At 45.6% G+C, this 57,671-nt stretch carries 48 protein-coding genes (2 of these 48 cut by a window edge); 33 read left to right on the forward strand and 15 right to left on the reverse strand.

Annotated features, from left to right (window positions below; genetic code table 11):
- The 9 genes in view from apbC to KU855_RS02790 are tightly spaced (at most 47 nt apart) and all read left to right on the forward strand, a layout consistent with a single transcriptional unit that may run on beyond the window.
- A protein-coding gene (gene apbC, locus KU855_RS02750) for an iron-sulfur cluster carrier protein ApbC (protein ID WP_218528818.1) crosses the window boundary here: on the forward strand, positions 1-753 show its 3' portion. It extends 360 nt beyond the left edge of the window; only the last 753 of its 1,113 coding nucleotides appear in the window; its start codon lies off the left edge, out of view; its stop codon occupies positions 751-753.
- A gap of 10 nt (positions 754-763) precedes the next feature.
- Complete coding sequence (gene udk / locus KU855_RS02755; RefSeq protein ID WP_218528819.1) at positions 764-1,402, forward strand: uridine kinase; 639 nt, start codon at positions 764-766, stop codon at positions 1,400-1,402.
- Positions 1,403-1,433: 31 nt separating this feature from the next.
- Positions 1,434-2,015, forward strand: a complete 582-nt coding sequence (gene dcd, locus KU855_RS02760) for a dCTP deaminase (protein ID WP_218528820.1) — start codon at positions 1,434-1,436, stop codon at positions 2,013-2,015.
- 2 nt (positions 2,016-2,017) lie between these two features.
- Complete coding sequence (gene pabC, locus KU855_RS02765) at positions 2,018-2,806, forward strand: aminodeoxychorismate lyase (protein ID WP_218528821.1); 789 nt, start codon at positions 2,018-2,020, stop codon at positions 2,804-2,806.
- Positions 2,800-3,807, forward strand: coding sequence for an endolytic transglycosylase MltG (mltG, locus tag KU855_RS02770; RefSeq protein ID WP_218528822.1), 1,008 nt, complete (start codon positions 2,800-2,802; stop codon positions 3,805-3,807). The genes pabC and mltG overlap by 7 nt, the downstream gene beginning before the upstream one ends.
- Positions 3,804-4,433, forward strand: a complete 630-nt coding sequence (gene tmk / locus KU855_RS02775; RefSeq protein WP_218528823.1) for a dTMP kinase — start codon at positions 3,804-3,806, stop codon at positions 4,431-4,433. The genes mltG and tmk overlap by 4 nt, the downstream gene beginning before the upstream one ends.
- Positions 4,427-5,350 carry a DNA polymerase III subunit delta' gene (gene holB, locus KU855_RS02780; RefSeq protein ID WP_218528824.1) on the forward strand — a complete coding sequence of 308 codons (924 nt, stop codon included), beginning with the start codon at positions 4,427-4,429 and terminating at the stop codon, positions 5,348-5,350. The genes tmk and holB overlap by 7 nt, the downstream gene beginning before the upstream one ends.
- A 9-nt stretch (positions 5,351-5,359) precedes the next feature.
- On the forward strand, positions 5,360-5,686 hold the full coding sequence (locus KU855_RS02785) for a PilZ domain-containing protein (RefSeq protein ID WP_218528825.1): 327 nt from the start codon (positions 5,360-5,362) through the stop codon (positions 5,684-5,686).
- Positions 5,687-5,733: 47 nt separating this feature from the next.
- Positions 5,734-6,525, forward strand: a complete 792-nt coding sequence (locus KU855_RS02790; RefSeq protein ID WP_218528826.1) for a YchF/TatD family DNA exonuclease — start codon at positions 5,734-5,736, stop codon at positions 6,523-6,525.
- A 197-nt stretch (positions 6,526-6,722) separates the two neighbouring features.
- Here KU855_RS02790 and rsmF read toward each other — a convergent pair whose 3' ends face one another.
- Positions 6,723-8,141 (reverse strand): 16S rRNA (cytosine(1407)-C(5))-methyltransferase RsmF, encoded by a 1,419-nt coding sequence (gene rsmF, locus KU855_RS02795; protein WP_218528827.1) that lies wholly within the window; start codon positions 8,139-8,141, stop codon positions 6,723-6,725.
- A 68-nt stretch (positions 8,142-8,209) separates the two neighbouring features.
- On the opposite strand from rsmF, the gene KU855_RS02800 reads away from it, so the two are divergent.
- Positions 8,210-9,436, forward strand: a complete 1,227-nt coding sequence (locus tag KU855_RS02800; protein WP_218528828.1) for a nucleoside recognition domain-containing protein — start codon at positions 8,210-8,212, stop codon at positions 9,434-9,436.
- Here the strand turns inward: KU855_RS02800 and KU855_RS02805 are convergent.
- From KU855_RS02805 to KU855_RS02820, 4 genes are all read right to left on the reverse strand, one after another.
- Complete coding sequence (locus KU855_RS02805; protein ID WP_218528829.1) at positions 9,408-10,256, reverse strand: family 16 glycosylhydrolase; 849 nt, start codon at positions 10,254-10,256, stop codon at positions 9,408-9,410. The two genes, KU855_RS02800 and KU855_RS02805, sit on opposite strands and share 29 nt — an antisense overlap.
- Before the next feature lie 141 nt (positions 10,257-10,397).
- Complete coding sequence (locus KU855_RS02810; protein ID WP_218528830.1) at positions 10,398-13,040, reverse strand: PqiB family protein; 2,643 nt, start codon at positions 13,038-13,040, stop codon at positions 10,398-10,400.
- Positions 13,009-13,650 carry a paraquat-inducible protein A gene (locus tag KU855_RS02815; protein ID WP_218528831.1) on the reverse strand — a complete coding sequence of 214 codons (642 nt, stop codon included), beginning with the start codon at positions 13,648-13,650 and terminating at the stop codon, positions 13,009-13,011. The genes KU855_RS02810 and KU855_RS02815 overlap by 32 nt, the downstream gene beginning before the upstream one ends.
- Positions 13,640-14,308 (reverse strand): paraquat-inducible protein A, encoded by a 669-nt coding sequence (locus KU855_RS02820; protein ID WP_218528832.1) that lies wholly within the window; start codon positions 14,306-14,308, stop codon positions 13,640-13,642. The genes KU855_RS02815 and KU855_RS02820 overlap by 11 nt, the downstream gene beginning before the upstream one ends.
- Before the next feature lie 157 nt (positions 14,309-14,465).
- On the opposite strand from KU855_RS02820, the gene KU855_RS02825 reads away from it, so the two are divergent.
- From KU855_RS02825 to KU855_RS02890, 14 genes are all read left to right on the forward strand, one after another.
- Entirely contained in the window at positions 14,466-14,759 is a 294-nt protein-coding gene (locus KU855_RS02825) for a YebG family protein (RefSeq protein WP_218528833.1), read from the forward strand.
- Between the two features lie 46 nt (positions 14,760-14,805).
- Positions 14,806-15,273 (forward strand): GAF domain-containing protein, encoded by a 468-nt coding sequence (locus KU855_RS02830; protein WP_218528834.1) that lies wholly within the window; start codon positions 14,806-14,808, stop codon positions 15,271-15,273.
- Positions 15,274-15,546: 273 nt separating this feature from the next.
- Complete coding sequence (gene proQ / locus KU855_RS02835) at positions 15,547-16,188, forward strand: RNA chaperone ProQ (RefSeq protein ID WP_218528872.1); 642 nt, start codon at positions 15,547-15,549, stop codon at positions 16,186-16,188.
- A 26-nt stretch (positions 16,189-16,214) separates the two neighbouring features.
- Positions 16,215-18,263 (forward strand): carboxy terminal-processing peptidase, encoded by a 2,049-nt coding sequence (gene prc, locus KU855_RS02840; protein WP_218528835.1) that lies wholly within the window; start codon positions 16,215-16,217, stop codon positions 18,261-18,263.
- Between the two features lie 65 nt (positions 18,264-18,328).
- The gene (gene pepN / locus KU855_RS02845; RefSeq protein ID WP_218528836.1) at positions 18,329-20,881 is read left to right on the forward strand and encodes an aminopeptidase N; all 2,553 of its coding nucleotides are present in this window, start codon (positions 18,329-18,331) and stop codon (positions 20,879-20,881) included.
- A gap of 15 nt (positions 20,882-20,896) precedes the next feature.
- A complete protein-coding gene (locus tag KU855_RS02850) occupies positions 20,897-21,124 on the forward strand; it encodes a DUF2835 domain-containing protein (RefSeq protein WP_218528837.1) in 228 nt (75 codons plus the stop codon).
- A 381-nt stretch (positions 21,125-21,505) separates the two neighbouring features.
- The gene (locus KU855_RS02855; protein WP_218528838.1) at positions 21,506-23,545 is read left to right on the forward strand and encodes a DUF1302 domain-containing protein; all 2,040 of its coding nucleotides are present in this window, start codon (positions 21,506-21,508) and stop codon (positions 23,543-23,545) included.
- 14 nt (positions 23,546-23,559) lie between these two features.
- Positions 23,560-24,924 (forward strand): DUF1329 domain-containing protein, encoded by a 1,365-nt coding sequence (locus tag KU855_RS02860; protein ID WP_218528839.1) that lies wholly within the window; start codon positions 23,560-23,562, stop codon positions 24,922-24,924.
- Positions 24,925-24,972: 48 nt separating this feature from the next.
- A complete protein-coding gene (locus KU855_RS02865; RefSeq protein WP_218528840.1) occupies positions 24,973-26,010 on the forward strand; it encodes a YCF48-related protein in 1,038 nt (345 codons plus the stop codon).
- A gap of 40 nt (positions 26,011-26,050) precedes the next feature.
- A complete protein-coding gene (locus KU855_RS02870; protein WP_218528841.1) occupies positions 26,051-28,372 on the forward strand; it encodes an RND family transporter in 2,322 nt (773 codons plus the stop codon).
- Positions 28,373-28,633: 261 nt separating this feature from the next.
- Positions 28,634-33,475: an NAD-glutamate dehydrogenase gene (locus KU855_RS02875; RefSeq protein ID WP_218528842.1), complete on the forward strand. Its 4,842-nt coding sequence runs from the start codon at positions 28,634-28,636 to the stop codon at positions 33,473-33,475.
- A gap of 64 nt (positions 33,476-33,539) precedes the next feature.
- Positions 33,540-34,562 (forward strand): quinone-dependent dihydroorotate dehydrogenase, encoded by a 1,023-nt coding sequence (pyrD, locus tag KU855_RS02880; protein WP_218528843.1) that lies wholly within the window; start codon positions 33,540-33,542, stop codon positions 34,560-34,562.
- Between the two features lie 180 nt (positions 34,563-34,742).
- Positions 34,743-35,288, forward strand: coding sequence for a cell division protein ZapC (locus KU855_RS02885; RefSeq protein WP_218528844.1), 546 nt, complete (start codon positions 34,743-34,745; stop codon positions 35,286-35,288).
- Positions 35,289-35,376: 88 nt separating this feature from the next.
- The gene (locus tag KU855_RS02890; protein ID WP_371316315.1) at positions 35,377-35,832 is read left to right on the forward strand and encodes a YaiI/YqxD family protein; all 456 of its coding nucleotides are present in this window, start codon (positions 35,377-35,379) and stop codon (positions 35,830-35,832) included.
- An 84-nt stretch (positions 35,833-35,916) separates the two neighbouring features.
- Here the strand turns inward: KU855_RS02890 and KU855_RS02895 are convergent, their stop codons facing one another.
- The gene (locus KU855_RS02895; RefSeq protein ID WP_218528845.1) at positions 35,917-37,281 is read right to left on the reverse strand and encodes a glycosyltransferase family 39 protein; all 1,365 of its coding nucleotides are present in this window, start codon (positions 37,279-37,281) and stop codon (positions 35,917-35,919) included.
- A gap of 244 nt (positions 37,282-37,525) precedes the next feature.
- Here KU855_RS02895 and KU855_RS02900 point away from each other — a divergent pair, with 244 nt between their 5' ends.
- Positions 37,526-38,119, forward strand: coding sequence for a HupE/UreJ family protein (locus KU855_RS02900; RefSeq protein WP_218528846.1), 594 nt, complete (start codon positions 37,526-37,528; stop codon positions 38,117-38,119).
- Between the two features lie 40 nt (positions 38,120-38,159).
- Here KU855_RS02900 and KU855_RS02905 read toward each other — a convergent pair whose 3' ends face one another.
- From KU855_RS02905 to KU855_RS02925, 5 genes are all read right to left on the reverse strand, one after another.
- Positions 38,160-39,128: a sensor histidine kinase gene (locus tag KU855_RS02905; RefSeq protein ID WP_218528847.1), complete on the reverse strand. Its 969-nt coding sequence runs from the start codon at positions 39,126-39,128 to the stop codon at positions 38,160-38,162.
- Positions 39,129-39,319: 191 nt separating this feature from the next.
- Complete coding sequence (locus tag KU855_RS02910; protein ID WP_218528848.1) at positions 39,320-40,213, reverse strand: hypothetical protein; 894 nt, start codon at positions 40,211-40,213, stop codon at positions 39,320-39,322.
- Between the two features lie 9 nt (positions 40,214-40,222).
- Positions 40,223-40,978 (reverse strand): hypothetical protein, encoded by a 756-nt coding sequence (locus tag KU855_RS02915; protein WP_218528849.1) that lies wholly within the window; start codon positions 40,976-40,978, stop codon positions 40,223-40,225.
- Complete coding sequence (locus tag KU855_RS02920) at positions 40,978-41,481, reverse strand: hypothetical protein (RefSeq protein WP_218528850.1); 504 nt, start codon at positions 41,479-41,481, stop codon at positions 40,978-40,980. Before KU855_RS02920 ends, KU855_RS02915 begins: the two co-directional genes overlap by 1 nt.
- Before the next feature lie 81 nt (positions 41,482-41,562).
- Positions 41,563-41,850, reverse strand: coding sequence for a DnaJ family molecular chaperone (locus tag KU855_RS02925; RefSeq protein ID WP_218528851.1), 288 nt, complete (start codon positions 41,848-41,850; stop codon positions 41,563-41,565).
- Positions 41,851-42,279: 429 nt separating this feature from the next.
- Between KU855_RS02925 and KU855_RS02930 the strand changes: the two genes are divergently transcribed.
- The 7 genes from KU855_RS02930 to KU855_RS02960 all read left to right on the forward strand — a co-directional run bounded on the left by KU855_RS02930 (position 42,280) and on the right by KU855_RS02960 (position 51,165).
- Positions 42,280-42,765 (forward strand): virion protein, encoded by a 486-nt coding sequence (locus KU855_RS02930; protein ID WP_218528852.1) that lies wholly within the window; start codon positions 42,280-42,282, stop codon positions 42,763-42,765.
- Positions 42,766-42,964: 199 nt separating this feature from the next.
- Positions 42,965-44,584 carry a bifunctional diguanylate cyclase/phosphodiesterase gene (locus KU855_RS02935; protein WP_218528853.1) on the forward strand — a complete coding sequence of 540 codons (1,620 nt, stop codon included), beginning with the start codon at positions 42,965-42,967 and terminating at the stop codon, positions 44,582-44,584.
- Positions 44,585-44,668: 84 nt separating this feature from the next.
- Positions 44,669-45,061, forward strand: a complete 393-nt coding sequence (locus tag KU855_RS02940; protein WP_218528854.1) for a DUF4156 domain-containing protein — start codon at positions 44,669-44,671, stop codon at positions 45,059-45,061.
- 81 nt (positions 45,062-45,142) lie between these two features.
- The gene (locus KU855_RS02945) at positions 45,143-46,303 is read left to right on the forward strand and encodes an aspartyl/asparaginyl beta-hydroxylase domain-containing protein (RefSeq protein WP_218528855.1); all 1,161 of its coding nucleotides are present in this window, start codon (positions 45,143-45,145) and stop codon (positions 46,301-46,303) included.
- 636 nt (positions 46,304-46,939) lie between these two features.
- Positions 46,940-49,180: an acyl-CoA dehydrogenase gene (locus KU855_RS02950; RefSeq protein WP_218528856.1), complete on the forward strand. Its 2,241-nt coding sequence runs from the start codon at positions 46,940-46,942 to the stop codon at positions 49,178-49,180.
- Positions 49,181-49,256: 76 nt separating this feature from the next.
- Positions 49,257-50,060, forward strand: coding sequence for a CLCA_X family protein (locus KU855_RS02955; RefSeq protein ID WP_218528857.1), 804 nt, complete (start codon positions 49,257-49,259; stop codon positions 50,058-50,060).
- 157 nt (positions 50,061-50,217) lie between these two features.
- The gene (locus KU855_RS02960; RefSeq protein WP_218528858.1) at positions 50,218-51,165 is read left to right on the forward strand and encodes a Tim44 domain-containing protein; all 948 of its coding nucleotides are present in this window, start codon (positions 50,218-50,220) and stop codon (positions 51,163-51,165) included.
- A 100-nt stretch (positions 51,166-51,265) separates the two neighbouring features.
- Here KU855_RS02960 and KU855_RS02965 read toward each other — a convergent pair whose 3' ends face one another.
- The 4 genes from KU855_RS02965 to KU855_RS02980 all read right to left on the reverse strand — a co-directional run bounded on the left by KU855_RS02965 (position 51,266) and on the right by KU855_RS02980 (position 56,313).
- Complete coding sequence (locus KU855_RS02965) at positions 51,266-52,555, reverse strand: sodium:proton antiporter (RefSeq protein ID WP_218528859.1); 1,290 nt, start codon at positions 52,553-52,555, stop codon at positions 51,266-51,268.
- 111 nt (positions 52,556-52,666) lie between these two features.
- Positions 52,667-53,311: a response regulator transcription factor gene (locus KU855_RS02970; RefSeq protein WP_218528860.1), complete on the reverse strand. Its 645-nt coding sequence runs from the start codon at positions 53,309-53,311 to the stop codon at positions 52,667-52,669.
- A gap of 3 nt (positions 53,312-53,314) precedes the next feature.
- Positions 53,315-55,060: a PhnD/SsuA/transferrin family substrate-binding protein gene (locus KU855_RS02975; RefSeq protein WP_371316313.1), complete on the reverse strand. Its 1,746-nt coding sequence runs from the start codon at positions 55,058-55,060 to the stop codon at positions 53,315-53,317.
- 140 nt (positions 55,061-55,200) lie between these two features.
- On the reverse strand, positions 55,201-56,313 hold the full coding sequence (locus KU855_RS02980; protein WP_218528861.1) for an FAD:protein FMN transferase: 1,113 nt from the start codon (positions 56,311-56,313) through the stop codon (positions 55,201-55,203).
- A 189-nt stretch (positions 56,314-56,502) separates the two neighbouring features.
- On the opposite strand from KU855_RS02980, the gene KU855_RS02985 reads away from it, so the two are divergent.
- Positions 56,503-57,671: the 5' portion of an FMN-binding protein gene (locus KU855_RS02985; RefSeq protein ID WP_218528862.1), read on the forward strand. It continues 172 nt past the right edge of the window; only the first 1,169 of its 1,341 coding nucleotides appear in the window; it begins with the start codon at positions 56,503-56,505; its stop codon lies beyond the right edge, outside the window.

Consider the following 57,671-nt stretch of genomic DNA (forward strand, 5'->3'; position numbering starts at 1 on the left):
AAGTCAACCACGGCGGTCAACCTTGCTTTGGCGCTCGCGGCAGAAGGCGCGGTTGTCGGCATTTTAGATGCCGATATTTACGGTCCTTCAATCCCGTTGATGTTGGGTGTGACAGACTTCAGGCCGCAGTCTGCCGATGGCAAAACCATGACTGCCGCAGAGGCTCATGGTATAACGGCGCAATCAATCGGGTTTATGCTGGTGGATGATCAAGCCGCCGTGTGGCGAGGTCCGATGGCTGCTGGCGCCTTGGTTCAGCTGGTGAATGACACCCTCTGGCCAGAACTTGATTATCTAGTGATAGATTTACCACCAGGGACTGGTGATATTCAGCTGACCTTATCGCAAAAAGTGCCTGTCAGTGGTGCTGTGGTGGTGACCACCCCACAAGATGTGGCGTTGATGGATGCCAAGAAAGGCATCACCATGTTCCAAAAAGTTAATATTCCGGTATTAGGTGTCGTGGAAAACATGAGCTTTCACATTTGCTCCGAATGTGGCCATAAAGATCATCCATTTGGCGCTAATGGCGGCAGTGATATCGCCAAGCGCTATCAATTGCCTTTATTAGGCGCGATGCCATTACAAATAGCGTTACGAGAATCCATGGACAATGGCGCACCAATAATGGTGGCCGACCCTGACAGTGAAGTTGCCGGTATTTACCGAGAAATCGCCCGCAAAGTGGGGGCGAGCCTTGCGACGTTGCAACGCCAAGCGCAAGTTTCAATCAGTGTTGAAGATGATGAGTAAAGGGTAAAGTATGAATTCGTCGCAGTGTGTCATTATCGCAATTGCTGGGGCATCAGCCTCTGGTAAGAGTCTTATTGCCAATACGATTTTTAAAGAGTTATGTCGCGATCTGGGGACGGATCAGATTGGGGTGATCAACGAAGATGCCTATTATCGTGATCAAGGCCATCTGTCGATGGAGCAGCGTGTTAAGACGAACTATGACCACCCTAAAGCGTTAGATCATGAGTTGTTGTGTCAGCATTTAACCACATTGAAGGCAGGTCAAGCCGTTGATGTTCCAGTGTATTCTTACACTGAACATACCCGTATGCCTCAAGTGAGCACCATGACCCCTAAGAAAGTCATTATCTTAGAAGGTATTTTATTACTGACCGATCCGTGTTTACGTCAGTTAATGGATGCCAGTGTCTTTATGGATACGCCGTTAGATATTTGTTTCTTACGTCGTCTGACTCGAGATGTTGAAGAGCGTGGTCGCACCATGGAATCTGTGATTGAGCAGTACAAGAAAACGGTACGTCCGATGTTTTTGCAGTTTATTGAACCGTCTAAACAATACGCTGATATCATCGTGCCGCGCGGTGGTAAAAATCGCATTGCGACAGATATATTAAAAGCCAGAATCCAACATTTATTGGCACGTTAACCGCGAATACTGCAGGGAGTAATAAGGAACCATGCGTCTAACGGATACCGAAATTGAACAGTCATTAGCTAATGGCGAAATCCAGATTGATCCTCCACCTGCAGCAGAAGCTATCAGCGGGGTGAGTGTCGATGTGCGTTTAGGCAATTCATTTCGGGTGTTCAAAGACCATACGGCGCCTTATATTGATGTCAGTGGGCCGCGGGCTGAGCTTCAGCAAGCCTTGGATAGAGTCATGAGTGAGAAAATTGACATTGCCAATGGCGATGCTTTTTTCTTGCATCCAGGTGAACTCGCGCTGGCAGTGACCTTGGAAAGTGTGACATTACCTGCCGACATTGTCGGCTGGCTCGATGGGCGTTCATCATTAGCACGGCTAGGCTTAATGGTACATGTGACAGCCCATCGTATCGATCCGGGTTGGTCTGGTAAAATTGTACTTGAGTGTTATAACTCGGGTAAATTGCCATTGGCATTACGGCCAAACATGGTGATTGGCGCCTTAAATTTTGAGCGCCTAAACCAGGCCGTGGCGCGTCCTTATAATCAGCGTAAAAATGCTAAATATAAGGATCAGCAAGAAGCCGTCGCCAGTCGTATTAGTCAGGACTGACCATGGAGGTATCGCCTCTTGATGCACAAATGACTGACAGAGCCATGGCCTATGGTGATGGTTTGTTTGCGACTCTGCGGGTGGAGAACGGTCAAATACTATGGTGTCAACAACACCTCGAGCGTTTATCCCAGGGCGCGCAGCGGTTAGGATTTGAGCTGGTGTTTAGCGCTGAGATACGCACCAAACTCACTCAATTAACGGCGAGCAACAGCGGTTGTCTCAAGTTACACATCAGTCGTGGCGAGGGCGGGCGTGGCTACCAAGCAAGTGCTAGTGCTCAACCGATAGTGCGAATGAGCTTTCACTCCTTACCCGATTGTTATCCGCATTGGCACTCTCATGGCATTCGCTTGCAAACCAGTTCAGTACGCTTAGGTCGTCAGCCCTTATTAGCGGGCATTAAACATCTGAACCGCTTAGAACAAGTCCTGATTAAACAAGAGCGCCTAGCGCCAAGCTATGATGACTATTTGGTGTTTGATGCCGACGGTTTTCTGGTTGAAACCTCGGTTGGAAATATCTTTCTGGTTAACAATGGGCGAGTGCTGACGCCTCACCATGGCTATGCTGGCGTGGCTGGCATGGCTCGTACTCAATCATTACTGGCCTTGGTTGACATGGGCTACTCTATCGAGTGTCGCTCGTTAACCGTGAATGATTTACAGCAGGCAGATCATGTCTTTACCACGAATAGCCTTTATGGGGTAGTGGACGTGACTCAAGTTGACCTTCTTCAATTTCAGCGCTGGCCAAACACAGTGCTGCTTAGACAAAAGATCTTATGCTAAAAAAAATAATTATTCGTATATTTGTGAGCTTAATGACGCTTACCACCATTGCATTATTCGCCGGTGCTTGGGCGTATATGCAAGTTCAAGCCTATTTACAGCAGCCGCTACAGATAAGTAGTCCGCAAGAAATTGTCATTCCTGCAGGCAGTAACCTCTCTAGCCTTGATAGACAGTGGCGCCAATTAGGCTGGATAGAAGGTGATGAGTGGCTGCTCAAAGTGGCGGTGAGACTCGAACCTGCCATCGCCGCGGTTAAATCTGGGGTATATGAAATCTCTGCTGGCATGAGCTTGTCTCAATTGATATCAACGTTAAATCAAGGCGATGAAAAACACTTTAGCTTAAGTTTAATCGATGGCCAAACCATCAATCAATGGCAAGCAAGTTTAGCCAATAGCCGCTTAATCGTGGGACAATCGCCATTTCAAGCAGTGTTAGATAAGGCGGGGGATACGCGCGCGCCAGAAGGGCTGTTTTATCCAGACACTTACCATTACACCGCAGATGAGAATGCGGCGGTTATCTTGGAGCAAAGTTATCAGAAGATGCAAGCGGCGCTGGCCAATGCGTGGCAACATCGCGCAGACGATGTGCCATTATCCTCACCTTACGAGCTATTGATCCTCGCCTCGATTATCGAAAAAGAAACGGCGAAAGCCAGTGAGCGCGAGTGGATTGCAGCCGTCTTTGCTAACCGTTTGAAACGTGGCATGCGTTTGCAAACGGATCCTACAGTGATTTATGGCATGGGTGAGCGTTATAATGGCAATATTACTCGCGCCGATTTACGCGAGAAAACGGTCTATAACACATATAGAATCAATGGGTTACCACCAACTCCAATTGCGGCGCCAAGCGAAGCCTCGCTATTGGCGGCGGCCCATCCTGCCGATGTGGATTATTTATATTTTGTGTCCCGCAATGATGGTAGCCATGTGTTTTCAAAAACCTTGGTGGAACACAATCGCGCGGTTAATGAGTATCAGAGAAAAAAATGAACAATACCAAGGCTAAATTTATTGTCATCGAAGGGCTTGAAGGCGCGGGAAAATCCAGCGCAGTCGCTTTAGTTAACGCCTATATTACTCGCTTGACGGGTGAGTCTCCTGTGTGTACTCGTGAACCCGGCGGGACCCCATTAGCTGAAAAAATGCGCGACTTGGTAAAACAAGCGCATCCTGACGATCCCTTATGTGATACCGCCGAGTGTTTACTCTTATATGCCGCGCGAGCACAACTTATTGCTAATGTTATTCAACCGGCATTATCACAAGGCAAATGGGTGCTTGGCGATCGTCACAATCTGTCGTCACTGGCCTATCAAGGCGGTGGTCGCGGATTAATGCCATTAGTCAACGCCATCAGTGAAGTGACCTTGGGGGATTTTCGCCCGGATCTGACCTTGTATCTGGATATTGACCCAGAACTCGGTTTAGCACGTGCAGCGAAGCGAGGCGAACTTGATAGAATTGAACAACAAGCCTTGGCATTTTTCCAACGTGCCCGCCAAACCTATCTGAGCTTAGCACACGCCGATCCCAGTATTATAGTGATTGATGCCAGCCAAGATTTAGCTGCGGTTCATCGTGATATCACTTCAGCACTTGAGCAACATTTATGCTAACGCCCTTGTTGCCTTGGTGTCTTGATGCGCTGACGCAATTTAGCCGAGCGAAGCAGCAGGGCACCTTAGCGCATGCCATGTTATTAGCGCTTGATGATGGGTTTGGTGCCGACAATTTAGTTCGCCATCTGGCACAAGCGGCTTTATGCACTGACGTGCAAGCGGATGGTGCTTGCGGTCAATGTAAGAGCTGTCAGTTATTCAGCGCTGGTAATCATCCTGATTTTTATGAAGTTCATGTCGATGGCCAGCAGATAAAGGTCGACCAAATTCGCAGTTTGTGCCAGCGATTGACACAAACGGCGCAACAAGGCGGTTACCGGGTTGCGGTTATTTTCGGGGCCGAGCGCATGAATAATGCTGCCGCGAATGCCTTACTCAAAACCTTAGAGGAACCCGGTAATCAAACCTTGTTGTTACTGCAGGCCAACCGTTTAGGTCAGTTATTGCCGACCATTCGTAGCCGTTGTCAACGGGTGATGGTGCAAGAGCCTAGCCGGGTGCAGATCCGAACTTGGCTGGAAGCCCAAGAACAACTCTCGTTTGATCCTTGTTGGTGCTTACCCATCGTTGGCGGCCCCATCGCCCTACAACAAAGTTTGAAAGATGATCGTTATCAGACGCTAATTTCGCTAAGAAACGGTTGGCAGCAAGCGTTGCGTCATGGTCACATCCATGCGCCATTTCAGAGCTTAATCGAGCAACACATGCTGGATGCGCTGGGGGTGTTATACCTGGTGTGTAGACAGTCACTTTTGAAAAATCATCAATTGAGTTTAGGGCAGCGTGTCGCCGTTAGTGAGTTGGCCGCGAGAGTAATGACAATAAAACAACAGCTGATGTCGATGTCAAATGTCAATTCTTTGGCCTTATGTCAAGATTTTGTCCTAGAATACAATAAGGTAATGGAATACTAGGAAACACTCATGGTCGATTTATCTGTGGATTTCGAGTCGCGTGAACAGGCATATAAAGCGTATATGCCATTTATTCGACCTATGGGGTTATTCTTCGAAACCTCGCAAACCCATGCGCTTGGGGATCATGTCGACATCAGCTATCGCTTACCTGGTATGCAACAAGCATTTGAATGCGCAGGCATTGTGGTATGGATAAATCCTGTTGGCGCATCGGGTGCTCGTCCTACGGGCATCGGAGTGAAGTTGCTAACCGATCCGCACGCTCATAAACAACATTTCGACAGTTTACTTTCTGCGGAGCTTGCCAGCAGTCAATTGACCTCGACCATGTAGGTCAGTAGACTTGCGGCCGTCCCTTTTTTGTAATGTTAGGTATTGCTGTGCTTATTGACTCCCACTGCCATCTTGATCGCCTCAAAGCCGCCCCCGATCGTGCCAGTCTTGCGCTATTGCTGGACGCGGCCAAACAACGCGGGGTCGATTACTTCTTATGTGTCAATGTTCGTCAACAAGGGTTTGAGCAAATGTGCCAACAGGTTGAGGGCTTTGATAATGTCTTCTTATCCTGCGGGGTGCATCCGTTGGATGTCAAAGATGGCTTAGATATTCACACCATGCGACCTAATGCGTTATTACCGCGCGTGGTGGCCATTGGTGAAACCGGTTTAGACTATTTTTATGCAGACGAAACCAAACTTCTGCAACAACAATGTTTTGAGCAGCAAGTGGCCCTCGCTGTCGATGTCAATAAGCCTTTGATTGTGCACACGCGTGATGCCAGGCAAGACACCTTAGCGATTTTGCGCCAGGGTCATGCTGATAAAGTCGGTGGGGTATTACATTGTTTTACCGAAGATTGGGAAATGGCGAAAGCGGCGATTGATCTAGGTTTCTATATTTCAGTGTCTGGCATCGTCACATTTAAGAATGGCGGCGACCTGCGCACCGTGATCCGCAAAGTGCCAAAGGATAGATTACTGGTAGAAACGGATTCGCCCTATTTGGCCCCTGTGCCGCACCGTGGTCAAGAGAATCAACCGGCGTTCGTACGTGATGTCGCTGAGTTTGTGGCTGAACTGAGAGGGGAGGCATACGAAGAGTTGGCAGCCAATACCAGCGCTAACTTTTTCAAGCTATTTCCTCAAGCCGCCGAGCTAATCGGCAAAAATTAGCCATAAAAAAAGGCCCAAAACTATTCCGGTTGTTTCGGGCCTAGGGGAACGGCTCTAATGGAGCCTTGCGCTATCGATATCTACATACCGCAGTTGGTAGTAAGAATAAACTGAGTGTAGTCATCAATTGCGATAGTGACAAATATCGCCACTAAAATAAATATCCAATTTTTGTGCTTAAAAATCTACCGAACTCATTAAAGGATGGTCACTTTGTCTTTCACGAGTTCTCTGGGTAATTGATTCTTTAGCTTGTCTTTGATTTTCTTGCCCATGCCTAACGGACGGTGCTGATAACAGACAATCACCTCGCCTTGTAATGGGCCGGCTTGGCTTGGCTCAAAATGAATATCGCGGCCCATCAAATATTGTTGAGCTTGTGTTTCATCAAGAGCCACTATCCGCCTGCCATCATTGCTTAATGCCATAATGGCTTCGTAACGGGGTTTAAACCCCGATTTGATGGCATCGGCGAGTTTGATACCGATACGTTGATAGCGCATCTTGCCAATAAATTGCATCACATCGTGCGGGAATAGCCAATATTCGTCATCGCGAACCCACACACGTCCTGAGGCGGCCAAGTCAATCCCAAGTGAATTGAAGTATTGCTTTACTGCCTGATATTGTTTGCTTTTGACCGGTTCAAATGGGAAGTTCTTCTGCGGCTTAGGCGCGGGTGCTAGCCGGGCTACTGACTGAGTTTTACGGATTTTAGCCACAAAAAAACCTTCACTGTCGTAGATTTGTGGCCAAACATGAAGAAATCCTTCTGGGGTCAGCGCTTGCTTGGCGCCGTCAAATAACTCGCCAAGTGACACGAATTCAACCGCATCCGGATATTTTTGTTGCAGCTGCAAACACACGTCTTGATTTTCGTGACGGTTGAGAGTGCAGGTCGAATACACCAATTCCGCGCCGGGTTTTAAGGCTAAAAAGGCCGACTCAATTAATTCAGCTTGGGTTTTAGCTATCGCCATGACGTCATTGATGTCCCAATGTTTGAGGGCATCAGCATCTTTTCGGACCGTGCCTTCTCCTCCGCAAGGAGCATCAATCAGCACGGCATCAAATTGTTCATATAAATATTCACCAAACACTCTGCCATCAAAGTGAGTTAGCAAGGTATTGGAGATCCCCATTCTTGCGATATTGGCGGCCAGCACTTTGACTCGACTCGATGAATATTCATTGGCAACCAATACCCCTTGATCGGCCATTAATGCGGCTAACTGGGTTGTTTTAGAGCCGGGCGCGGCGGCCATATCTAACACATGGCCTCCTGCGGGTAGTGAAGTCGCTAAAGCTGTCGGTGGCAGCATAGAGCTGGCTTCTTGGATATAAAACCAACCGGCTTGATGTTCAATTGAATTGCCTAAGGCATCATCATCTTGGCCGGTAATCCAAAATCCGCTGTCACACCAAGGAATTGGCTCAAATTGCCAACCTTTAGCTTGCATATGCGTGATAAAATCTTCGCAATCAATCGTTAATTGATTAACGCGAATGGCTCGCCGTAACGGGCGACCACAGTAATCAATAAGATCCTCTACACTGAGGTGACTGGGGATGTCGGCTGAAATGCTGTCGATAAAATTCTGATTTAATTGAACCATAAGTAAATTTTATAAAAAATGCTGGTGTGATTATATCATGCCAAATTGGCTTTGCTGGGGAATTGATAGTGCTGAATCGAATATGGCTGTTTTTCTTTGTGGCATCCGCCATGGCTGTCATTTGGCAGTTATTTCATGGTAAATATGCCGTCTTGTCTGTGATGACCAATGCGCTGTTCGAGAGTGCACAGCTAGCCGCAACCATTTGCTTGGGCTTGGTTGGCGTGTTGTCATTTTGGATGGGGATGATGCGTCTTGGGGAAATGGGGGGGATGACGGCGGCGATTGCCAGAGTAACTGAGCCCATGTTGTCAAAGCTAATGCCTGAAGTTCCTAAGGGGCATCAAGCTTATGGCAGCGTCACCATGAACCTCACCGCTAACTTTTTAGGCTTAGATAATGCGGCAACGCCGTTAGGACTGAAAGCCATGGCCGATTTGCAATTGTTGAATCCTAAGCCGCATATCGCCACCAATGCACAAATCGTATTTTTAGTGCTGAATACGTCGTCGATCACCTTGGTTCCCGTCAGTGTATTTTTATATCGGGCGCAACAAGGGGCGGCGATGCCTGCCGACATATTTTTACCTATCCTATTAGCCACCAGTGCTTCGACCTTGGCGGGCGTGATCAGTGTGGTGATAGCTCAGCGCTTGCCGATTTTTCGAGGGTTAACCTTAGTCTATATTGGGCTCTTGATGGCGTTTATAGGCGCTAGCATTGCGTATCTGGCGACCCGCAGTATTGACACCTTGGGGACGATTTCCAATGTGCTGGGCAATGGGATTTTGCTGACGCTTATTTTTGCGTTTGTGATGGTTGCCGCTTGGCGAAAAGTCGCGATTTATGATGAGTTTGTCGAAGGCGCGAAACAAGGGTTTACTCAAGCGATTGCTCTGATACCGTATCTCATCGCCATGTTGATGGCGATTGCGCTGTTGCGCTCGTCAGGGGTACTTGAGCTGATGCTGAGTGGTTTAGCGAGTATGGTATCCCTGCTCGGCATGGATACCCGGTTTATCGATGCCATGCCCACGGCATTGATGAAGCCCTTAAGCGGTTCAGGCTCGCGGGCGATGATGTTAGAAACGATGCAGCAACACGGCGTTGACTCATTTGCCGGACGTTTGTCAGCCATTTTTCAGGGCAGTACGGAAACCACCTTTTATGTGTTGGCTGTCTATTTTGGCGCGGTGGGGATCCGCAATGGTCGCCATGCATTAACCTGTGGTTTGATTGCTGATGCCGCCGGTATTATGGCAGCCATCATGGTGTGTTATTGGTTTTATGGCTGACAAGTGGCCGGATGTTCACCCAGTCAATGATCACTACTTGCGGTTGCAGTGACAATTCACCGGTCCACGCCATGTGGCGCACGCCTATATTTAATTCACTGATACTGCGGGGAATGTTACCGGTGAGTTGGCCTTGTTTCACTCCGTCTATAAAAAACTCGACTTTGCTTTCATACCAATCGAGTTGGTAGAGATGAAACTCATCATCGTCATGACTCAAAGCTTGCTGTTGGCTACCTTTAATGGCTTGGTTGATACTGCGTTGAGCCACATCTGAGTCAAGGGGCGCCCGGGTCCAAACATTCATTCGCAGTTGTGTCGGTGATGCTTGGCCAGCTTGATCTGATTGTGCGGCCTGGGTGCTTCCATACACGCTATCGATGGCGGTAATTTCTAAATCGATTTCATCGAGGCGTTGTTGGTATTCGGAATAGGTGAAAATAAAGCTGGCCACGCCTTGGGCCGTTATATGTTTAGCGCGAATGGTGATGCTTTGATTGGGGCCTATGCTGTCAATGATTAACATCTGAAATGGCCATTTCACCTCGGGCATCAGGCGACTATGACGGCCATTAATGCGTAAGTAGGCAAAGCCATCGCCAGGAATGATGTCTTGCCATGAGGAAACGGGGGCTAGCTGCGCTCGATAACGCCAGGTTACGCCGGGATGCTCCGGTTGTCCAGCAGTGTCAAAGTCTTCAAATATTGTAATGGGACTAGGTAGGTTCGGTACAGGGCTGGCTTGACTAATGGCCGGTAATCCGAGCCATAGAAAGGTCAAGAGGGTGAGGGGCGATAACGCGGGTGCAATAGATTTCATGAGACTCCTTGACTGGCAAAGTGAAGGCAACTCAACGCCTTCATGGGGTTATCGTAGCAAGGGATGCCTTAACAGTTAACTCTTATGATCTCAGTGTGAAAAAAAGCCCGCGTTATGCAGGCTGATAAAAGTAGGCAGGGATTAGTCTAATATCGGTTGCCAATCTAGCCATTGTGGCTGCGCTTTATCGTATAACAGCAGGCTAGCACCTTGAGATAATTGGTTCGTGGTGTCAGTTTTATTCTCAGTCACTAACGCTATCCCCCCTGCAATCAATGATTCTAGAGATGAGGTTTCAATTTCGGCACCAGAAAATAAACCAAACTCCATATTGAAACCTGAAATATCAAAGAAGCGACTTGATTGATTGACTAATTGTCGATATTCAGGATTGATTTCAATGAAAATATTAACGTTTTGGCCGTTAGCTGCCAGTTCAAAGCCAGCGACTTGGCCGATAGCTAGGCCACGATAAAATATGCCGGAACCTTGATTAATCGAGCCAAGATGTTGGCGAACTAAGGTGAGCTGCAGTGAGCCATCAGGGCTGTTGGCATATACCTTACTTTGCGTTTTGCCAACGAAATGATCCACCGCTTGAGGATCATTACCTGGGGTGACACTGATATAGGGGCCGGTGATCAAGGTCTCAGGGGCTTTAATGCCTCGTAATGAAATTTGCGCATCGACAATCACATATTGACTATTGACGGTAACAAATTGCTCAGCATACTTGCCATCAAGGTACACATTGGCAGTAATTGACGCGAGATCTTGACTCAGTTCCACACTGGCCACGGTACCGACACGGTAGCCTTGATAACGGACATCGGCCCCCGCCTTTAAACTGACACTGGCTGGAAAGCTGACGCGAACGGATTCGACTTGTGCCATAGCTAAGTCACGGTTGGGATAAAGGGTTAATTGCGTATTGAGCCGAGGTTGATTGAGTAAGCCTAAGGACAGGCTGCCCTCCAACAGTCCGCCTAATGGCGCCACGTCTAACGTCACACCTTGAAGGTTGGCGGCGACTTGCACGGCGCTATTTTGCCAAAACACGGTTTGTTCATTAACGAGTTGGGCAAACTTGTGCTGGATCCCCAAACTGATAGTGAATGTGTCATCGGCTTGCCAATCAATGGCCGTGACTTCGCCAATGGCCATTTTCTTATACAAGACTTGACTGCCAATACTTAAGCCGGCGGCGTTGTCAGCCACTAAATTAACCTGTAATTCGCTGGCGCGTTGTTGGGCTTGGTTGGCCAAATCTTCGCTGGGGTAGATCTTGATAGACTGCCCCGCACTGAGGGGCTTACCGCTGCGCTCACCCACTAATTCAAGTGCACCAGTCAATGCGGATTTGATGTCACCGGTTTGAACCTGAATACCGCTTAAAGAGGCTTCAACTGCCACTAAGGGCTGCGGAATAATATAACTGCGTTGGGTGAGTAAAGAGACAAATTCTGGCTTGATACTCAATTGATAGTTCACTTGGCTGAAGTCATCACTGAGTTCAATGGTATCGACTTGACCTATGGTGAAACGCTTGTATTGCAAAGGGGCACCAACACTGATATTGAGGTTCTGTTGGCTACTGGCATTAAAGCTAATATCTGCACTGGACTCGGAGGTCGGGGGTTGCAAGAGTAGAGGGAAGTGCAGTGCGGGTTGACTGGCTCTGGCGATATCCTCAGGCTGATTGGTTGGCACTAAAATGATGTTGTCACCGGTGATCAACCGCGCCGCATGCTTGATCCCCTCAAATGATAATTCGGGCCCCGCCAAATAAAACTGACTATCAGTGCCAAGTAAGTGCTGGTAGTCAGAATAAATACGTGCATGCAGTCGAATGCCGTCATTGACTAATTGCCGACTGACAATATCGCCGACTGCCAGCCCGAGATATTGGATGACAGTGCCGTTATGAACACGGTTGGCATCGGCAATGTCTAAGGTGAAATCTATCCCGCCACGGGCGCTATCTTCCGAGGGATATAAGGTGAAGTTATGTGTATCTGTGACACTGTCTTCATGCCCGCTACTGAAACTGACACCGCCAGCGAGAATGGCGGCAATACTTTCACTTTGAACCTTAATACCCGATAGCGAGGCATCGACACTGATCCCCGATACGTCCCAGAAGCGCGAGTCTGATTTCACTAAATCGGCGTATTTTTCCTTAATGAAAATGGTGAATGACAATTTATCAGATTCGAGCAATCGATAGCTAACAACACTTCCCACAGGAATTTGGCGATAGAACACAAAGGAGCCCACATCCAGTGAACCTAAGTTTTCGGCAATTAAGTTGACCAGCTTTCCTTTTTTGCCGGGTAAGATAGGGGGGGCCTCAGACAGCGCAGTAAAATGGGTTTCGGTATTACCTTTGCCTGGTAAAATGGCAATGTAATTTCCCGAAAATAAGGTGTCTAACCCTTCAATCCCTGTGATTGAGGCTTTAGGTTTTACTAACCAAAAATCGGTGCCCTTGGTGAGAAAAGGTTCAGAGCGGTAATCCATTAACACAGTGACATCGACACCTTGTAGCTCTTTGTCGATGGCTATATCGGTGACTTTACCCACGGTTAAACCTTCATATCTCACTAAGGTTTTACCAATATCGATACCGGTACCACTGGGAAAATGAATTTGAATTTCAACGCCGGATTGGCGAATACTTTGTACGCCTAACCAGGTCGCTAACGCCAAGGCCACTATCGGAAGTAACCAAATGGGTGAGAACAGCTTCTTTTTAACTATTTTTGGTGCTTGCACTTGGTTCATGGTGTATATCCAGTCGATCCCAGAGTAAACGAGTGTCTAAAACCTTGGCGGCCAGTTGAGTCAGCAAAATGACTAATGCAAAGGCCGTGGCGGCAGGGCCAGGTTGTGCATCCAGTAATTGCCCCATGTTAACCAAGGCTACGGTAAGCGAAATTACAAACAGATCCAACATAGACCAACGTCCGATCCATTCAATGATATGAAAGCCTTTCATCAGCACTGGCTTAGGTATCGGTAACCTTAGCGAAATGGCACTGAGGTATATGGCTAAACCGACAATTTTTAGCCAAGGTACCGCAATACTTGCAGTGAATACTATGATGGCGATTGGCCACATATCTTGTTGAATTAAATGTCTAATGCCGGTAAAAATGGTGTCGTAACTAATCCGTCCTTGGTTGGTTAATATGGTAATGGGGTAGATATTAGCAGGGACTAATAAAATGGCAGCAGTGATCAACAATGCCCAACTTTGTTGCAAGCTGGCATAGCGTCGCTGACTGAGAGTCGCACCGCAGCGTTGGCAGGTGCCATTACTCAGCCGATTACTTTTTTTGCAGACATGGCATAGGCATAAATCAAGATCCTTCCCCTGCACATCATGCTTCATCTAAGTAACTCCACATGTGTTCAAGGTCGTACTCTCGCATTAAAAACAACACAGAAAGAAACAACATAGTAAAACAAAAGGTACCTAAATCGAAGTGAATGTCTGCAAAATCAGATAATTGAAATGCAGTCACTAAAAAACTGATCACATAAATTTCAAGCATGCTGAGTTGTGATAACAGGCTTTGCTGCTTGAGTAATATTTTGAGTGTAGAGCGACCAAGACGACTATTAAGGCCTAATTTAACAATAATGATTTGAATTAGGATTGACACTATCAGCAATCCTGGACCCAACACGGCCGCGATGATTACCGCAGCACCAACGATAGGGAAGCCCTGCGATGCAACAGCATAAGCCCCCTCTATCACAGTGGTGGTTCTAAACGAGCCTAAAAATTGTAGCTCTAATACCGGTAATAGATTGGCTGGCCAAAATAAAATCAATGCCGTAATGCATAAGGCTAGCATGCCATTGATTGAACAATAAGGCGTGTCATAAAGGGCGGTATGGCAGCGGGGACATAAGGCTCTGACATTGACAGGCAATGCCCGCTTTATCACCACTAAATCACACGCATGGCATAGCACGGTCGTATCAGACTGGCGTCGGACCCTAGGGGAAATATTCTGGGCGTTGTCAGGTGCTGAGTTATCCATAGTGTATTTGCTTTGGTTTCGATGCTGAAGACATAGCTAATCTATGAATTATGTCAGGAATTTAAGTATTTGGCTTAAAAATATTATCGACGGTGTTGAATACAAGCACTCTCTGTGAGATGCTGCGCACTGTATAAATAAACAGTGAGGGTGTTTCGTGGCAGTGATTATGCAGTTTGTCGTGGTCAGAGAAGGGGTAGAAAAAATGACATTCACATCAAAAAAGGAAGCCGATGCTTACGACAAGATGTTGGATATCACCGATCTACTGAATCGCTTTATCGATAAGGCTGAGCTTGATCTCAGCGAAGAGGTGACTGAAAAATTATCATTTTACCTTGCTACCCATAAAGATGAAGTCAGTGGCATACTGAAAGGCATCAGTCCGACTGCCAGTCAGCCCGCCAAAAAGAATAAAGCAAAAACATCCAAAGTAAGCACTGATGTTTAAGTGAGCTAACAGGCACATAACTCGTTACAAATTAACAAGGTGAGATATGGAATCCATTTGTTATACCAGTTTAAATCGTCAATTTGCCGCTTTAATAGAAGGTGAAGGCGATGTTATCGCTTGTTTAGCCAACATGTCTGCGTTTCTGAACGAACATGTGCCGAATATCAATTGGGTTGGTTTTTATTTGCGTCAAGGCGATCAATTAGTCCTTGGCCCATTTCAAGGTAAAGTTGCATGCACTCGGATCCCCTGGGGCCAAGGAGTGTGCGGAACTGCAGCCGCGTTAGATACAGTGCAGCGTGTTGCCAATGTCCATGATTTTAGTGGGCATATCAGTTGTGATAGTGCCAGTAATGCTGAAATTGTCTTGCCTGTGCATTATCAGCAAGCCGTGTTTGCGGTGCTGGATATTGATAGCCCAGTGTTTGATCGTTTTAGTGAAGATGATCAGCTAGGCTTAAGCTTATTAGTCAAAACCCTTGAGCAACATCTGAATATTTCACCTATTTGATGGTTCTCTGACCGCTTTAGGGTAAATCAGGGTCGCTTTCGCTGGTATCCGCTTTATAATAGGCAGCAGCAATGGCGGAGTATGGTCAGTATTTGATGTTGATGATCTCGCCCATGAATCAATTGCGCTTGAGTATTCTCACAAATTTGAGGTAACTTGAGTTCAAGTATTTGATATTGAATGTATGGCGTTTGGCTTTTAGCCTAACATAAGATGAACAACCCGCTCGCAACATGCGAACTCGGGGTCCTTAATAAAATCGTGGAAGTAATGATGGAATCAACAGATAAGTTGACCGACACCAATGCCATTTTGGCGTATTTATATGAAACATTCCCTTTGTGCTTTATCGCCGAGGGTGAAGCTAAGCCTCTAAAAATCGGATTGTTTCAAGATTTGGCAGAAAGGTTGGCTGATGATTCTAAAGTCAGTAAAACACAGTTAAGGGCGGCATTGAGACGCTATACTAGTAGCTGGCGTTACCTGAAATCTATCAAGTTAGGTGCTGTACGTGTCGATTTAGATGGCAATGCTTGTGGTGAGTTAGAGCAGGAACATATCGATCATGCTCAAACGACCTTAAAAGAAAGTCAAGAACGTGCTAAAGAAAAGCGTCAAGCACAAGCTAAAGCTAAGAAAGAAGAAGCTAAGCCTGCGCGCAAGCCAAAACCAAAAATGGCTAAACCAGCGGCGAAATCAGCCAATGACAAGCCAAAAATTGAGCGCCCTGCCAAGGTTGAAAAACCATTTGTGCCAGCTCAATTAAGCGAGTTGAAACCAAAACAGCGAGTGAGTGTCAAACTTGGTAAGATCCCAGTTGCTGGGGTTATCATTGATATCAATAAACAGGATGTACAAGTTCAGTTGGACTCTGGGATGACCATTAAGGTTCGATCTGAACACGTGTCGCTGTAATTAAAAGTTTAAGGAGTAACTTGTTGATGCGAAAAATGACTCTAGCGGCGTCGATTGCCACTGCGTTTATCGGTTTTTCGACCTGGGCGATAACCCCAGTAATTAAAGTCAGCGAGTTACCCCAACTCGAACAAGAGCCACAGCATAAAGTCGCCAGTAAACGGGTGACAGATTTATACAGTCGTTCCCATTATCATCGCTTTGAACTCGATAATGCTTTTTCCGAGCAAATCTTTGACCGTTACCTGAAACAATTAGATTTTGGCCATAACGTGTTATTGCAAAGTGATGTCGATAGTTTTGCTCAATACCAGCAAAATTTTGATGATATGTTGATAAGCGGCGATCTGCAGGGGGCATTCAATATGTACTCTGTGGCCCAACAACGACGCTATGAACGTTTTGTCTATGCGTTATCTCTGCTCGATACTGAAATGAAATTCGATGTTCCCGGCGATAGCTATCTTTATGATCGTGAAGACGCGCCTTGGGCCAAAAATCAACAAGAATTAAATGAATTATGGCGTCAGCGTGTTAAATACGATGCACTCAATTTAAAGCTCACCGGTAAGAATTGGGATGAGATTGTTGAGGTGCTGTCTAAACGTTATAACAATGCGATTAAACGCTTATCTCAAACCCAAAGCGAAGATGTATTCCAAGGCGTTATGAACGCTTTTTCTCGCTCGGTTGAACCACACACCAGTTACCTTTCGCCACGCAACGCCGAACGTTTCCAGATGGAAATGAACTTAAGCCTTGAGGGTATCGGTGCGGTGCTGCAAATGACCGATGACTATACCGTTATTAAATCCTTGGTGGCCGGTGGCCCTGCAGACAGTAGTGAAAAATTATCGCCTGAAGATAAAATTGTCGGGGTAGGGCAAGAAGGCGAAGAGATTGTTGATGTCATAGGTTGGCGTTTAGACGATGTGGTTGAACTGATCAAAGGGCCGAAAGGCTCTAAAGTAAAATTACAGATTCTACCAAATAAAGGTGGCTCGAATGCCAAACCTTTTGAAATTACCATAGTGCGTGACAAGGTGCGTTTAGAAGACCGCGCTGCGTCGTCAGAAGTGATAGAGCCAACCGATGGCCCGTTTGCCAATCGTAAAGTCGGTGTGATTGCCATTCCGGGCTTTTACATGAATCTATCTCAAGACGTTGCCAAAGAATTACAAAGCTTAAAAGCGCAGAACGTTGAAGGTGTCATCATTGATTTACGTGGTAATGGCGGTGGTGCTTTGACCGAAGCGACGCTATTAACGGGGTTGTTTATTGATATGGGGCCGGTTGTCCAAATTCGCGATGCTAATGGTAAAGTTAGCCAGAACCGCGATACGGATGGCAAAACCTACTACGATGGTCCCTTGACTGTGATGGTTGATAGATACAGCGCTTCGGCCTCGGAAATTTTTGCGGCGGCATTACAAGATTATGGCCGTGCGTTAATTGTTGGTGAATCAACCTTTGGTAAAGGCACAGTACAACAGCATAAGAGCTTAGGTCGTATTTACGATTTGTATGAGAAACCTGTAGGGCATGTGCAATACACCATTGCTAAGTTTTATCGCATTAATGGTGGTAGCACCCAGTTAAAAGGGGTCACTCCTCACATTGCTTTCCCATCGGCGCTGGCACCTGGAGAGTACGGCGAAGCTGAGGAAGATAATGCTTTACCATGGGACAGTGTTCCGGTGGCGCACTATGCCAGCTTTAATCAAGTGTCACCTACGCTGATCTCAACCTTAGATACTCGTCACCAGCAACGGATCAGCAAGGATCCTGAGTTCGGCTATATCTATGAAGATATTGCCGACTTTAAAGCACACCATGATGAGAAAACCGTCTCCTTGGTAGAGAGTGAGCGTATTGCCGCTCGTGAAAAAGATGATCAGAAATCGCTGTCGCGCATTAATGCTCGCCGTCAGTTACAAGGGCTAGAGGTAATTGCTAGCCTTGATGATGACGAAGAAGATAGTCAGGATTTACCCGATGCATTCCTCGATGAAACCGTATTGATTACATTAGATATGGTGGATGCTGAGCGCCTTGCAAAACGGGCCAGCAATTGAAATAATTAACAGCAGAAAACGCGCTATCGGCGCGTTTTTTTTATGGTTTAAAAGAAGGGATACTTATGTCTCAAGCACAAGCTAAATACCTTAAAGATTATCAAACCCCCGATTTTACGATCACACACCTTGATCTCGATATTTATCTTGATGGCGACAAGACTCAAGTCGTTGCCACCAGTCAGGTCGTTCGCAAAAATCCCAACGCCATGGAATTAATCCTAGACGGTGAAGGGTTAACATTAGTTGAAGTCAGTTGTAATGGGCAAAGCATTGATTATCAAGCAGCTGATAATCAGTTACGTTTGTCTACCGATTTAGCCGAATTTACCCTCAAGGTAGTGACTAAACTCGATCCTGAGAGTAATTCCAGTCTTGAAGGTTTGTATTTGTCTGATGGTGCTTATTGTACTCAGTGTGAGGCCGAAGGCTTTCGACGAATAACTTACTTCCTTGATCGTCCCGATGTCTTGGCCCGTTATGATGTCCGTATCGACGCGCCGCAATCACTGCCCTACCTTTTGAGTAACGGTAACTTACTGGAAAAGGGACAATTAGCAAATGGACGTCATTTTGCTAAATGGCAAGACCCGTTCCCAAAACCTAGCTATTTATTCGCGTTAGTGGCGGGTGACTTTGATTTACTCGAGGATAAGTTTGTCACTAAGAGCGGCCGCAATGTGGTATTGCAAGTGTTTGTTGATAAAGGTAATTTACATAAAGCAGAGCATGCCATGACCTCGTTGAAAAAATCGATGGCATGGGATGAGCAGCGCTTTAACCTCGAATATGATTTAGACATATATATGATAGTCGCGGTCGACTTCTTTAATATGGGCGCCATGGAAAATAAAGGCCTGAATGTCTTTAATACCAAATACGTGCTTGCTGATAATAATACTGCCACTGATGATGATTACCATGGTATCGAGTCGGTGGTAGGGCATGAATATTTCCATAACTGGACCGGTAATCGTGTGACCTGTCGAGATTGGTTTCAATTAAGCTTGAAAGAAGGCTTAACGGTATTTAGAGATCAGGAGTTTAGCTCTGATATAGGCAGTCGACCGGTGAATCGAATCCATGCCATTCGGGTCATTAAAAATCAGCAATTTGCCGAAGATGCCGGCCCTATGTCCCATCCAATCCGTCCCGATTCAGTGATTGAGATGAATAATTTTTATACGGTGACTGTGTACAATAAAGGCGCCGAAGTGATCCGTATGATGCATACCTTATTAGGTGAGCAACATTTCCAAGCCGGAATGGCGTTGTATGTTGAACGCTTCGATGGTCAAGCGGTGACTTGTGATGATTTTGTGGGCGCCATGAGTGACGCCTCTGGCATTGATTTGACCCAATTTAGCGCTTGGTACCGCCAAGCGGGGACGCCGTTACTGCAAGTGAGTGACAGTTATTGTGCGAAGTCACACACCTATCGTTTAGACATTCAGCAATCGATCCCAAATCAAGCGCAAGCAGAAGTGCTGCATATTCCTTTTTCGCTTGAATTGCTCGATGCTGAAGGTAAATCCTTGGTTAACACTGTGCTTGATATTAAACAAGCACAACAATCTTTTGAATTTACTGAGATCAGTGCGCCGCCAGTGGCTTCGTTGTTACAAGACTTTTCTGCCCCGGTTCGTCTAGAGTATCAATACACTAATGCGCAATTGGCACACCTATTGATGCATGCTTCAAGTCAGGTAGCCCGCTGGGAAGCCTCGGTGACCATGTTTAGCCGCGCGATTTGGGATAATGTTGATCGCCTCGCTAATCAACAGCCGATGAGTTTAGAGTCGCAAGTGTGTGATGCCTTGAGAGGCGTTATTTTAGATCAAGATATCGATGCGGCATTATTGGCAGAAATCCTCAATTTCCCCAGCTTGAATGTGTTGATTGAACAAGTTGAAAGCGTCAATTTAGAGCACTTGATAGCGGCACGATTCTTTGTATTAGAACAATTGATTATTGCTCTGGAAGATGAATTGTTAGCCTGTATGCGCGCGGCGAGTTTTAATGATACCCCAGGGGCGCGAGCCCTTAAGAATGCCTGTTTATTGCACTTAGCCAAGTTTAGCGATGACGCAGAATTACTCGTTGAAAGTCAATATCAGCAAGCGGCGTCGATGACTGATACATTAGGTGCGTTAACGGCGGCCAACCAAGCTGAACTCGACTGTCGTCATGCGTTAATGTGTGATTTTGAGAGCAAATGGAAAGAAACCCCCTTAGTGATGGATAAGTGGTTTATGTTACAAGCCACCAACCCATCGGATCAGGTCATAAGCCAATTACAGGGCTTGCTAAGCCACCAGGCATTTAGCATCAATAACCCCAATCGTGTTCGTTCATTGATAGGCACGTTTGCCGCAGCAAATACTGAACGTTTTCACGCGGCTGATGGCAGTGGTTATCAATTTTTGACTGAGCAATTGGTTAAATTGGATAAAATCAATCCGCAAACGGCCGCCCGTTTGATCACACCGCTCATTCAGTATGCCCGTTTTGATAGCCGGCGTCAGCAACTCATCCGTGCTTGTTTAACTGAGTTATCAAGATTGCCTGAATTATCGAGAGATCTATTTGAGAAAATATCACGAGCACTCGATGCCTAGCTCGGAAGCGTGTTCATGACGTTGCGAGTATTTCGGTTTTCTATACAATTAAATTACGGTGAGTTTTTGCCTTATTATCAAGGAGAAATAAACCGAGTAGAGGTGAGAAGCCATCAAGGACAAGTACTCTGGGTTCATGCTCGCCACTTGCGACGTTTTTTGACGAGCAATGGCATTCGTGGGACATTTGAGATTCAGATTGACGAAAATGGTCGTTTGCTTAGCCTTAACAAGCTTTGTTAAAGATTGACATAAAAGCCTGCTTGCAGGCTTTTTTATGATTAATCGAAGACATTAAATAAGTTTAGAGTTTTTACTTCAAACAAGTGATTCAAATATCCCTTGTGTTTAACCTGACTATATTTCATTTAAGTCATTGTTATTAATTGGATAAATTATATAATCATTGGTTTTGGCTTGATTTACCGCTCCGCTTTCAAATCCTAGTAACGAATTCACTGTCTACATTTGCCATAAGTCCTCAATTCTATTTGTAATTTTTACCTTATTGACCTTGCTCATGGTGTACAAATCCTGTAACAATGATGTTACCTGTAAGCTAACATTATGTTGGTTTCCAAATTCCTATAACAAAGAATCAAGCAGGTTATGGAGAGAAGCGAGATGAGAACAATGATGGGTGGATTCAACAAGACGGCGCTGGCTTTGGGGATAGCGTCTGCATTGACTCTTGGTGTCAGTAGCCAGGCCAATGCATTTTCATTTGATTGGGGTGAAGTCAAAGGGACATTTGACTCAACTTGGACTGTCGGTGCTAGCTGGCGTGTAGAGGATAGAAACTGGGATTTAATCGGTAAGGTTAACCATCCAGAATTCAATTGGAATGGTTATTCTGCATTTGGCAATACCCTCTATCCTGCGCAACAGATTTGGGCTCAACCAGGCTCTTATTCTAGTAATAATGACCTAAGCAATTTGTTGTATGCCAAAGGAGATACCACCTCTGAAATTGTAAAAGGGCTACATGAATTATCGTTAAACTACGAAAACTACGGCCTATTTGTGCGTGGTATGTACTTTTACGATAACAAAAAAGAACAAGGCGATTTTGGTTACTCCAACCCGCTGACGGGTCAAAGCTTCGATCCCTGTGAAGATAAAAAAGCGTCTGAAGTAATTTGTAAAGATATCCGCTTGTTAGATGCGTTTGTTTATGCTGACTTTGATTTTAACGACGGCCAAAACCCTCTGTCAGTACGTGTGGGTAACCAAGTGGTGTCTTGGGGTGAAAGCACCCTGATTGCACATGGTATTGGGGTGATTAACCCTGTGGATTTAAATATCCTAAATGCACCTGGCGCTGAATTGAAAGAAGCATTCCGTCCACAAGGGATGGTATGGGCCTCACTGGGCGTGACCGATAATTTATCCGTTGAAGCCTTTTATCAATACGAGTGGAAATCAATTTGGGTACCACCACCAGGGTCATTCTTCTCAACCACAGATTTCGCCGGTTTCGGCGGCTACTCGCAAAATGCACAGTTGGGATTTAATGCTAACCCTGACATGAATCTCGACTTTCTGATAAGCGAGTACAACAAACTTGGAGCCATGCTTGCGTCTGGGCAAACGATCCCAACCGAGCAATTGGTAGCCTTAGCCTTAGCTTATCCAACGAAAGCGACTTTAGTTTACGATGAGCAATCAGCCTCTGATGATGGTCAGTATGGTGTTAAGTTAGGCTATTATGCCCCTGAGCTTGCTGAAACTGAATTTGGTTTATATTTCATTAATTATCATAGTCGCCGCCCGCTGATCAGTGGTACCGCCTCCAACTTTACCACTGGCGCTTTATTGCAAGATTTGGCTGTGATTGGTCGTTCTGCTGGCGAAATGGATCGCGAGACTATGTTGAGTCTGCAATCGTTCTCTAAGGCTCAGGTCGTCTATCCTGAAGACATCAAACTGTATGGTTTCAGCTTTAACACCTTGCTGGGTGATACGTCAGTGGCGGGTGAAATTGCTCATCGTCAAGACGAACCATTACAGATTGATGACGTCGAGCTCTTGTTTGCTGCCATGCCGCAACAGTTAGCGAATGCTGGTTTCCGTCCTGATCTAGATGGCATCTCTCAATACCCTGTGGTTGATCCTGGATCTCATGCCGAAGGCTACATTTTACGTGATACGACTCAAGCCCAGATGACATTCACTCATTTGTTTGGTCCGGTACTTGGTACCGATAACCTGACCGCATTAGCCGAAGTCGGTGGGGTGTGGATCCACGATATGCCGGCTCATGATGTGTTACGTCTTAATGGCCCTGGCACCGCGCGCTCAGGGGGAAATCCTAACATGCCCGGTATTATCCAAGCCTTGCATAATGGCCCTGAAACTAACCCGTTCCCAACAGCTCATGCTTGGGGATACCGTTTAGTGGGTAAGGCTGATTTCTTTAACGTGTTTGCCGGTGTTAACGTGTCTACTCGTGCCATTTTCTCTCACGATGTCGATGGTATCACGCCTGATCCTATGTTCTTGTTTACTGAAGGTAGAAAGGCTGCTGCGCTTGGAGTCAATTTTGATTATCAAAATAAATGGAGTGCTGATTTCTCATATAACGCCTTCTTTGGTGGCGTAGGCACGACTAACTTGATGGAAGACCGAGATTACGTCTCGTTTAACCTTAAATACTCAATCTAAAAGGGACAATAATAATGAAAAGAGTAACGCTATTATCTGTCGCAGTCCTAGTCGGTCTGGGGATGTCTTCAGCACATGCTAAAGTGTCAGAGGCGGACGCGGCTAAGCTGGGTAAAGAATTAACCCCCATGGGCGCCGAGCGTGCTGGTAATGCTGATGGGTCTATTCCCGCGTGGGACGGTGGGATCAGCAAGCCTATTCCTGGCTACACTAAGGGCGACCATCATCAGAATCCCTTTGCAAGTGACAAAATTTTATATACCGTCACTAATGCCAATAAAGAGACTTATAAGGACATCTTAACGCCGGGCGAAATCAAGATGCTCGAGTTGTATCCTGATACCTTTAAAATGAATGTGTATCCTACTCGCCGCAGTGCTGCTTTTCCTCAATACGTCTATGACGCGACCTTGGCTAATGCCGTGGGTGCGGAATTGATCAGTGGCGGCAATGGGATTAAGGGCGCTGCTATCGGTGTGCCATTCCCAATCCCAGCCAATGGTTTGGAAGTCATTTGGAATCACATCACCCGTTTTCGTGGGGTTGATGCAACCACTGAGCGTAACCAAGCCGCTCCGACGAAAGGGGGGAGTTTCTCTTTGGTTGAGTTAAGTGAAGAATTGAGTTTCCAATATTCTCGTCCTGATATGACGGCGGCTCAGTTAGCTGATAGCAACACCTTGTTTTACTACAAGCAGGTGGTGAGTCAGCCGGCGCGATTAGCAGGTACGGCGTTATTGGTTAAAGAAACCATGGATCAAGAAGCGCTGCCGCGTCAGGCTTGGACCTATAACACCGGCCAACGTCGCGTCCGTAAAGCGCCTAATGTGTCTTTTGACACACCGGGTACCGTGTCGGATGGTTTACGTACCACCGATGACTATGACATGTTTAACGGTTCTCCTTCACGCTATAACTGGGAGCTAGTGGGTAAAAAGGAAATTTTAATTCCTTATAATGACTATCTACTGCACTCAGATAAACTCAAATATAACGATATCCTCACCCCAGGACATGTTAATCCTGAGTATGTGCGTTGGGAAAAACACCGCGTTTGGGAAGTAAAAGCCACTCTCAAAGATGGCATGCGTCATGTGTACAAGACCCGAGTTTTCTATATCGATGAAGATTCATGGCAGGTATCGGCCACGGATATGTACGATAACCGGGATGAATTGTATCGTGTGGCCTTTGCCCATGGTTTGAATTATTACGAAGTGCCTACCCATTGGAGTACGTTGGAAGTGTTCCATGATCTGCAAAGCCGTCGTTATCTTGCTATCGGCTTAGATAATGAAGGTGGTATGTATGATTTTGGTGTGACCTTATCAGAATCAAACTTCACTCCCGATGCGTTACGCCGCTCTGGTATTCGTTAACTCTTCATTTGTAGGGGGCGCAAGCCCCCACTTTCACAGGAAGTTTGTATGTCGTATCACACGCTTCGCTCGAGTTTTCCTCTCGCTAGTTTGTTTATTTGGCTATCGCTCACCAGCCTGGCCAGTTACGCGCTTGATAGTGAGATAACTTCCGGATTGCGAACTCAGTTACAACCCTTGTCAGATCGTTCCTCGTTGCTTGATATTACCAACGCTGGCGACACACTCGTGGCCGTGGGTGAACGTGGTCATGTGCTGGTGCTAGATGAATCATGGCAGCAAGCATCGACGCCGACCAATACCTTACTTACTAAAGTGTTTTTTGTGTCTGATGCGTTAGGCTGGGCCGTCGGTCACGATGCCACGATCCTTCACACGCAAGATGGCGGTCATCATTGGCAAGTACAACGTGAGTCGAAAGAGCAAGAAGTTCCCTTCTTAGATGTGTTGTTTTTTGACGAAGCACAAGGCATTGCTGTTGGTGCTTATGGTCTTTTTTATCGTACCTCAGATGGCGGTAATACATGGAATAGTGAGTTTCATCAGGAATTATTATTACCTGAAGACAGGGATTACCTGTTGGAATTGCAAGCCTCTGAGCCCGAATTATACGAGCAAGAAAAAACCTATATGTTGCCGCATTTTAATCGGGTTATCCAACTGAGCGATCAGCGATTACTCTTGTTGGGTGAACGAGGTTTAGTGGCGGTCAGTAATGATAAAGGCCAACATTTTACGCCATTAGATTTAGGTTATGACGGCTCAATGTTCGCAGCGGCAGAACTTAATGGCCACATTTATGTTGGTGGCTTACGTGGAAATATGTTCCAAACCGATCTGGATTTGGCGCACTGGCAACCCCTCCCATTGCCGATTACTTCTAGCATTAATGGCCTAGTGTCTGATGATAAAGCCGGCCTTTACGTTACCGCTAATGCTGGTAATTTAGTGTATCTAGCCCCAGATTCGCAGTTACATTTGTTGCCCGGTAGACAAGGCGAGAATTTGGTTGATATGGCTCAAGATGGCCAAGGTCAATTTTGGCTAGTGGGTAGTGGTGGTGTGGTTAAGACTGCTGCCAAATAGTGGGTTACATGGATAGAACAATAATAATAGGGCCTCAACGATGTTAGATAAATTGGTCAATAGCATAGAGTCATTTTTATTTAGAAACCGCATTGCGGTGATCCTAATATTTGCCTTAGCAACCTTGTTTTTAGGTTATCAAGCCACCCAGCTTAAAATGGATGCGGCGTTTGCCAAAAACATTCCATTAAAACATCCTTATATGCAAACCTACTTGGAACATCAAAAGGATTTTGGTGGTGCCAATGGCATAATGGTGGCTGTTGCTGATCGTGACGGCTCCATATTTAATCCGGTATTTTTTGATACCTTAAAACAGGTGCATGACCAACTGTTTTTCATCCCTGGGGTTGATAGATCACAGGTGAAATCCCTATTTTCGCCATCGACGCGATTTACCGATGTGGTAGAAGACGGTTTCGCTGGTGGCCCTGTTATTCCTGCTAATTATGTCAATGACGCCCAAGGCCTCGAAGTGGTGCGGAATAACATTGAAAAAGCAGGTATCGTCGGCCGCATGATCGCCAAAGACTATAGCGCCGCGATGGTCACGGCACAATTAATGGATTTTGATCCGCAAACAGGCGAGCCGTTAGATACCTTAGCCTTTGCCACTAAGCTTGAAACCGAACTGAGAGGCAAGTTTGAAAATCAAGACATTAGCATTCATATCATTGGTTTCTCTAAGATGGCCGGTGATGTTGCCGATGGCGCTAAAGGGGTATTGTTGTTTTTCTTGATAGCCATTGCCATCACCGCCTTGATGGTGGGCTTGTTCTCGCGCTCAGCTATCTTAACCGTGTTGCCCTTAGTTTGTAGCTTAATTGCTGTGGTGTGGCAATTAGGCTTACTGACAGTGGTCGGTTTCGGCTTAGATCCCATGTCAATCTTAGTGCCGTTTTTGGTGTTTGCTATCGGTGTCAGCCATGGCGTGCAAATGATAAATGCCGTGCGTAGCCGGGTTAATGAGGGCGTCAGTACTAAAATGGCGGCAACCTTAGCATTCCGAAGCTTACTGGTGCCGGGCGGTGTTGCCTTGTTGTCAGATACTGTGGGCTTTATGACGCTTCTGGCCATTGATATTGGCATTATTCGCGAGTTAGCGATTTCCGCATCGCTTGGGGTGGCGGTAATTATCTTCACCAATTTGGTGTTATTGCCCTTGTTAATTTCATTGTTTGAGTTAAAGCCGAGTATCAAAACCAACAAGAGTGCTCAAGATGATACTGCCGCGGCTGCGATTTGGTACAAGCTATCGGTATTTGCGACACCAAAAGTGGGTTTGGTGGTTGTGATTGCGACCATGGCACTGTATTGGGTTGGTTTTGATTATGCCAGCAAAATGAAAATTGGCGATCTGCATGCCGGGGCGCCTGCGCTGCACCAAGACTCTCGTTATAATCAAGATACCTTTTTTATCACGGATCATTTTAGTGTCACCACCGACGTGATGACCGTGATCGTCGAAGCCTTTCCTGAAGCCTGTACCTACCATGACGTCTTATCACAAATTGATAATTTTGAATGGTTTGCAGCCAACACTCCGGGCGTTGACTCTACGGTCTCTCTCGCCAAGATAGCCAAGCAGGTCAATGCCGGCTTTAATGAAGGGAATGCCAGATGGCAAGTGTTGCCGCGAACGACGGCCAGCTTAGTACAAGCGGTAGGGCAAGTGCCTTCGTCTTCGGGCCTGCTTAATAGCGACTGTTCTGTGATGCCTGTGTATTTATTTTTAAATGACCATAAAGCAGAAACCATTGAAGTGGTTGTCGATAAAGTAAAAGCATTAGCCGAGCAGATGAACACCGATAAGCTAACGTTCCGCTTAGCTTCGGGTCCGGTTGGGGTGATGGCGGCAACGAACGAAGCGGTATCAGCAGCGCAAATTCCGATGATGATTTATGTGTATGCCGCAGTATTCATTTTATGCTTACTCAGCTTTAAGTCATTAAAGGCGACTATCGCAGTTATTTTGCCGCTTTATGTCGTATCAACGTTAGCCCAAGCTCTAATGACGAAACTCGATATAGGGTTAGCTGTGAGTACCTTACCTGTGATTGCCTTAGGGGTGGGAATTGGCGTTGATTATGGCATTTATATTTTATCCACGATGTCGGCTAAACTTCGTGCGGGCATGCCGGTTCGTCAAGCTTACTACGAAGCCTTGATAGAGCGGGGCAGTGCGGTAATCTTTACCGGCCTAACCTTGGCGATTGGGGTCAGTACTTGGGTGTTTTCTGCCCTTAAATTCCAAATGGACATGGGAATATTGCTGACCTTTATGTTCCTGGTAAATATGTTAGGTGCCATTATCATTTTACCGGCGTTGGCTGCGTTATTTTGGCGAACAAAAACGGCCTAATCAAAAAAAGGAGCTTCGGCTCCTTTTTTGTTGCTGCATAGTTAATTAAAAAATGTGCCATTAATTGCATCTTTACATATCAAGCAAGCTGGAAACTGGCAATTTACAGGATCTACCACTAAAATTTCCCTCGAAATACAAAGGATTTAGTAATACACTTCGCGATATGACTCCGGTCACATTTTAATAGCCGGCGCCAATAACGAAGCATCCATATTATAATGATAAAGCGCTGCCATAGACGCTTAAGGATTCAGCAACATGGCCTTGAAAGATGCAATGCCTTCAGTACTACTCGAAAACGTAGTTAGTCTTATTCACTCAAAAGTCCCTCACACTCAAGCGAAGCAAGTGGAGCAATTGGCTATTTGCTTGTATTCCAACATGTCTAAAGACGATTTACACATGCGCAATGACAGCGATTTGTATGGCGCTGTGATGAGCTTGTGGAATGCGCTTAATAAAACGGCCTGTGGTGATACCCATATTCGTGTATTTAACCCAAGCCAAGCCAAGCATGGTTGGCAGTCAGCGCATTCAGTGATAGAAGTGATTTCTCCCGACATGCCGTTTTTAATCGATTCGGTAGGCATGTTATTAAATCGTTTAGGGATCACCGCTCATATCATGTTGCATACGCCGTTGGCGATAGACCGAACGAGTGACGGCGTATCTCATATTAGCTTTATCAATGATAATCGGAGTGACGCTGAAAAAGTGGCTGTATTTGCGATTGAAATCGACCGCCAGAATAATGGCCAAGAGATCAAATTGCTTGAACAAGAAATTCACTCGGTGCTGTCTGATGTGGCCGCTTCGGTACACGATTGGCAGGCGATGTCGCAAAAACTGGCCGATACCATTGAGCAATTACCCAAGTTACCTTTCCCTGGCGATAAACAGGAACTCACGGAAGCGGTTAACTTTTTAAGTTATCTTAAAAACCACCACTTTACTTTGCTTGGGTATCGTCAATATACCTTGAAACGAGTCAAAGGTGATGTGGAGTTAGTGCCCAACATGGACACGGGCTTAGGCTTGATGCACAAGCCGGGTAAAAACCAACCGGATCAAGGGTTGTTGCTGTCGACCTTATCTGAAAATGCACGTAAAGAAGCGTTAGACAATAGCTTACTGATTTTAACTAAGAGCAGTGCTAAGAGTCGTGTTCACCGTCCGGCGTATGTCGATTATATCGGTGTTAAGCGCTTTGATAAGCAAGGCAATGTGATCGGTGAAGATAGATTCTTAGGGTTATATGCCTCCAATCTTTATAACCGCAGTCCCCGAGAAATCCCGTTATTGGCTGAGAAAGTGCAGCGTGTCATGGAAAAATCTGGCTTAGCGCCACGTTCACATGATTACAAAGCATTACTCAATATCCTTGAGAACTTACCGCGAGATGAGTTAATTCAAGCCAGTGTCGATGAATTGTCCTATGTGGCGCATGGTGTGCTGCAAATGCAAGACCGTGACAAGTTAAAGCTGTTTGTGCGTAAAGATGGCTTCGGTCGCTTCTTTTCTTGCATGGTGTACGTGTCTAAAGATCGGTACAACACTAAATTAAGAGAAGATACACAGCGCATCTTAGCGCGCCATTTTGCCAGTAGCGATCCGGTCGAATTTACCACCTACTTCTCCGAATCTACCTTGGCGAGAACGCACTATATCGTGAAAGTTGATAATAATAATATGGATGTCGATGTGTCTGCGATTGAAAATAACCTCATTGAAGCGGCCAAATCTTGGGAAGATAAACTCTATAGTGCGCTGAATACTGCCTTAGGTGATGATGCGGGCAACCGTTTAAATAAAAATTACCTCAATGCTTTCTCGCGCTCATATAAAGAAGATGTATTACCGAGTGCTGCGGTGGTTGACATGCAGCAACTTGAGGCACTGGATGATGCTCATAAACTGGGCATGTTATTTTATCAGCCGCAAGAGTCAGCTCTTAAAGATAATAAAGTCCGCTTAAAGTTGTTCCATAAAGACGAACCGATCCATTTATCTGATGTGTTACCCATGTTGGAAAACTTTGGATTGCGAGTAATTAATGAGCGACCTTATGAAGTGAAGACCACCGATGGTCAAACCTTCTGGATCTTAGATTTCTTAATGACCATCCAAAGTGGTCGTACTGATAATTTGGTGGAAAGTCAGGATAGATTCCAACAAGCGCTTAGCGAAGTGTGGAATAAGCGTCTTGAAGACGATGGATTTAACCGGTTATTACTGGCCTCAAGTTTGTCTGGTCGCGAAGTGTCGGTGGTGCGTGGCTATGCCAAATATATGCGCCAGATTGATGCCACATTCTCGCAGTCATACATTGAAGAAACCTTTGGTCGTTATCCTGATATCGCTGAATTATTGTTGAAAATGTTTGCTCGTAAATTTAATCCTAAGCTGAAAACTCGCAGCTTAGATAAATTACTTGAGCAAGTAGAAAAACGCCTTGATGATGTTTCAAGTCTCGATGATGACAGAATTATTCGTCGTTATTTAGATTTAATTCATGCCACCTTGCGTACTAACTTCTATCAAATGAAAGATGGGGCGCCGAAGGATTACATTTCATTTAAATTTGCACCAGCGCAAATCCCTGAGATGCCTAAACCCACCCCTAAATTTGAGATTTTTGTTTACTCGCCGCGCGTCGAAGGGGTTCACTTACGGGGGGGCAAAGTCGCCCGTGGTGGCTTACGTTGGTCAGATCGCCGTGAGGATTTCCGTACTGAAGTCTTAGGCTTAGTAAAAGCGCAACAGGTTAAAAATACCGTTATTGTTCCTGTGGGGGCGAAAGGCGGCTTTGTGTGTAAGCAAATGCCGCTTGATGCCGACCGTGATACCTTCTTTGCTGAAGGACAGGCATGTTACCGTTTATTTATCCGCGGTTTGTTAGATATCACCGACAATATTATTAACGGGGAACTTGTGCCGCCTGCCGAGGTGGTGCGTCATGATGAAGATGATGCTTATCTGGTGGTTGCCGCCGATAAAGGCACGGCGACGTTCTCGGATATCGCCAATGCCATCTCGTTGGAGTACAACTTCTGGTTAGGGGATGCCTTTGCCTCCGGTGGTTCTAATGGTTATGACCATAAGAAAATGGGCATTACAGCCAAAGGCGCGTGGGAGTCGGTTAAACGTCATTTCCGTGAAATCGGTATTGATTGCCAATCGACTGACTTTACCTGTATCGCTATTGGCGATATGGCGGGAGATGTCTTTGGTAATGGGATGCTGCTTTCTGAGCATACGTGCTTAGTGGCTGCCTTTAACCATATGCATATCTTTATTGACCCGAACCCTGATGCAGCTGTTAGCTATCAAGAGCGTCGTCGCTTATTTGATTTGCCGCGCTCCAGTTGGACTGACTACAACAGCCAACTGATTTCGCAAGGGGGTGGTATTTTCTTGCGAAGTGCTAAGTCTATCAATCTAAGCCCTGAAATGAAGCAGATGCTCGATACTAAAAAATCGAGTATGACACCGACGGAATTAATGAAAGAACTGCTCAAGTCTAAAGTCGATTTGATTTGGAACGGCGGTATTGGTACTTACGTTAAAGCCAGCTCCGAAACCAACGCTGAAGTGGGTGACCGAGCAAATGATGCGTTACGCATTAATGGTAACGAGCTCAATGCTAAAATTATGGGCGAGGGGGGGAACTTAGGCTTTACTCAACTTGGCCGTATTGAATATGCTAGCAAAGGCGGCCGGATAAACACCGACTTTGTTGATAACGTCGGCGGGGTAGATTGCTCAGATAATGAAGTCAATATCAAAATCTTACTTAATGCTTTAGTGGCTGATGGCGAATTAACGCTCAAGCAACGTAATCGCTTACTTGAAGAAATGACTGAAGATGTGAGCGAAATCGTCTTGAATGATTGTCGTGCTCAAACGCGTACGATTTCAGTTACGCAAGTGCATGGTGCTGATCAGCTTAAAGAGCAAATTCGTTTTATTCAGTATCTTGAAAAAGAAGGTAAGTTAGATCGTGCCTTAGAATTCTTACCGAGTGAAGATGATTTGGCCGAGAGACTGGCGAAAAACCTGCCTCTTACCCGTCCAGAATTGTCAGTCTTGGTTGCCTACGGCAAAATGGTGCTGAAAGAGCAATTAGTGACTCCGGAAATTACTGATGACAGCTTCTTAAGTAAATTGCTGATTGATTATTTCCCGCAGAAACTGCAACAAATCTACAGTGGACGTATGGTACAACATCCGCTGCGTGGGGAGATTATTGCCACCAGTCTGGCCAATGAATTGGTCAACGACATGGGCTTTAATTTCGTCCAGCGTATGCAAGATGAGACTGGTGCCTCAGTTGCTGATGCCGCGATTTGTTATACTATTGCCCGAGAAGTCTTTGGTCTTGAAGAGTTAACTCAAAGCATCGCAGCGTTAAATGGTGTTATTCCAGCGATTGTTAAAGGGGAGATGTTGTTCCAGTTACGTCGCAATATGCGTCGTGCATGTCGATGGTTCCTACGTCATCGTCATCGTGCAATGAGTATTGAGCAAAATGTTGAGTTCTACCGCCCAGTCTTTGTGGAATTAACTGCCAATGTTAATCGCTACATGGTGCCTGAGGAAGTCAACGCGCTGGAACAAGAAAAGAATGCATTACTGCGTGAAGGTGTGACCGAAAAGGTCGCCACCGTCATTGCCAATATGAGCACGTTATTCTCGTCACTAGACATTGCTCAAATTGCTCAACAAGAGAAGAAATCAGTCGCCTTAGTGTCTGAAACCTACTTCAAGTTGGGCGCACAGTTGGAACTTCACTGGTTCTTAGATCAAATCAGTGCCCAACCTGTGGCTAATCATTGGCAGGCATTAGCGAGAGCATCTTTCCGAGAAGAACTGGATTGGCAGCAACGCTCATTAGCATCGGTCGTACTGGGTAGCTGTACTGATGTTTGTGAAGCTGATACCATTATTCGGCAGTGGATTGAACAAAATCAAGGTTTACTGGAACGTTGGTTCCATATGCTAGCTGACTTTAAAACCTCGCGAACCCATGAATTTGCGAAGTTCTCAGTAGCATTACGGGAATTAAACTTATTGATCCTTCATTGCGAAGGTCAAAAGTAAACTCATAATAATCAATCTAAAGCCCTGGCATATGCCGGGGTTTTTTTTAGGTCTAGGAGACGTCATGTTTTATAAATTTGCGCAAAAAATCATGTTCCAAATGGATCCCGAACGAGCTCATCATTTGGCAATGACCAGTTTGCGCACTACCGCAAATTCACCGCTGGACTCCCTGTATCGTCAACATATCACACCAACACCGGTAACCTGTATGGGGATTACCTTTGCCAACCCGGTAGGATTAGCCGCCGGTATGGACAAAGATGGCGAGGCCATTGACGCTTTTGCGGCAATGGGGTTTGGCCATATTGAAGTGGGTACTGTGACACCTAGGCCACAGCCGGGAAATGATTTGCCGCGTTTATTCCGATTAAAACCTGCCAAAGCCATTATTAACCGCATGGGGTTTAATAATAAAGGGGTTGATTATTTGGTCGAAAACCTTAAAGCCAAAAAATCTGATATCGTAGTTGGCGTTAATATAGGCAAAAACCGTGATACGCCGGTGGAACAAGGTAAAGATGATTATCTGATTTGTATGGAAAAGGTATATCAATATTCCGACTATATTGCAGTGAACATTTCATCGCCTAACACCCCTGGTTTACGCTCATTACAATACGGTGAATTACTCGACGAATTATTGAGCGCTCTAAAAGAAAAGCAACTTGAACTCAGCACACAATTTAATAAGTATGTGCCGATTGCTTTAAAAATTGCTCCCGATCTAAATGCAGATGAGATCGAAAAGATCGCCGCATCTTTGATCAAAAATAAATTCGACGCCGCGATTGCAACGAATACGACCCTGACGCGTGATGGCGTGAGCGGTTTAAAGAATGCCGATGAAACAGGTGGCTTATCAGGCAAACCATTAACTGAATTGTCGACCAAAGTGATTGCCCAATTACATGGCCATTTAGCGGAACACATGCCCATCATTGGTGTGGGCGGCATTAACTCAGCCAATGATGCCATGGATAAAATAAAAGTGGGTGCATGCTTGGTACAAATTTATTCAGGTTTTATTTATCAAGGACCCGAATTAATTAAAGAAATTACGGATAAATATCGTAAAACTGTTTAATGGTTTTATCATAATTAATTAAGATCAGCATCTGATCGTTGCGATCTAATAACCAGATCGTAGCGATCAAACTTTATACTAATTGATCTAATCACCAGGATATAAAATTATTTTGAAGTAGTGCGAAATTTGTACTATTATTTGCGAAAATATAGACAATTCTTTATTTAGGCTTTGGTTATGTTATTAATGCCACAGAGGGATTGGCAGTGGGGATATAACGATACTCATCATGTCCTTGGTGCCTCATTAGGATCAGAAATGGAGTTTCTGACACCTTACGCTTATAAGCAACTGATCCCAGATGCTCGTGGTGTAATGGCATTTAATATGGATCACGCCAAATATTATATTGAGTTGATTGATAAAATAAAACTGCAACTGAATGTCGCTGATGCGCAGTTAGTGCAGGTCGCCCTAAATGCGACCGCAGCGCGCTTTATGTTAACACCGCAAATGCCGCGTTCGTGGTTTTTTAATCCCAGTCACCAATGTGTGTATGGTGAAGTGGGCAAAGTCGTTGAATTAGAAACTACCGCATCACAACGCACCAAAGTGCTTATCGTTGAAACGAGTCTGCAAGCCGCCTTGGTGATGATCTTAAATAAACAATGCCATTTGACCGATCAAAAACACTTGCAACGTTTTGATGTCATTAAAGTCATGCACGATAGACTTCATCCTCCAATGGTGGCAGCGCAATCACTCGATATCTCCGCAGCCTAATGGCGTTCGTCGCTTTTTAGCCTCATCACGGTTTACTTGCTGACTCTGTTCGAGTCTAATAACCCTCTTTAAAAATGATGGGATAATGATGATGACAATATGGGTCGATGCGGATGCTTGCCCGGTCGTGATTAAAGAAATGCTTTATCGAGCGGCTGAACGAACGACAATAAATACCTATTTTGTTGCGAATCAAATGTTACGGATCCCACCAAGCCGATTTCTGCATACTATCAGAGTCGCCAGTGGCTTTGACGTGGCTGATAATGAAATTGTTAGGCGCTGTCAGGCCAAGGATCTGGTGATCACCAGTGACATCCCTTTAGCAGCAGAAGTTATCGCTAAGCAGGGCATTGCCTTAAGCCCCCGCGGTGAGTTATTTACGATTGATAACATTGGTGAGCGCTTAACCATGCGTGACTTTTTTGATACCTTGCGAGCCAGTGGCATTCAAAGTGGTGGCCCGGCGGCACTCAATCAACAAGACAAACAGGCGTTTGCTGCCCAGCTAGACAAATATTTACAGCAACATAAACCTAAATAGTATGATGAAGGCCGCTAAGCGTTGCTGCGTCCTTGCAGTATTGAATCATCATGTTCTATTGGCGAGGATGTGTGGGTCCCTGAGCTATGGGGATTTTTGATATAACGTAAACGCTTGATTGGTCAACAGTGGCTTAAATTCCTCGGGTAATGCGGGTTGCGAATGACTTGTTATCACTAAACTGGCCACTGGCAAACTCGATATTTTATCGCGGTAAATCGGCAATATTGAGTTAGCAATCATGCCTTCAAGGTGAGTGGCGTTGGCAAAATGATAACTGTAGAGTGTGGCTTGGTTGTGTTTCAGGAATAATGCGATGGGCGCTAAGGTGTAGCGCGTATTCAGCCAAGGCAAAGCCAGTACTCCTATCAATAAAATGGCCACTGAGAATCGCAATTGAATACGGCACAAGCCGGTGGCATATCGACTGCAGACCCGTTGTAAAAAGCGACAACTGATCACGATAGCGGGTGGTAGTAAGGGCAGCAAGTACAACACAAGCTTGCTACTAACGACACTCAAGAAAATGAAACTGGGTACCAACCAACAAAAACTGACCTTATCTATGATTGGCCATTGTCGATAGTGGGGTAAATCGTATATCAGTCTGGCTAATCCAGCGATGAAAAATGGTGAGATTGGTAACAAGATCAAGGGCATATTATACAAATAATAATAGAATGGCTCGCGATGAATACTCGCATTCACCATACGACCTAGGGTTTGTTGACCTAATAGTAATTCAATATATTCAATGCCTTGATTTTGAAACGATACCAATAACAGCCAGATAGTCACCATGGCCGCAATGATCACTAATCCTTTCGCGAGTTTTATGGCGGCAAAAGCATGCCAGTCACGATTTAAGGTCAGTAAACTCACGATCGTCAATAACGGCACTAGGATGGCCGCGCCACCTTTAATCAGTATTCCTGTGCCGATAAGCACATAAGGTAGAAACCAATAGCGACTGTGTTGTTCTGGGGCTTGATATTGACGAACCAATAAGCCAATTGCAGCAACGATACAAAGTGTCATCAAGGTATCCATGCGCAAGGCTAAACTCACACCAAAAGCATAAGGTAAACTGATATACGCCAGCGCAAACAGTTGTGCCGTCGGTTTATCGGCGATTCTATTCACTAAGCAATAACCGAGGTAGACGGTGGCTAGAAACGGGATCACACCCAATAATATCAAGGCCCAGGGCAGGGGATCGTGAGGTTGCCAATGAAAAATTGTGGCCAATAGCCAAAAATACAATGGTGGCTTATCAGGATACAATTGATCATTCACTTGCAAGACAAACCATTGGTGGTTTGCCAGCATCTCTTTGACTATCACATAGTATTTCATCTCATCAGTGATATCAGGAAAGCGTAGCATACTGGCGACAATCATTAATATGACGAGGCTAATGACAAGTAGCGGATCTGTTTTACCCTTCACAGCAATCATCCAAAACAGCAAACATGACTAAATACTAGGCTAAAGTGCTACGCGTGGGGCAATCAATGCTGCTTTATCAATATTCAGGCTGTTAACAGCCACTGTGGCTAAAGCGGACAATCATCTCGTTAACTCGTTGTTATTTTAGTATCAAATATTGATAGCGATCAAGTTATCTCATCAGTCACAAGGGTATGTTACTGATATACCATTATTCATTGATATCAGTAGGATGAGGTTAATAATGATGCATAAAAGACATATCGAACTGCTATTGTCGGGATTGTTAGTATTGGCAATCATTCCCCTGATTTATTTGTCGACCTTCACCGATTGGTTGGGGTTTGTGGCCTCAGGGATCCAGTCTCCTGTCACAGTAGTTGCACAGGTATTGATGATGTTGGCTGTGGGGGTTTGGTCCGCTCAACTCGGGGGCCGGGCCTTGTGGTTTGTTCCGTTTTCGTTTACCGCACTGATGGTGGTGGGCACGCTGTTTGCCAACACGGCCTTATCCTTAGCAATGGCCAATGCCGGGATCATGTTTTCAGTGGTGGTCATGGGTGCCTTAATCTGTGATGCGACTCGTTTTTCTACTTTAGTGGCCGCTGCTATTGTGGGCGTCTTAGCTATCAGTCATGGTTATGCTTTAGGTCACACATTGGCGATAAGTGGTCAATTTGGCCCCTACTTATTGGGCGTGGTGTTTACCGGCCTTTGCCTGAATTTGATTGGTGAGTTAAGCGGTTGTATTTTTGATAAAAATCAATCAAAACGATTGCAATATCGTCTAGGTGCCGTGATCTTATTGGCAGGCATTGTCATGATAGTCAGCCACTAGACACTGGTCGCGGCATACTGAATTTAATCAGCGATTGAGGTTATGACACTTGTTTTCGTACTAAGTGTAGGTCACGTTGATGATTGTCTGGGCTGTCAATTTCTATGGTAAAGCGCGATCCTTGGCTAGGTTGGCTCTCACAACGGATACGGCCGTGGATTGATAATAAGGCGCCTTGAACAATAGCTAACCCTAATCCAGTGCCGCCGGATACTTTCTTAGTGGTAAAAAAAGGTTTGAAAATTTGCGATCTGATATCTTCGGTCATGCCAATGCCATTATCCTGACAGGTGAGGGTAAGCTGCTGTAGATCGGTGAGCCTGACCTGCACATTAATTTGACCCGAAGTTTGTTCATCAAAAGCATGCCGAGCAGCATTGACAATTAAGTTATTGACCACTTGATAAAAGATAGTGGGATTCACACTAAACCAAATATCTTCAGGGCAATCAATACTGACTTGATGCTGGCCAATTTGCGGGGTTAAATCATTGACGATTTGCGCAAGTTCCGTGGCGATATGAATTCTTTCGATTAACTGCAGCTGATATTGATGACTGACGGTGTAAAAGTCTTTGATTAAGGAATTGAGCCTTAATAAATTACTGTGAAGAATATTGAGAGTTTCTTTATTATTATCAATATATTCTCTCAATTCTTCGTAACTGAGTTGGTCATTGGTTAAGCCTTGCTCCAACAATGTCAGTGAATCTTGACAATGGGTTACTGTGATAAGGCTGCTGCCCAACGGGGTGTTCATTTCATGGACGGCTTTGGCGATTAGTTCAGGGAGTGGGGCTTGGGTTTGTGCCTCAGCCAGCGGAGGCGGCGTTGCCACTTGCTGCGTTATTTTTACCTGATTGCGCATCAGTAAATATTGGCCGCTGACCAACACTAGGAACACTAATAATAACGTGTCAGCAGGCCAATCAAACCATAACCAAGCGAGTGCTGCGACCATTTCAGCTATCAGCAGTAGAGCAAGGTGGTAAAATAAGCGAATTGGCATGCCTTCTAGTCCTTTGTCTTAGTCAAAACATCCATGTTAATGCCGAGATATGACGATACTGTGTTAAGTTTAGACCAATGTGATGGCTTATACAGGCGCATGTAGGGTTTTAGCCCGAGAGAGGGAAGGCAATGAGCCACATGGGAAAAAGCAGTACATCAGAGCGACAAGGACTGATGTACTGTCTCGGGTTAGAATTGCAAATAGACTGGCCAGCCTAATAGGCCATTTAAGCCTTCTTTATACTCAAACCGCTCAAGTTTTTCAGGACTTGCATCGCTAAGCAGCAGTTTACGATAACGTTGGGCAAAATTAAGCGTGCGTAGAATACCCGCATAAAAATGCTTACCCATATCGGCCTGTATAATGGCAATCGAATCAGCGGGCAGTTGTGCCAGCGCTCGTTGGGTTTGCGCTTGAATATAGTCCTCATTAAACCAAGTGTCATCGAGTTCAATTTGTCCAATCCGACGTTTAAGATCTTCGCGAACCTTAATATCACCAAAACAAATCCGGTATAACACGGCTTCAGCGAGGACCCCCTCAAGATTTAAACATTCCAGAGGGTCATAACTGCCGGCATGGTAAAATTGCTGGCGTAACACCGCGATGGCTGTCTGGCGCTGGTGATCTGCTAGTGCGTCTTGATAGCTTTGCCAGCCTCCCCATTCATCGCAATCTGGCGGACACGACACTTGTTCCATCAGTAGCTTATCGACATCACCATAAATTGACTTGCCGTTTTGCTTGAACTGACTCACGGTAGTAAGCATGCTCCAGCCTTTTTGAAAGGATTTAACCACGCCATCACCTTGTTGTAATAGGCGCAAGGCGCAAGCTTCATCACGATCAGCTAAGGACATTAAGCCAAGACTGACCACTCCAATAACGTCAAATGCGGCTTGTTCTAACAAATGCATTTTGTACTTGTTATAGAACTTATCGGCCAGTTTTAAGCTCATTAACATGGCTTTGGCTTTGACTTGACTGAGTTGTTCCGCGGTCAGTAATTGTTCAGCTTGGCCATAGGCGATCACTTTGGATAAAAATGGCCCTTGGTTCGGGTCACGCAATACAATTTGCATGGCTACCCCTTAATCTAAAAAGCTGAACATATCATCGACTTCAGCGTATTCGTCAGTGACTTGGTTTTTCTCTTTGGCTTGCAATACCAGTTCATTGACAAATTTGTTGATGATATTTTGCCAGTTAGAACTTTCATTACGAAGCAGATTTTTAATGGCTTTTTCTACATCAGGCGCCAGTTCACGAATTAAGGCCAGCAAACTGCGGGGATCATCCATGCTTAAGCTAAAGGCTTCTTCTGATTCTGAGCGATCAGAGTATCCGACGGTTTCACCATCGTCTTCATCATCAAATACATCCAGCATCGGGGCGTCATCATCGCTATTTGGCGCCAACACTAATTCGATAAATGGAATCGATAAGTAAAACAGACCGGCAGGATCGTCAGCAATACATTCTAAAATAGCCGTTTGTTTTTCTTCGTTCTCTTGCACACGGATCAAGTAGGTTAAGAAATCGAAGGTATGCTGGATTAACTCCTCGGCATTGGACTTAATCTGCTCTTCCCAATACAGGGGTTGCTGACAGACGATGTCGCGAATTTGTTCAGGGGTCATCAGCTCTGACATGATGGAAGGGCATGAAATATCATGATGACTATTAATTTGCGTCAGGGTTACAATATCCATATTTTCAATGACTTCAACTAATTGTTCGTCATTCATGGTATTGGCAATAATCTCGAAACGCTTACTTGCCTGTTTGGGCTCCACGTCAGCCAGTTGCTTTATCTCAGCGACCGTCACTTCAATCAGACTATTCATTAACGCTCCTCATCATCGTAGTAATCGTAATAACCTTCTTCATCACCGTCATTGTAGTCATCATCGTCATCTTGATCCTTGGGTTCAAGGTCTGCTTGCTGTTCAACGGCTTTAGCGGGTTGAGCCAATAAATACAATACGGCACAACTTTCAATCAAGAGGGATTCGCTATAGCCTTTCACGGCTAACACCAGCGGCAAGTCGGCATTGTTGAAGGCAATGCTGGTTTTAAATTCGTCCCAACTTGGCAGAATGCCATGCTCAATCCAATAGGCCCATTGCAGTTTAGCTTCGGCAGGGAACTTGACCTGATTGAACAAAGCCACAGGTAAGTATTCTGGTACCGAATCTAACATGGCCGGATCGGCTAATAAGATTTGCTTAATTTGGCTTGAAAATTGCGCTAATGCATTGGGAGTATCTGGATCGCTATACGATTCAATATTGTCGTTCGCATTGTCTTTTAACTCGTTAATACGAGAAATATTTAGTGTTTTTGCCATAACAAACTCAGCGTAAAATTATACATAAGATAGGTGACATCTAACCCCGACGCCATCGAGTAACGTGTTTAATGGATTGGCCTAAGCTGAATAGAAACCATCCCAAATCTCGCGCATCGCGGCGGATGGATCAGGCACAATGACGTTATTAAAGTCGCGGATAAACGCATTGCGCAGTTTAGGATCCGAGAGAACATCATAGGCTTTTTGAACACGATGCAAGGCTGACACCGCCAGCGCTTTTTCTTCATCACTGGCAGCGATAAGTTTATCGGGATGGTATTTATTGGAGAGACGTTTGTACGCTTTTTTAATGTCATCTTCTTTGGCATTGGGTTTAATACCCAATACACTAAAGTGGTTGATCATAGTGATACCTGCAGGCGAGTAGTCAAAGGTTGTGCAGCCAGTGGTCGAGATCTCATGGCGAATACCATACGAAAGCAAAATCCGATGGACTAGCGGTATTATTGCTGTAGCGCCATGCCATTAAGAGTCGTCAAATCTAGCGCGGTGTTCTATTAACAGCGTTATAGCTTTCAGCTTAGCCGCTAAGAAATCAAACCAGCTATTTTTAGTACCATACTAGCCTAATGCGCAACTGACAGATAATACCAGAACATTCACTTATGCCGCAAATCCAGCTTAGCTCATCGAGTTATTTATAAGCCTTAATTAATAATAGAGTGTTATTAAGTGGTGCAAGTTGGGCGTGATTAATCGAGCAGAGTAAGCAAAGTGTGGCAAAAACTTAAGCTAACAATATCCACAAAAGTTAACGCCAAATGTCGGCAGCTAATGGCAGAATTTGGGCTGCAATGGCCAATCAGGGGGAGCGATAAGCGTAAGAGCAAGGTGAAGGGCAAGCCCTGCCATCGGCGGGGCCCGCGGCCGGCTAAGGGGATCCGCAATCACAACCCTCTCAATATTGAAGCTGGGTGTGATTGGTTAGGAGCGACTGGCTGTGATGGCCGTTTTGTTATTTTTACCAGTCCTTGGCACGGAATACGCGCTGGGGCCAGAGTTTTGAGAACCTATCAGCGTGTTCATGGGATCTATACCATCGATGCCATCGTGTCACGTTGGGCACCGATACATGATAATAACCCCACACACGCCTATATTGATTTTGTGGCAAGCTCTGCGGGTGTTGCAGCCACAAGCGCGCTAACACCTGAGGATTATCCTAGGGTGTTAGCCGCCATGATCCAGTTTGAAAATGGCACTTGCCCCTATGAGATGGAACTGATCAACAATGCTGTGGCCGCGGGCTGGGCAGATTAACCGAGGCGATTGTTCTGATGGCTGCTGTGCTGACTGCCACTGATGAATGACTGGATTTCAGTGGGTGAAATTTTAAATGATGCAAACTGAAATTGCTGTCATTGTTCATGGTCTTTGGCAGTAATTCAGCAGTTTGTCGCCTGATATGGTAGCTTTATTTACCTTATCTAATTTTCATTGTTTCAAGTTGGACGCTGTCGTGAACTTACCTGCAATAACCGCCGAAATACAGGGGCAACTCGCTGCATCTACAGAGGTTGTCGATGCTGTTGATTGTGCCCCTTATGGTGTGTTGGTAGTGACAGAAAGCTATGAAATAAGTTACGTTAATCGATATGTTGAGCGGAGCACTGGCTATTGTCGCTCGCAAATTATCGGTCAAAACCCGAGGTTGTTTCGCAGCTCAAAAACCCGCAATAAAACCTTTAGAAATCTGTACGCTAATCTGCATCTTAACGGTCATTGGAGCGGTTATCTCTATAACCGCACGCAAGATGGTCGCATCATCAAAGAATTATCGTTTATTGATAAAATTGTCAGTGCGGGTAAGACCTATTATTTAGTGATTAGAGCGAATTATCACTGGCTACATCATGACAATAATCAATTAAAACTGGCGGCGTTGAAAGATGGTTTGACCGGGTTATGGAATCGTAATGGTCTTAACCGCCTCCAGCAAACCCTCAGTGGTCAAACCTATGCAATGGCGTTTATTGATATTAATCAATTCAAATTGTTTAACGATAAATACGGTCATCAATGGGGGGATAAATTATTACAGCGGTTCTCCAAATTATTGCAATCTAGCTTTATTCAAGAGTATGTATTTCGGTTATCCGGTGATGAATTTATGTTGATTAACAATAGAGAACCTCAGCGTTTTCTTACGCGGTTGGCCAGCTATTGTATGCAAGCTTTGACGGTGACCATCAATCAAATCACCGAATCCATTAACATCAGTGTTGGCAGTGTTCTCAATCAGGGACAGTTGAGCTTTGAAGATACCCTTAGATACGCAGACATGTGTATGTATCTAAGTAAAAAAAATAGTGATGGCTGTTTGGTGCAGTTACACGACGAGCAAAAGCAACAGATAGATAATACCTTTGCCTTGTATAATTTTATCGAAGATACCCGTTTGTGGCCCCAACATTTATCGTTGGTGTTTCAACAACAGTATCGGCTGAAGCAGCAGACGATTTGCGTTGAAGCCTTGTTGAGAGTCACTGGCTTGGCATTTGATCATGTCAGTTTTTTAGCTGAGATAGGCCATCGTTCGCAAAGCTACTTACTGGATCTTTGGGTATTAGAGCAGGTATTAACCCTGCTCGTTCAGCATGAGGCTCTCGAGTTTGCAATCAATGTGTTTCCATCCTCGCTATGTCAGCCAAATTTTTTAGCACATTTACATCAATTAACCCCAAAGCAAAGAGCGCGGATAGTATTTGAAATCACTGAGCAACAAGCCAGTTGTTATACATTCGCGCAATGCCAAGCGATTTTAGCCACCGATATCCGCCTATCCATTGATGACTTTGGCAAAGGCTATACCAATTTTGACTTGATCCTGCGTTTACAGCCTGAAGAAGTGAAATTAGATGCCAGCTTTATTCTTAGCGACTATCAACCTCAGTTAGTTGAAGGATTGATCAATGCCTTATTAACGCTAGGTAACAGCATAGGCTTTGTTCTGACAGTCGAAGGTATTGAAACGTCAGCGATGCTTGATAGGTTGCTGCAACTAGGTGTTTGTAAGTTTCAAGGGTATTTATTGGCAATGCCATCGAACAAATTACCGCGTTTTGCTATCACGAGATGATCCCGATCGCCCTTTGAGGCTTGCAAACTTTTCGTCGACCATTTTTTCGACTAGGATGCGCCGGAATTTTACGATAGGTGATTTATGAAATATTGTTTGGCGGTGTTATTAGCGCTGTTGTTATCTGGTTGCATTACTTTTCCAACGGAAATGTCTTCTCAAGTAAAGGTGGTATGGGATAACCCTAGCGCCATCGAGCAGTGCGAGCAGCTCGAAACTGTCTATGGCAGTGAAGGGCATTTTTATGATTTTTGGCTCCATAGTGACAAAAACATGGTGTGGGGAGCACTTAACCAAATGCGGATTAAAACCGCTGAGTTAGGTGGAGATACCTTATATCTATACCAACCTTTGGGTTTCTTAGGGTCGGTCACCATGATGGCCAATGCCTACGACTGTCGAGGAAATATCGACAAAAATGTCGCCGCACATCCTCTGGAAGCCACCTTGGTAACACCGCCTCAAGAGATTGAATAACCCTGCTATTTACGTCGAGACGAGTGGATATTAGCCATGAGTTATGTAAGATAAACGCAAATTCATTGTTAATTGTCCACTATGCCATCGACTCATACTATCTCAGCTAGACAACACGCCCTGACAGCCCTGCAAAACGGGCAACCCTTAGTTGCTAAGCAAGGTTTTGCCGCGCTGATCCAACAAGGAGATAATGACCTAGATAATTATCTAGGGCTGGCATATGCCTGTCACGCTTTAGGTGACAATGAGTCGGGGATAATGGCGACAGATAACATTTTGCGTCAACAACCAAATCATGTGCGCGCCTTGTTATTGAAAGGGGATTTTATTGGCGATAGAGACACCAGAGCGGCATACGCCTTCTATCGAAATGCCTTAATGCTTGCAGAGCAAAATCCGCCGAAAGAAACCAATCTACGACAACACTTGTCTCATGCCTTAGCAAAGGTTAATCAATATCAACAACAGTTTACCAAAGAATTGCTTAGTGATATCGACCAGATAACGGCCCAATACCCGCAGTCGCCTAAGTTTAATCAATCGATTGATTTGCTACTTGGTAAAAAGCAAATATATTACCAGCAGCCGAGTGTTTATTATTTCCCTGAATTGCCTCAAAAGCAGTTTTATGATGCCTCAGAATTTCATTGGGTCAAAGATCTCGAAGCCAATACTTCAGTCATTGAGCAAGAACTGCGTGCTTATCTCTCCTTGGACCGCGGTTTTTCAGCCTATGTTCAATCTCAGCCTGATAGACCCAATAACAACAAACATCAATTATTAGATAACGCTGATTGGAGTGCCTGTTACTTATATCGAAATGGTGACATTGAGGCGGATGCTTTGCGCTATTTTCCGCAAACATTAGCAGTCTTAGCTAAGGTCCCTTTCGTTACAATCCAAGGGCGCGCTCCCAATGTTCTGTTTTCGCGATTAGCGCCAGGGGCTAAGATCCCACCGCATCATGGTTTTGTGAATACGCGTTTAATTTGTCATTTACCCATTATCGAACCGGGAAACTGTGGGCTGAGAGTGGGTAATGACAGTCGCCAATGGCAGTGGGGTCAATGTTGGTTATTTGATGATACCATCGAACACGAAGCTTGGAATGCTAGCCAGCAGGAGCGGATAATCTTGCTATTCGAGGTGTGGAAGCCTGAGCTTTCTGAGTCCGAACAACAACAAATTAGCGCGATGTTCAGTGCCATTGGTAAAAATCGTGATGATTGGAGCTTGTAACCGTGTTTGGTTACTGAGGATGGCGCTTAATAAGCGCAGGTTTGTCTATCAAGCGTGGCTTAAGTGTTTTTGGCTGTAGGTTCAAAGCAACGTCAGCAATAGCTTCAATGACACTCGTGGAATGCGTTTGTGGTTGATGAAGTGCATTTGTGGTTAAGCAGTCCCGCCACGGGATGCTGGCGCAAAAGCCCAATCATTCAACGGTCAATCAGGCGAGGGTAGTGATGTGTGTCTCGCCTCGATGTTAGCCACAATAGTATCGATAGTCGCTATCCCAGCCAATCCCATCTGCTTGTGACTTAGTGCGGCTTTGCCAATCGCCAACGTTGTCATGGCTGTTCTCAGCGATACCTTCATCCTAGCGTACAGCTGTTGCCTGAGTTGCGAGCGAGGATTTAGCTGCTTTTGGCTTGCTGATGTTAACAAATCTTGGCTTGAGTCAGGTTTTCCTAAAATTTAGGATAAAACTTTTTATTCAATATAATCAATTTGATGGAGAGGTTTTTGGCAATTATGCTGGCGCTAATTCGCGCTGGGAATAAAAAAATAATCAAACGTTTGTTTAAATTTGTTGATCTTGATCGGGGTTTGTGACGTAATGTGAGCATATGTTTTCTGGTCTGATGAGTATTTACTATGAGTTTACGCACCCAATTACGGAAGATTTTACCGAGCATTTCAGTCACTGAGCAGGAAGCCCTTGACGCGGGTGACGTGTGGCTTGAAGGTTCTATTTATCAAGGTAAGCCTGACTTTTCCGCGCTACGTGCCGTGCCAGATGCTACCTTAAGCGCGGAAGAACAAGCATTTCTGGACGGCCCAGTGGTCGAGTTATTAGAAATGATTGATGATTTTGATATTCAAAATGGCAAGCATCTTCCTGACAACGTATTGACCTTCTTAAAGAAAAACAAATTCTTTTCGTTAATCATTCCTAAAAGCTACGGCGGTTTAGCGTTTAGTCCTTATGCCAACTCAACCATAGTCGCGACAATTGCCGTGAAAAGTTCTGCGGTGGCGGTCACCGTGATGGTGCCAAATTCCTTGGGTCCAGGTGAGCTGTTAATGCATTACGGTACCGATGCTCAGCGAGATTATTGGTTACCTAAGCTGGCCATTGGCAATGACATTCCGTGTTTTGCACTCACCAGTCCTGAAGCGGGATCTGATGCAGGCGGCATTCCTGATATCGGTGTGGTGACTTATGGCGACTATCAAGGTGAAAAAGTATTAGGTTTATCTGTTACTTGGGACAAGCGCTATATCACCCTTGCGCCGATTGCCACCGTGCTAGGTTTGGCATTTAAAGTTCAAGATCCAGAAGCTTTGCTCGGTGGTGCACATGACTTAGGGATCACCTGCGCGTTAATTCCTAAATCTCACCCCGGCGTGCAATTAGGCAATCGCCATGATCCCATGGGCATCCGTTTTTACAACGGAACGACCCGCGGAGAGAATGTCTTTATTCCAATGGATTTCATTATTGGTGGCCAACAAAACATCGGTCGTGGTTGGCAGATGCTCGTGAGCTGTTTGGGGGCTGGCCGCGGAATTTCGTTGCCCGCGCTCGGAGTTAGTGTATCTCAAGCCGCGTTTAAATCGTCTGCCGAATATGCCGCGGTCCGTGAACAATTTGGTCTATCTATCGGTAAATTTGAAGGGATTCAACAAAAGCTGGCCGATATTGCCGGAAAAACCTACCTGCAAGAGGCTATGCGTGTTCTCACCACCGAAGGATTGGGCTTAGGATTAAAGCCGTCGGTGGTAACTGCCATCGCTAAATATCACATGACTGAAATTGGCCGCGATGTGTTAAATTCCGCCATGGATATCCAAGCGGGTAAAGCGATTCAATGTGGTCCGCAAAACACCTTAGCGTCTGGCTACGTAGCTCAGCCCATTGCCATTACGGTCGAAGGCGCCAATATTCTTACCCGTAACCTGATGATTTTTGGTCAAGGTGTGATGCGTTGTCACCCGCATTTACAAGCGATGGTTGAAGCTATTCACAGTGAAGCACCGGATGCCGATAGAACCTTCAATGGGATTTTCGCCAAGACCTTAGGTTACAGTATTAGCAATAGTCTGCGTGCATTTAAATTGGGGTTACTCCCTATGCTGGCCCAGCAAGACAGCCGTCTGCCTGAGGTTGCTGTCTATGAAAAGGCGGTGAATAAATTGGCCGCAAAATTAGCGGTATATGCCGACTTTTCACTGTTGGTATTGGGCGGTAAGCTCAAGCAGGCAGAAATGCTATCTGCTCGTCTGGGGGATGTCATGAGCTTTTTATATGCGGCCATGGCGTCAATCCGATATTACGAAAGCAAAGTGTTGGATGCTAATCGCGCCGAAGCGGCACCTTACTTCCATTATGCAACTCGCTGGGCCTTAGCTGAGGCTGAAAAAGCCATGCTGGACTTTTTAGATAATTTCCCATCGGCGCCTACCCGTCAGTTGATGAAATTTATTACCCTGACGTATTCTGCAAACATGCCAAAAATTTCAGATGATTTGGTGCGTGAGTTGGCGCAAGCGGCCCAAATGAATACCAAGATTAAAGCGCAGTTGACCCATCTGATCCGCCCGGTTGAGGGGGATGGTAATGATATCAATGAACAAGCATACTTGGCGAAAATGGAGTGTTTAGATCTACTCGCTCGGGTAAAAATTGCCTTACGTAAGAAGGTATTCCGTGCGGGGGTTAGATTCTCCGATACCCTAGATGCTGCCCTTAGCGCTGGCGTGATTAACCCGACTGAACATCAGCAATTGGTCAGTTATAATCACAAGCGTGAACTGGCTATTCGGGTTGATGAATTTGATTTTGATATGAATTTATTAACTCCTAATGTGCCTAAGGCATCTGCTGCGGCGTAATTAGTAAAACGCTTGCTGTCGTGCGAGTGCACCATATAATGGGCCAACACATGTTGGCTCATTATATGGCTTGGCGTTGACTCAAAATTTATTTACCGCATTATCACAACGCCGCCGTGGCCCTGATTTTCGCCAAGGTGATAAGGTTGGCTTTGTCGATATTCAGCAAACGTTTGGTTTTGACCGCCTTCGCGTTGGGCGTTGGGTCTCTAAAGAAGAGTCGCGCGCTGCGGCACCATTAATCTTCGATGCCTTTGCCGATCTCGCGTATCTCTTAAATTTACCCCCACAAGCCATAGGGTTACGCCAAAGCCTCAGTTTAGCCTTTGGTACGGGCGGGCGTCCTGGGGTACAAGCCCATTATCACAGTGTTAGTCGCGAGTTGGCGTTAGCAAAACATGCTGGGGCCGGCGCTTTGGCGCATGAATTTTGGCATGCGTTCGATCACTATATTGGGCCGAAGGCGTTTGATGTGTCACATCATCATAATGCGCTGATGCCTTTTGCCAGCGATTGTTGGCAAAAGGAACTCCTCGCGATTGAGCATCCACTGAATGACCGATTGTTGGCCTTATTTGCCTGCGTGTTCGAACCGCAAGGGCAAACGTCCGCCTTTGTACGTCAGGCCTATGCCCTCGATAAGCAGCTTGGCAGCCGCTATTACTTTCAACCCACAGAAATTATGGCCAGAGCATTCGAGGCCGTGATTGAGGCAGATCAACGGATCACTAATGGGTATCTGGTCAGTGGCACCCTCGCGGGAAAACTCTTCGATGCCGGCGGCTATCCCGATACAGAGCATCGCCAACAGATCCAGCTTGCACTGACTGACTACTTTTATCCGTTAGGCCTTGCGTTGGCTCAACAAGGGCTTAACTAATCAGACCAGACATTTGTGGTTAAGCGGGCAAAACTCAGGTTAGTTTAAGCCTGATTGCGCACACTCATGCATCGTGGTCATTGACTTGATCAAGCATAGGCCAATAGTATGCTGGCTTTGATTGTGCAAAGTTATCATTCTGATTTATAGGATAAACATGAAAAAACTTTTAGCCCTAATTCCTTTGATGCTAGCCATTGCGATGGCTTCTCCATATGCCGATGCCAAAAAATTTGGTGGTGGTAAAAAATTTGGTAGCAGTTATAAGACGGCGCCAGCGAAACAGCAACCTCAAAAAACGGACACGGTTAGCCCGCAACCTGGCCAAGCAACACCGGCTGCTGGTCAACCAGCTGCTGCCAAGCAATCGGCGCAAACTCCTGCTAAAAAAGGCATGATGGGCGGCCTAATGGGTGGCTTATTGGCAGGTGGCTTATTAGCGGCATTATTTGCTGGAGGCGCCTTTGAAGGTTTACAAATGATGGACATGGTCATCATTGCCTTATTGATTTTTGGTGGCGTCATGTTGTTCAAGATGATGCGTAAAGGCAAGGCCACCCCAGCGGCTAACCAGTATCAGCGAGAAGCTTATGCCGCGCCGGCGCCGAGTGCTGCCACGCAGCATCAATATCAAGCTCCAACACCAGCTGAAGTCAGCCCTGTGGCTGGTGACACTGCGTCAGCGCGTCCATGGTTTCGTCAAGAGGTTGATGCCAATGCCGATGATGTGCCAATGAACCTGCCTACAGGCTTTGATCCGCAGGCGTTTGTTCAAGGAGCCACCGGTCATTATCACACCCTGCAACAGGCGTGGAATAATAATGATTTGACCCAAATTGAAGAATACGTATCGCCTGCCATTTTTGCTGACTTAGTTAAGGCTCGAGCAGAAGAGCCAAGCGAGTTATATACGCAAGTGTTGGCAGTGAATGCTGAAATTGTACGTGCGGATCACAACGCCGATGCCGCGCAAATCAGCCTGTATTTTTACGGTCAATTTAAAGAGTCGCCACAAGGTATCACTCAAGAAATTAAAGATATTTGGCATTTAGAGCGCGATTTGACTCAAGCCGATCAACCCTGGTTAATCGTAGGCATCGAGTAATCTTGATGACAGAAAAAACGCAGCAGTTGCTGCGTTTTTTTTGCCCAAATGTGCGATGGTGTTTGTTGCTGGCCATTTTGAGGCGTCCCTGGCGCGAGCCTTATTTCGCTGGGCCAGGCTTCGTTTCTAAGCGCTTAGCCTTTTCTATCAGGGGAGTAATGCTCGACCCTTGTACTAATATCGAGAACACCACGACCGCATAGGTCATCACCAGCATGATTTCTCTGACATCAATGTGTTTGTTGGGTAGCACCATGATCCCCGCCGGCACAGACATGGCCATCGCCATGGCGAGGCCGCCGCGCAATCCACCCCAAGTTAAAATACTGACCGACATCGGGTTGTAGTCTCTAAACCGATTGAAGCCTAGATAAGATAACTTCACGCTCATATATCGACCGGCAAGTACCAGTGGTATCGCAAATGCCATTAATATCCAGTCTTCTCGGTGAAAAGTAAAGGTCAGCATTAATAGACCAATCAGTAGAAAGAGAATGCAATTTAAGAACTCATCAATCAATTCCCAAAAGTTATCTAACGTCGTCTGTGTGCCGTGGCTAAAGCCGCTGTGACGGGTCCAATTGCCGATGATAATGCCAGAGACCACCATCGCTAGCGGTCCAGACACGGCTAACCAAATTGCCAAGGCATAGCCTGCAGAGGGGATGAGTAAGGTTAAGAGTAACTCCATTGACTCATCTTCCGTATGGCGAATGAGGTGATGGAAAAGATAACCTAGCACGGCGCCATACACTATGCCTCCGACGGCCTCGCGTAAAAATAATAAACTCACGCTGGTGGCGGTTGGGGTGACATTGCCAAAGGCAATGGTGAATAGTGTGACGAAGATGACTAAGCCAAAACCATCATTAAACAGAGATTCACCTTCAATTTGGGTAGCAATGCGTTTGGGGGCATGCAGCTTTTTTACGATCGCCAACACGGCAATGGGATCGGTCGGCGAGATCAAGGCGCCAAATAGGAGGCAATAGACTAGATCTAATGGCAATCCGATCAGTTGGCAGAAGCCGTAGAACACCCATCCGATAAAGAAAGTGGAAAACAAGGTGGCCAATAATGCCAGCACAGTGATTTCCCATTTTTGATCTTTGAGGTTGGCTAACCGGATATTAATCGCACCGGCAAATAGCAGAAACCCTAAAATCCCTTCCAATAGAAAATCTTTAAAATCGATTTGGTTAATTAGGTGGGTGGCGAGCGCTTTAAATTCAAGTAAATGGACTCGGCCGGTGAAGACTAACAGCAGTGATAGCAGCATGGCACCGGCGGTGATGGCAATCGTGGTTTGAAATTTACCTATCTTAGCGTTGATGTAGGCCATTAATACTGCCACCGCAGCGAAATAACACAAAATATGATATACGGACATGCCACACCCTTAGGAGAGAAGTTAGCCAGACGTTGAATATGAAACTACATACTAATGTAGGTTATCGCGGCCAGACCACCCGAATTTTGGCTCTCTTGGGTTAAATATTGCTCATGTTTTTTGAGGGAGGGCGCGCGTAAGCAAAGGCTCCTCTGTTCTCACTTGATGTTTGGCTAAATGCCATGCGAGTTCGGCGGCATTGCTTACGGCCATTTTTTGCAGCACCTTTTGTTTATGGAGTTCAACTGTGCGCTGGGCAATCTCCAGTTCACTGGCAATCACCTTATTCATTTTGCCGGCTAACACTAATGCCATGACTTGTTGCTCTCGCGGGCTTAAGCTCGCAATTTGTTGGCATAACTGCTGCTCTTGAGTGAATTGCTCAAATACATGCTGACTTAAGCACATGGCTCGTCGTAACAAGGGGTTGAGTTTGTCCCCATCGACAGGTTTCTCGAGAAAATCGACGGCGCCATAGTGAATACTTTGCACCGCCATCGCAATGTTCCCGTGGCCAGTTAACATGATGATGCGGATGGGACTATTGAGCTGATTTAAGTGTTTTAGTAGGGCCAAACCATCCATGCCGGGCATATTAATGTCCAGTAGCATTACCGCTGGAGCGAATACATCGATCTCAGTCAAAAAGGATTCGCTGCTGGCAAAACCTTGACTAGGGTATCCCATGCCTTCGAGCATCCAGCTCAATGAGTCCAGTACGTCTTGGTCATCATCGACAAGATAAAGTGGCAACATCTATTAGGCCTTTCTCGGTAGATTAATATGGAGGCGCAAACCCGGCTGCGCATGGGTTGCAACAATTTGACCGTCATGCTCTTCAATAATGCGTTTACATATCACCATCCCGAGTCCTAAACCGTGGGGTTTACTGGTTTCAAAGGGCAGGAATAATCGCGCCAAAGCACTCTCAGATAGGCCGCAACCTAAGTCTCGGATCACGACTTGATAGTCAATGTCTCCCGATTGACACTCAATCCACAGTTGCGGTGTGGCGAGATGGGTCATGGCATCGAGCGCGTTACGCAATAGATTCACTAATACTTGTTGCAGCAAACTGGCATCGGCATAGACCCAACATGGCTGACTTGGCCTGTGCCAATGGATCTGACAATGGCGTAAATCTGGCTGCATTAACATCAAGGTATCTTCAATAATTTGCCCTAAGTCATGCGCCTGATAATGACTGCTTTGTTGACAGAACTCCCTGAGGCGATGGATCGTGGTTTGTGCTCTATCGACTTGCTCGATAATTTTTGACAATGGCGTCGCCAATGCTTGCTGGTATTCATCTAAACGGTACACACATCCTTGCGCAAGGTAGCGGATCCCAGCCAAGGGCTGTTTAAGTTCATGGGCAATTCCAGAGGCCATTTCGCCAGTCAGTAGTACTCGTTGGGCGCGATAAAATTGTTGTTGTTGCTCCAATAATCGCTCTTGAGTGTCTTGATGTTTAGCCACTTCATTGCTGAGGGCCAAGGTGCGTTTAACGACTAAACGTTTAACTCGAACATGGTGTAAGTAGCCTAATAATAAGATGATCAACACCGCCGCGACCCATGGCAGGGCACTGTGCAATAAGCGTTGCCAGTTGGTGACAAAGGGCCACTGAGCCAATTGGCGGCGCAGGGCGAACACTGAACTGTCGTCCACTGGCGCGGCCCAAGATTGATATTGTCCCATCAGTGCCGCGGGGTTGTGTGGCGTGATGGCTAACAAGGCTTTGACAACAGCCGTGGCGAGTTGGTGATCGGTACCGCCTAATTTTGATAAGGCGTAGCCAGGATAGAGTGGGGTAGAGACTTCACAAGGTAATGCATGCTGAGGTTCGACGAGTTGCACTTGTAACAGCCCAGGGGCAATGCGTCCTTGTCTGACTGCAGACTCCAATACGCATGCCGGTAAGATGGCGACATCGGCACGACGTTCGACTAATTGCTGCAACAGCTTTTGCTGGGGAAAACCCACAAATTCCAGTTGTTTGACGTCTCGGTAGGCATCCATACCCTGATTGGCCAAGCTGGCGGCAAAAATCTGAAAGCCACCAAAGGCGCGAGGATCACTGGAAATAATGCGTTGATGAGCTAATGCTGACCAATCATCGATGGGGTGTTGCTGGTGGCTTATCACTGCTGAGCCCATCGCCAGTTCAGGGATGTCACTGATGTTATTGACTAAGGTTAATAAATGACTGGTGCCATGATCTTTTTTAAATGCCACTGTGGTCATGGCATTGCCGATAATGAAGTCAATGCTCGTTTGCGCAATGGCTTGTTCAAGTTGCTCGGGTGTCAAAGGCACCACTTGGACTGGACGTTGGAGTTGGTCAGTGAGCCAATCGGCAGTTGGCTGCCACCGCGCTTGAATAATGCCAGGATCGGCAAAGGCCATTACCCCAATTTGCACTGAAGGTACAGCGCCCGGTTGAGCAGCGGCCAACAGCGGGAGCGTGAGCAGGCATAGCCTCAGGAAATATTTTATCAACACCTAAATCTTCATTAGTAAACATGGCAACTATAGCCAAACTATTATCCATCAACTGCCTAACTGATACGTAGACTTTCTACTAGAAAGGGAGTTAGCTCACATTTTCTAGAATTAGCCTCTAAGCCACGGGGCATATTGACTTAGGGTTGCACAAGGTAGCGGCTCACTTCCTTTGAGTAAATCTTATCGCCTGAGGCATTCAGATACCAAATGGCGGCAACGGAGTCGGCCAGTCCCAAATCCTCTAACCATTGTTGTGCCTGCGACTGAGGCATCAAAAATAAGCTGGTCGAAATTACATCGGCTAATATGGCATTAGCTTGCATAATAACAGAGACCGCCACTCCTTCGGCTTTGGGATAAAGCGTCGTTGGGTCAATAATATGATGATATTCTTTGCCGTTAACCGAAAAGTAATTTAAATAATTCCCACTTGAAACCACAGTGATATCTTCGCCTTGAATAAATTCATGATAAATAGCACCATCATGGGGTTGAGTGTAATTGCTTTTTCGCTGGATCGGATCCTCAATGGCAGTGATAAACGGCCGACCTTGAGGGTGAAGCCCAAAATGACGGATATTTCCTCCGGCATTAATAATAAATGAACTCAGGTTCTCAGCACGTAATCTGTCATATACCTTTTCAACCATCCACCCTTTAGCTATGCCACCTAAATCTAATTGCATTCCAGGTTTCATTTGGATGGTGTTGTTTGCTGTGTCGAGCTTTATATCTTTTATATCAATATATTGAGATGCTTCGAGCAATTCACTATCTGAGGGAAGTCGACAGTCTTGATTGTACTTACACTCATTTCGGTATTGGCGCCACACCGCTAATACGGGGGATAGTGCAACATTAAATCGTCCTTGCGTCAATTGGTGCCACTCTAGGCTGGACGCTAATAATTCGGTCAGACGTGGATCGATAGGATGTATTTTTTCTGGCGCGTTATTGATGGTTTTAATATTGGTAAAGTATGGGTAGGTAGAAAAGTTAGAAGCTAAATAATGATATTGTTGAATAACATTTAACCCTTGGCATAAAGCCGTTAGCGCTTGCTGTTCATTGTCATGGTAAATATCAATTGAAATTGATGTACCAAAATATTTTAAGGTGGTTAAGCTCGCTTTGGCATCGGCATAAATAAAACTAGCGTTACCTTCACATTGGTAAGGTTTAAATACTTGTGGTTGCGCATAAGTATTGGCGCTCAATAAACTAATCAATAATACGACAAAGTAAACCATGGTAATCCTCTCTTATTACTATTTACAGCAGTACCACGAAATGTCGCCTTAGGCTTGTTAGCTATTCCTAAAGTGTTATCTGACTCAAAGAATTGCAATGTTGGTCAGCCCATTGCGGTTTTCCGCAATTGTCGAAAATATTGCCCTGTTTATGCTGGCTGCAAGTTCCTTAACTTTTGGGCAAGAACAATGAAAAACACGACGAAATTCAATCGGTGTGCCTTAGTTATCGCCATGGCTGTTGCCAGTGTTGGTGTAACAGGCTGCGCGAGTCAGAGCGCGGTGCAGGGTAAGTACCTTGATGGCGTTTACCAAGTAACAGGTAAAGGTAAAAAGAGTGACATTACCTTAGAAGCTAAAATCCAAAACGGTAACATCAGCGACTTAAAAACCTTATCGCATCAAGAAACTGAGTCCTTGTATTTAAATGCCGAACGCATACTCACTGAAATCGTCGCGAATAATGGTCATGAAGGTATTGATGCTATCTCGGGTGCGACCTATTCATCGAATGGCATCTTAAAAGCAGTTAATGACATACCTCGTGCCGATGGCAGCAAGCCTGAATTTCAGAGTGTCGGTGCCCGTAGCAACAATGGTGCCGATAAGTTTGATCTCGAGTGGTCAATCCAACCGCAATTAGGCGTGGTTAAAGGCGACTATTTCTATGAAGAGGCTCGATTCCGTCAAGGCCATATGGGCAGCATGTTGGTGGTCGTCGATAGCGCTAATCCTAACGATGTATTGTTGGCTGAATTCCAAGAAAGCGGTCGTCCTAACTATTACACTCGCCTCTATCAAAACGTCCCTAAACGCATGTCAGAATATAACTTTTCCATGGGTAAGAAGAAAGGCACTGCTTGGGTGCAGTCAGCTTTGACGATGGAAAAGCTGATGATGGATAAAGACAAGCTGACCTTTGACTTAAATCCTGATTATGACCCAAAACTTGGCAATAAACTGAAAGAAGCTAACCGATTAAAATACCTGGAAATGGATATTGTCGCGGGTGCCTCTAATAGTATTCAGCAATCAATGATCCCTCTGACGGCCAAGATCCACAGCCGAATTCAACAGGGGAAAAGCGATCAACTGTTTTATCAGCAAGCGCAAAAGCTCCTTGATGATAAAGGTCGTTGGACAGGGATTACCGCGATGCTACGACTGGTCGTGAGTAAGCAAACGGGTCAAATTACAGCGGCACACTACGATGAAATTTTTGCCGACAATAAGAAAGACATTCGCGACGCGTCGTTAAAAGCCTTCTACCGTCAATCTAAGTACGATTCAATTAATTATGTTGAGCCATCACGTATCGGTTTTAACGTCATGATCGATGCCTTATCGAATCACCTGAC

Source organism: Shewanella sp. NIFS-20-20, assembly GCF_019209865.1.
GTDB lineage: Bacteria > Pseudomonadota > Gammaproteobacteria > Enterobacterales > Shewanellaceae > Shewanella.

What these genes read in the sequence shown, in the direction of transcription:
- udk (WP_218528819.1), top strand. Translation starts at nt 764, where the DNA reads ATGAATTCGTCGCAGTGTGTCATTATCGCAATTGCTGGGGCATCAGCC.
- dcd (WP_218528820.1), top strand. Translation starts at nt 1,434, where the DNA reads ATGCGTCTAACGGATACCGAAATTGAACAGTCATTAGCTAATGGCGAA.
- pabC (WP_218528821.1), top strand. Translation starts at nt 2,018, where the DNA reads ATGGAGGTATCGCCTCTTGATGCACAAATGACTGACAGAGCCATGGCC.
- mltG (WP_218528822.1), top strand. Translation starts at nt 2,800, where the DNA reads ATGCTAAAAAAAATAATTATTCGTATATTTGTGAGCTTAATGACGCTT.
- tmk (WP_218528823.1), top strand. Translation starts at nt 3,804, where the DNA reads ATGAACAATACCAAGGCTAAATTTATTGTCATCGAAGGGCTTGAAGGC.
- holB (WP_218528824.1), top strand. Translation starts at nt 4,427, where the DNA reads ATGCTAACGCCCTTGTTGCCTTGGTGTCTTGATGCGCTGACGCAATTT.
- KU855_RS02785 (WP_218528825.1), top strand. Translation starts at nt 5,360, where the DNA reads ATGGTCGATTTATCTGTGGATTTCGAGTCGCGTGAACAGGCATATAAA.
- rsmF (WP_218528827.1), bottom strand. Translation starts at nt 8,141, where the DNA reads ATGGTTCAATTAAATCAGAATTTTATCGACAGCATTTCAGCCGACATC.
- KU855_RS02805 (WP_218528829.1), bottom strand. Translation starts at nt 10,256, where the DNA reads ATGAAATCTATTGCACCCGCGTTATCGCCCCTCACCCTCTTGACCTTT.
- KU855_RS02810 (WP_218528830.1), bottom strand. Translation starts at nt 13,040, where the DNA reads ATGAACCAAGTGCAAGCACCAAAAATAGTTAAAAAGAAGCTGTTCTCA.
- KU855_RS02815 (WP_218528831.1), bottom strand. Translation starts at nt 13,650, where the DNA reads ATGAAGCATGATGTGCAGGGGAAGGATCTTGATTTATGCCTATGCCAT.
- KU855_RS02820 (WP_218528832.1), bottom strand. Translation starts at nt 14,308, where the DNA reads ATGGATAACTCAGCACCTGACAACGCCCAGAATATTTCCCCTAGGGTC.
- KU855_RS02830 (WP_218528834.1), top strand. Translation starts at nt 14,806, where the DNA reads ATGGAATCCATTTGTTATACCAGTTTAAATCGTCAATTTGCCGCTTTA.
- proQ (WP_218528872.1), top strand. Translation starts at nt 15,547, where the DNA reads ATGGAATCAACAGATAAGTTGACCGACACCAATGCCATTTTGGCGTAT.
- prc (WP_218528835.1), top strand. Translation starts at nt 16,215, where the DNA reads ATGCGAAAAATGACTCTAGCGGCGTCGATTGCCACTGCGTTTATCGGT.
- pepN (WP_218528836.1), top strand. Translation starts at nt 18,329, where the DNA reads ATGTCTCAAGCACAAGCTAAATACCTTAAAGATTATCAAACCCCCGAT.
- KU855_RS02850 (WP_218528837.1), top strand. Translation starts at nt 20,897, where the DNA reads ATGACGTTGCGAGTATTTCGGTTTTCTATACAATTAAATTACGGTGAG.
- KU855_RS02855 (WP_218528838.1), top strand. Translation starts at nt 21,506, where the DNA reads ATGAGAACAATGATGGGTGGATTCAACAAGACGGCGCTGGCTTTGGGG.
- KU855_RS02860 (WP_218528839.1), top strand. Translation starts at nt 23,560, where the DNA reads ATGAAAAGAGTAACGCTATTATCTGTCGCAGTCCTAGTCGGTCTGGGG.
- KU855_RS02865 (WP_218528840.1), top strand. Translation starts at nt 24,973, where the DNA reads ATGTCGTATCACACGCTTCGCTCGAGTTTTCCTCTCGCTAGTTTGTTT.
- KU855_RS02870 (WP_218528841.1), top strand. Translation starts at nt 26,051, where the DNA reads ATGTTAGATAAATTGGTCAATAGCATAGAGTCATTTTTATTTAGAAAC.
- KU855_RS02875 (WP_218528842.1), top strand. Translation starts at nt 28,634, where the DNA reads ATGGCCTTGAAAGATGCAATGCCTTCAGTACTACTCGAAAACGTAGTT.
- pyrD (WP_218528843.1), top strand. Translation starts at nt 33,540, where the DNA reads ATGTTTTATAAATTTGCGCAAAAAATCATGTTCCAAATGGATCCCGAA.
- KU855_RS02885 (WP_218528844.1), top strand. Translation starts at nt 34,743, where the DNA reads ATGTTATTAATGCCACAGAGGGATTGGCAGTGGGGATATAACGATACT.
- KU855_RS02890 (WP_371316315.1), top strand. Translation starts at nt 35,377, where the DNA reads ATGATGACAATATGGGTCGATGCGGATGCTTGCCCGGTCGTGATTAAA.
- KU855_RS02900 (WP_218528846.1), top strand. Translation starts at nt 37,526, where the DNA reads ATGATGCATAAAAGACATATCGAACTGCTATTGTCGGGATTGTTAGTA.
- KU855_RS02905 (WP_218528847.1), bottom strand. Translation starts at nt 39,128, where the DNA reads ATGCCAATTCGCTTATTTTACCACCTTGCTCTACTGCTGATAGCTGAA.
- KU855_RS02910 (WP_218528848.1), bottom strand. Translation starts at nt 40,213, where the DNA reads ATGCAAATTGTATTGCGTGACCCGAACCAAGGGCCATTTTTATCCAAA.
- KU855_RS02915 (WP_218528849.1), bottom strand. Translation starts at nt 40,978, where the DNA reads ATGAATAGTCTGATTGAAGTGACGGTCGCTGAGATAAAGCAACTGGCT.
- KU855_RS02920 (WP_218528850.1), bottom strand. Translation starts at nt 41,481, where the DNA reads ATGGCAAAAACACTAAATATTTCTCGTATTAACGAGTTAAAAGACAAT.
- KU855_RS02925 (WP_218528851.1), bottom strand. Translation starts at nt 41,850, where the DNA reads ATGATCAACCACTTTAGTGTATTGGGTATTAAACCCAATGCCAAAGAA.
- KU855_RS02930 (WP_218528852.1), top strand. Translation starts at nt 42,280, where the DNA reads ATGGCAGAATTTGGGCTGCAATGGCCAATCAGGGGGAGCGATAAGCGT.
- KU855_RS02940 (WP_218528854.1), top strand. Translation starts at nt 44,669, where the DNA reads ATGAAATATTGTTTGGCGGTGTTATTAGCGCTGTTGTTATCTGGTTGC.
- KU855_RS02945 (WP_218528855.1), top strand. Translation starts at nt 45,143, where the DNA reads ATGCCATCGACTCATACTATCTCAGCTAGACAACACGCCCTGACAGCC.
- KU855_RS02950 (WP_218528856.1), top strand. Translation starts at nt 46,940, where the DNA reads ATGAGTTTACGCACCCAATTACGGAAGATTTTACCGAGCATTTCAGTC.
- KU855_RS02960 (WP_218528858.1), top strand. Translation starts at nt 50,218, where the DNA reads ATGAAAAAACTTTTAGCCCTAATTCCTTTGATGCTAGCCATTGCGATG.
- KU855_RS02965 (WP_218528859.1), bottom strand. Translation starts at nt 52,555, where the DNA reads ATGTCCGTATATCATATTTTGTGTTATTTCGCTGCGGTGGCAGTATTA.
- KU855_RS02970 (WP_218528860.1), bottom strand. Translation starts at nt 53,311, where the DNA reads ATGTTGCCACTTTATCTTGTCGATGATGACCAAGACGTACTGGACTCA.
- KU855_RS02980 (WP_218528861.1), bottom strand. Translation starts at nt 56,313, where the DNA reads ATGGTTTACTTTGTCGTATTATTGATTAGTTTATTGAGCGCCAATACT.